The sequence below is a fragment of the Alcanivorax sp. VBW004 genome (assembly GCF_009718865.1).
Classification (GTDB): domain Bacteria; phylum Pseudomonadota; class Gammaproteobacteria; order Pseudomonadales; family Alcanivoracaceae; genus Alcanivorax.
Genome location: NZ_WNHC01000001.1, coordinates 1,363,846 through 1,421,516, shown reverse-complemented (window position 1 = coordinate 1,421,516; position 57,671 = coordinate 1,363,846). Strand labels below are relative to the sequence as shown.

Below are 57,671 nucleotides of genomic sequence, written 5' to 3'. Positions count from 1 at the left end.
ATTGCAGCTTTTGATCTTCGCGACTCGTCACTCGAAACTCGTTACTGCTTTTAGCCCTTGCTCTTACTCACCATGGCCGCAATCACCGCCTTGGCTTCGTCGCCCTGAAGCATTTCGCCGAACAACGCCAGATCTTCTTTCACTACCTGGTGCAGCGGCTTGTTGATGGACTCACGCATCAGTCGCTTGCTCGCCTGCAAGGCACGAGGCGGCTTCTTCGCCAGCGTCGCCGCCATGTTGCGTGCTGTCGCGTCCAGCTCATCCCCCTTCACCACCTTGGCGACCAGCCCGATTTCCAGCGCTTCTGCGGCCAACATGGGCTCACCGAGCAGCAGCATGCGTGCCGCGCGCTGATAGCCGATCCAGGCCGGCAGCAGCTTGGCGGAACCGGCTTCCGGTACGGCGCCCAGATCCACAAACGGCGTGATCAGCTTGGTATCCTCGGATGCGACCACCAGGTCCATGTGCAACAACATGGTGGTGCCCACGCCAACCGCGTTGCCCTGCACGGCCGCAACGACAACCTTGGGGAAATCGTGGATGGCCTGAATGAAATGGGCAGCCTCCCCCGCTTCACCGGGCTTGGCATTCAGGAAATCCACCAGGTCGTTACCGGCACTGAAGGACTTGCCCTCCCCTCTGAACAGCACCACGTGAATATCATCACTCTGCTCTGCAGTTGCCAGCAGCTTGACCAAATCCCGGTACATAGCGCTGGTCAGCGCATTCAATTTGTCCGGACGGTTCAGGGTAATTTCCATCACTGATTCGGTGTTGTTCACCAGAACCAGATCACTTTCCAGTGTCGGCATCGTCACGACAGCTCTCCCAATCGTATTTATAGTCGGGCAAGGCTAGCGGGCGCACCCCCGCCTGCCAAGGGCGAATAACGACAAAGACGCTTGACCGGCCGGTCAAAGGCGATTAAAAAAGCGAACCTTGATCGGAAACCCTACCGTGAAACTGATTACCTTCGATCCTTTCCGCACCCTCGGCCTCCCCGGTGTGCGTTATATCAAGCCCGAACACATGCACCAGCACCGCGACGAACTCACGGCGGCGGACTGGCTGCTGTTCCCCGGCTACTGGCAGATCAACAGCCTGCACTATGTGCTCAAGCGGCCCATTTTCCCCAGCCTGTGCAGCTACCACCTGGGTCACGACAAGGTAGAAATGACTCGCGCCCTGCAAACCGCCTGCCCGGACCATGTGCCTGACACCCTGATCACCGCCTCGGACAAATATGGTATCGCCCAGATTCAGGACCAATGGCGCTTTCCGTTTGTGGCCAAGTCCGTGCGCTCAAGCCAGGGCATGGGGGTTTACCTGATCGAAAACCGGCAACAGCTGCAGGACTATGCCGCACAGGAATCGGTGCTCTATGTGCAGAAACTGCTGCCCATCGTGCGCGACCTGCGCATCGTGGTGGTAGGCCACAACGTGGTAGCCAGTTACTGGCGGGAAGGCTCCGGCTTTCTTAACAACGTGAGCCAGGGCGGCCGGGTACGCACGGATCTGCCGGTTCCCGACAGCGCGGTGTCACTGGTGGAAGGGTTGGCGCGGTATCTGGATATCAATCACGCCGGGTTTGATGTGGCCATGGTGGATGGCCACCCCTACATTCTGGAATTCAACCGACTGTTCGGGAACACCGGCATTCCCGAACTGAACCGCAACGTGCAACGGGCCATGCACGACTATTTGCTGGGCGCGACCTTGCCCCCGTCATCCGACAGCAAAGTCTCCGCCTGAGTCCGTAGCAACGCCTGGTAGCGATGGGCCAGCTGCTCCACCGGCTGCAAACGCACCCGGTGATCGCCGGCACACACTACCTGCGCCTTCTCCGGTTGATAGAGCGCTTTCACATCCAGTTCGGCCAGGGTCAGCTGGGTATCCGGCACATTGAGTCGACCTGGCACCCCGGCCACACACAGGGCCCAGGCTTCGTCCTGATCCGCGTCCGCGGTGACCAGCGCCTTGAACTCCAGTGAAACCTTACCGGCCTGCTTGCGCTGTGGCGCCAGCAAACGCACCACCCGTAGGAACAGCAGCCCCGCGCACAGGGCGGAGAACGCGGCGCGCGATGCCGGGCCCTGATAGAAATACAGCCCCGCCTGCTCGCCAATCGCCGGCCCCGGGTGACCATCATAAAGGGCCGCCACCTGCTCCAGCAGCTGCTGATACTCTGCCAGCACCTCCTGCAGCGCATCATCCGTATAGCGCTGACGAATATGGTCGAAATTGACAATACTGAGACGCAACTGAGCCTGCAGCTGCGCCCCATCCGGCACGGGCAACCGGGCGATGGGAGGAAACGGTGCGTCGTTCTGTGGTGGCACCGGCGGCGCCGCAGATGCAGGTGTATCCTGCTCCACCAGAACCTGTGGCGGTTGCAGGCGCTGCTGAATCAGCGCCGCTGCCACCCGCAACAACAACAGGCACAGCACCGCCAGCACAAACCCCGCTTCAATCTGTTTACGTGGCGACAAGGCATTATCGCCCAGCAAAGTCAGGGTACCCGCCAACTCCCCATCCGGCAGTGCCGCTGGCACGGTCACACGCAAGGGCGACGTCTTCTCCCCCGCTGCCCCGATCTGCTCCCCGGCCGTATCGTCGAAGCGAATCCCCACCACCGGTTTCAGCTGCACGGTTTCCCGGCCAATCAGATTGATGCTGATGGAATCCTCGCTGGCCAAGGCTTCCGCCACACGACGAGCCGTCTGCTGCGCCAGCGCCTGTAGCTGCACTTTGCGCTCCTGTTCCAGGCCGGCGGAAAAGTGCTCAAGGAAATAGACACCGACCACCAACATGGCCAGCAGCATGAGTATCAGCTCGCGCAGCAAGCTCCGTTGCTGCCGGATCCATGGCCGCCATTGTTCCCACAGGGACATAACTTTGCTTTCCGTATTCTTGACCATTGAGACTGCGGCGCAGTATACCGTGCCCGGCCGGGCAGAACTTGACCCAATTGGCGTAGTCGCCTGTCGTTGGGGAACCTCGCCAGGCACAAGAACCTGCCTCTCAAGCCGCCATTTCTGCTACTCTTACGCCGTTTCGGGGCAAAGATGGCGCCGACAATCTAACGCTTTTTTACCTTCTGGCACTTTTTATCTTCTGCAACTGGGAGCCCACGCGTGCGCGAGATCATCCTGATCCAGGTATCTGGTAATGACCGGCCCGGCCTGACCGCCGCCTTCACGGGAATTCTTGCCCGTTATCGGCTCAATGTTCTGGATATCGGCCAGGCCGTTATTCACGACACCCTGTCACTGGGCATACTGGTAGAAACGCCGCCGGATGCGGAATCTTCGTCGGTTCTCAAGGATCTGCTGTTCGAAGCCCACAAGCTGAACATCAATGTGCGCTTCCGGCCCATCGATGAAGACCGCTACGAAGAGTGGGTGGCCGGCCAGGGCAAGGACCGCCATATCATCACCCTGCTGGCGCGCAAGATCACCGCCGAACAGTTAGCCGATGTGACCACCACCGTGGCCAACAACGGGCTCAATATCGACAGTATTGCCCGGCTGTCCGGGCGCGTGCACCTGGAAGGCGAAGCGCTCAATCAGGACAGCCGCGCCTGCATCGAGATTTCCGTGCGGGGCGAGCCGGACGATGGCGAGGCCATGCGTGCCGCCTTCCTGAGCATTGCCAACGAACGCAACCTGGACATTGCCTTCCAGCGCGACAGCGCCTACCGCCGCAACCGCCGCCTGGTAGTCTTCGATATGGATTCCACCCTGATCCGCTCTGAAGTCATCGACGAGCTGGCCACGGAAGCCGGTGTCGGCGAACAGGTGGCTGACATTACCGAGCAGGCCATGCGCGGGGAACTGGATTTCAATGAAAGCTTCCGCGCCCGTGTGGCCCTGCTGAAAGGGCTCGATGAAGGCGCACTGGAACGGGTGCGCGAGCGTATCCAGCTCACCGAAGGCGCCGAACGGCTGGTCTCCACCCTGCGTGCCCTGGGCTACCGCACCGCCATTCTTTCCGGGGGCTTCACCTGGTTCGGGCAATGGTTACAGCAACTGCTGGGCATTGATTATGTCCATGCCAACGAACTGGAAATCGAGAATGGCCAGGTCACCGGCCGGGTTGTCGGCCAGATCGTCAACGGCCAGCGCAAGGCCGACTTGCTGAAAGACATTGCGACCCAGGAAGGCATCAGCCTGGAACAGGTAATCGCCGTAGGAGACGGCGCCAACGACCTGCCCATGCTCGGCGAAGCCGGCCTTGGGATTGCCTTTCGCGCCAAACCACTGGTCAAACAGAACGCCGAACAAGCCATCTCCACTCTGGGGCTGGACGGCATTCTTTATCTCATCGGCGTGCGGGACAAGGATCAGGCGGAGCTTTTGAAGAGCAGCTGACAGCTGCACGATCAACGCGGCCATAACCTTAAAACGCAAGAGGCCGCGCCCATCCACAGGGCGCGGCCTCTTGCGTTTCAAAACACTCCGAATCTGAAACGCGACGCTGTCAACTGTCCACTATCAACTGCGAACTAACAAACTACGCTGCATCGGGAATTTCCAGCTTGTCCATCGGTGCCTGCAGGTAGTACCCCTGCAGATAATCCACGCCTCCCAGTGTCCATAGCGCCTGCATCTGTGCCGCAGATTCCACAAAGCCCACCACCGTTTTGCGGTTGCCTTCTTTCACCTGCTTGATGATCGACGTGAGGCGTTCCCGGCCTTCGGCCTTGGACAGTTCCTGGGTGAAGGAGCCTTCGAACTTCACCATGGTGGCCGGGATATGCTGGAACAACTTGAACGGATCCAGCCCACCGCCGAAACGGCTGATGGAAATGCCACAACCCAGCGCTTTTACCTTCTCGGCAAAGGCACCAGCCTGCTTCAGGTAGGTGGCGGCATCACCTTCACTGAACTGGAAGGTGACCCGTGATCCGTCCATCTTGGCAGCACGCATGGCCTTGCCCAGCCAGTCGGCCAGGGACGCATCCGCCAGGGACGCGCCGTTGAGATTCAGCACCAGGCTGACCGGCTCACTGAAAGCTGCTGCCGCACGCATGGCATTGAGGACCACCCAGCGGTCAATCTTGCCCACCAGACCCTGGTCCGCCGCCACCGACATGAATTCTTTTGCCTCCATGGCCTCCCCTTGTTTCTGGGGCAGGTTCACGAACACTTCAAAGGCATGCTCCGCTTCGTCTTCCAGGCTCATCAACGGCTGATACCGCAAGCTGAACGCACCCTGTTCCAGCGCCTGGCGAACCTGCATGGCCACCGCTTCAGACGACCCGGCGGCCACATCATCCATGGGATCATGCACTTTCACCGCATTGCCCTTGCCGGCATTTTCCCGCTGGGCCTGGTTGCAACATTTCAACGCGGTGGTGAGGGTTTCCTGGCTGCTACGGGCATCTTCGCGCACAAACGACACCCCCACACTGGCGGTGACATGCACGGTCTTGGCGGCCACTTCCGGCATCAGGGTTTCAATGCCGGCCCGCAGGGTTTCTGCCAGTTCGGCCGCCTCATCCATATCGGCTACCGGCTGCAGAACGGCAAAATCCTCGCCATCCACCCTGGCCAGATGGGCCTCTCCCACCTCGGCACGCAGCCATTCGGCCACGCTTTTCAGAATGTCATCCGCGCCATCAAGCCCCAGGCCGGACTGATGATGCTCAAAGTCATCCAGACGCAGATACAGCACGGTGGACAGGCGCCCCTCATTGGCGGCCTGGGCCACACTTTCGTCCACACGGTCCATGAACCAGCTGCGACTGAATAGCCCTGTCACCTGATCTTTCTGGCTCATCTCCTGAAGCCGCTCGGCCATTTCGCTTTCATCCACGCCGGCAGCGCGGATCACGATCTGGGTGCAGGCTTCGCCATCGTAGGTGCTGGCCGAAAAGGTGAAGGTGGCATCGAACTCGCCACCCTCGGTGTTCACGCCCTTGCATTCCAGTTCGTGGGTCTGGCTTTCATCCTGGGCACGGCTGCGCAACAACTGCTTCAGCTTGGCATGATCCGAGGCCGACACCATATCCATGATCGGCACCCCGGCCAGGTCGTCGGCGCTTTCGTAGCCGAACATTTCCACGTAGTTGTCATTGGCGTGGATGTGCATGCCATCCAGCACATAGGCAATCGCGTCACGGCTCTGGTCCATCAGCAGAGAGAGGCGCTTCTCTGCATCATGGCGGACGATTTCGGAGTGCTGCAGCTCCTTGCGCAAGCGCAGAAATTCGATGACCCGGTCCACCATCAGGGAGAGCAGGTCGCGGTCATCGTTGGGCACGACGCCCCGGGCGCCCAGCGACATGCCGGCCTTGATGGTATCGGGGGTGAAATTGTCTTCGAGAAGAATCACCGGGATCGCCTTGCCGAGGCGATTGAGGTGCGACATGACGCTTTCAAAGCTGCTGTCGCCGAATGTCGGGCGACACAACATCAGCTCCCAGGCGCCACCTTTCAATGCCCGCAACAGATCATCCTCACCCAGCGCCAGCTGCGCACGGGTCGCACGACCGGCATTGCGCAGGGCGTTCATCAGCTGCTCGGCCTCATCCTGGGAATCATGGGCGATCAGAAGACGTAAATTATCGAGGGCGTAACTCATGGGGCGAAGACTCATGCACTTTTCTTACGGCCCACCATTGTGCCTGACTACCCTGTCTTGGCAACCATCAAAGGCAACGCGGCGAAAACACCGGCCTGCAGCCAATACACGGCTGGCAGACGCCTAATGATAAGTTACGGCAAAATGGAGACACATACGTTTTGCGGCATCCTCGCCGCAACGGTACTTATTGTTATTTTAACAGGCCGTCCAGCAACAGCCTGTGAACGACAAATCGCAAATGACATTTTTCCGACGCGTCATCAACCGTTACAGGCTGGACCAGATCGAATCCAGCGCATCATCGTCCCCGTCTTCCGGGGGTTTGGTCGGTGCCGGCGTGGCCATATCCCGAAACGGATACTGGCTGAACCCGGACGCCCCCTGGGTGCGGCGCAACAATTGCACCCGGCGCGGCTCGCCAGCTTCCACCAGCTCCACCTTCACCCCTTCATTGAAGCCCACTGTGGGCAACAACAGGGTGGCCGGCTGTCCCACCGCGGCCAGCTCGGGCAACACCACGCCGCGCATGAAATCACTGTCCACCCCTTGCTTGCGCAGGGCCCGTGCAGCCACCGGGCGCCCACCCGGCGCCAGCAACTCCACACCGAAGCGGGCACCGTGGTTGGGTAATTGCGTCACCCAGCGCACCACCGCCAGGGACCACTGGCTATCGGGGTGATCACGCAGGGCCAGCAATTCCCCCGTGCGCATCAGGCTGGGCGTATTGCCCTGCCACGACAGGCAATACCCGCCCGGGCTCGCGTTGACTTTCTGGCAGTGATAGCTCACCGGCAGAGCGGCTTCCGAGCGCTGGCTGCCCGGCGCGCCCATTTCAATGGTCTCGCCGGCATAATCAGATTGATAGGCCGTCGCCCAGGGATCAGCGCTGCGCTGCTTCTGCTGGTTGCTCTTCTTGATGTTCACCAGGAACGGATTGTTCTCGTCTTCGGCCCCCAGCACAGACAGGCTGCCCCGCTCCACCATGGTTTCGAAAGCCACCTTGCCGGACAGGAAGTAATGCACCCCCACCAGGCCAAAGCACAGCTCAATCTCGCCACTTTCCGGCATCCGCTTGAATGCCCGCTCGGTCAGCGCCCCCCACACTTGCTGCAGGTGCGACAGCAAACTCTCATCCAGGCTTTTCGGCACGTGCAGGGGGCTCTCGCCGGGCGCACGCATCCAGGCAGTAATGGCCTCGACCAGACGGGAGGAATCAATATAGCGCCAGCTTTCCGATGCCTGGGACGCGTGGGTTCGGTAAATCGGAGGCCGGTCCGCCTGCAGGTCAAAGACGAACAGATCGTCGTCATCGCTGGCGGTGCTGATTTCAATCAGGGACGCCCAGCTGAACGCCGCCTTGTAGATACCGGCCAGCTCCTGCTGACGAAGCTGGTTGGGTTTCGCCGTGGCCAGTAACAGGCAGCGGGCATAGGCGGACTGGATGCTGCTTTCGCCATCGCCATCCTCAACGGCCGTACCGCTAATGCCGTGTAATTCAGCCAGAAGGAACAGCTGATGCAGCTCCAGCCATAAATGGCGGGGGCTGGGAAAATAGAGCTGATAGCAGCGCAGCAGGGTATCGCCCAATGCCGTCACCGCCCGGTGGATTGCCGTTGTCACCGCACGCCGGACAGCCTTGTCCTTAACCTTGCGGATGCCGCGCACCGCCACCAGTTTGTAGCCGTTGGCCAGATGCCCCTGCAGCGCCTGGGCAAGACTGGCCACCCGGCGCGCCTTTTCCGGCAGCACCAGAGACTGATTCAGATAGTGTTTCTGCAGGGATTCACTGACATGAAGAATAGACGGGCGCACGACTTCCAGTAACTGAAAGCGGAGTTTGGAATCAATCTGCAACCGGTTCAGTTCCTGAATGAACTGATACAACTGGCGAGCCGTTTCTCCCATATTCATGATCGGGAGTGACTCTACCCACTGTTGCAGCTTCTTCGGCTGATCAGCGCCAAGTGTCAGGTGCGGCAGATCCTGCTCGGGCAGTTTCAATCGCACCGTCTGGGCTGGTTGCTCCATGAAGATAATCCTTATCTTGGCGGCATCCAGGCTACCTAGTTATTTTGTATTAGTTCTTGTTTTTAATGCGTCCTGTGTCACACGACTTTACGATACCGCTACAATTCTGTAAACGCTGTGCCACATTCCCCAGAAAGGGCTTGCGGTCCGCGCCGCTAACCGGCTAGCACCGTTTTAGCGGGCTCTCCTGGCTCTTCCCGCGTGAGCCTTGGCACCAGAAAACCGGGCAGGCGGGCACGCAAGTCCGCGTGCAACTCCCGGGCAATCACATCGGGAACGGCAAAATGGGCAGCCCCCTGCACCGCGTCCAGCTGGTGCAGGTAATAAGGCAGCACTCCCGCGTCAAAAAGGACATCGGACAAATCCGCCAGTGTATCCACCCTGTCATTTACCCCGGCCAGCAGCACACTCTGGTTTAGCAGAGTCATACCGGCACTGCGCCAATCGCGGCAACGCGCTACCAGCGCCGGGCTGATTTCACGGGGATGGTTGGCATGCAACACCAGCACGGTTTGCCAGCGGTCACGGGTCAACAGTGCTTTCAGACCCGCATCCAGTCGCTCGGGAATCACCACCGGTGTGCGGCTGTGAATGCGCAGCCGGCGCAGGTGCGGAATCGCCGCCAGCGCATCCAGCAGCTGCTCAAGACGTCGATTGGTCAACGTTAGCGGGTCGCCGCCACTGAGAATCACCTCATGAATATCCGGGCGTGCCGCCAGCCATTCCAGCGCCTGCTCCCAGCGCTTGCCGCTCAGGTGTGTCTGATAGGGAAAATGCCGCCGGAAGCAGTAACGGCAATGCACTGCACAAGCGCCAGTGACCACCAACAACGCCCGGCCGTGGTACTTGTGCAACAAGCCCGGAACGGCCGTGTGGTCCGCTTCATCCAGCGGGTCCGCGCTGTACCCCTGATGCACCTGGCGCTCCTCCGGCGCACTGAGCACCTGCCGCAACAGCGGGTCATCCGGATTGCCCCGCTCCATCAGGTCCACGTAACGACGCGGCACCCGCAAGGGGAAATCTTCAGCCGCCGCCAGACTGGCGGGCAAGTCCTGCGGGGTCAGTTCCAGCTGCGAAAACAGCTCCGCCGGGTCGGTAATCAGGTCGGCCTGCTGGCGCTGCCAGTCCGGCAACTCCCAACCGGCCGCTTCCTGCGTTATCATGAGGGTCTGTTGATGTTTCATCTGCGCCTCTGCTGGAGTTTATTTTTTTGCCCGGCAAGGCGGAGGGAGTGCAGCATAGTCATTCTTATGTCAGCGACCGACAACACGGCTGGGCGAAAAAAAGGGCCCAGCCCTGCGGGTTGTGCCTGCAAGCCCACCACTCGTCGTTACAAGTCGTTCATTTGAAGCAACCAAACATCTCTCCTTGCGCCTAGATTGGCGGGCTTGCAGGCACAACAGAGATGCAGATGAAGCATCAATAGACCCTATCAACCTTTGTAACGGCATACATCAACCCTGTGGACGTGTTTTATGGCCAACTATTCTACCAGCGAATTCAAGTCTGGCTTGAAAGTGATGCTCGATGGCGACCCCTGCTCCATCATCGAAAACGAATTCGTGAAGCCGGGCAAGGGCCAGGCATTCAGCCGCGTAAAGCTGCGCAACCTGCGTAACGGCAAGGTCTGGGAGCGCACCTTCAAGTCCGGCGACTCCCTGGAAGGCGCCGATGTGATGGACGTTTCCATGCAGTACATCTTCAACGACGGTGAATTCTGGCACTTCATGGACCAGACCTCCTTCGAACAGAAGCAAGCCGACGAAACGGCCGTGGGCGACGCCAAACAGTGGCTCAAGGAAGAAGACATCTGTGAGGTCACGCTCTACAACGGTGAGCCGCTGTCCGTGAGCCCACCGAACTTCGTTGAGCTGGAAATCACCGAAACCGACCCGGGCCTGAAAGGCGACACCGCCGGCACCGGCGGCAAACCCGCCACCCTGAGCACCGGCGCCGTGGTGCGCGTGCCCCTGTTCGTGCAGACCGGTGAAATCGTCAAAGTGGACACCCGGACCGGCGATTACGTGGGTCGCATCAAACAGTAGCCGTGAGCAACTGGCAACCCACCGCCTCCCTCGAGGCCATCAAGGCGCGCGCTGAGCTGCTACGCACAGTGCGCGCCTTTTTTGATGACCGCAACGTGCTGGAAGTGGACACCCCGCAACTGGCCCGTTATGGCGTCAGCGACTTGCATATTCAGTGCATCCCGGTGCCCGGTTACGGCTACCTGCAAAGCTCCCCCGAATACCACATGAAACGACTGCTGGCCGCCGGTAGCGGGCCCATCTATCAGGTCTGCAAGGCATTCCGGGATGGCGAGGCCGGGGGACGGCACAACCCGGAATTCACCATGCTGGAATGGTACCGGCCCGGGTTTGCACTGGATGATCTGATCCAGGAATGTCTGGCCTTATTCGCCGCCCTCTTTCCGAGCGCTCAGTCAAAGACCTACCACTTCCGGGGTCTGTTCAGGGACGTCACGGGCCTGGACCCACTCACCGCCAGTGATTCCGACCTGATCACCCACGCCGAATCCTGTAGCGCCCCCGAAGGCCTGGACAAAACCGCTGCGGTGGACTACCTGATGGCCACCGAGGTGGAAGCCGCACTCCCCGCCGAACAACTCTCCGTGGTTACCGACTTCCCCGGCTGGGCCGCCGCCCTGGCGCAAACCCGTAAAGATGAAGACGGCACCACCGTCGCCCGCCGCTTCGAGATTTATTACCGGGGCCTGGAGCTGGCCAACGGTTATCAGGAACTCACCGACCCGAAAGAGCAGCGCCGGCGGTTCGAACAGGACAATACCCGGCGTAACGCGCATGGATTGAACCCCATGACTGCCGACCCTTTTTTACTGGACGCCATGGACGCCGGCCTGCCCGCCTGCAGCGGCGTGGCCGTGGGGATGGAGCGACTGCTTATGGCACAACAGGGCACCGGCAGGATCGACGACGTCATCGCGTTCCCCTGGTCCAGAGCCTGACCCACCAGGACGCACCGCTGCCCACAAAAAAGGCCGCACCCGATTTCCGGATGCGACCTTTTTCATCTCAGCATCAACAGCCCGCTCCCGCGAACGGTCAATTGCCCTCAAGCCACCGCCGTCTGCGCCACTGAATTGGCCCGCCCGACAGTTTCCGCAATCAGCTCGCCAATACGATCAATCACCGACGGAGGGAAATCGTGGCCCATGCCGGGAATGATCGCCAGCTTGGCACCGCGGATGGCACGGGCAGAGGCCTTGCCGCCGGCGGGGCGAATCAACGGGTCAGCACCGCCATGGATCACCGTGGTTGGGCACTGGATCTTTTTCAGGGTTTTGGTCAGCGAACCGGTGGCCATGATGGCCAGGAACTGGTTGCGGATGCCGCGCGGGTTGATGCCTCGCGCCCAAGACGCCCGATACATGGCGGCCAGCTCATCCTGGCCCTGCGGCAAGGTGCCGCCCAACTTGGCCATCATCTCCAGGCCAAACGCCACGAACTGTTCTTCGGTTTCCACTTTCACCCGCGGCGCCACCAGGGTTTTCAGCGCCGCCGGTTTCGGCGGAGGCAACAGCGGGCTGTTGTTACTGGACATGATCGAGGTAAGCGACAGCACCCGCTCCGGGTGAGTGCCTGCCATCAACTGACTGATCATCCCGCCCATGGAAGCCCCAACAAAATGCGCCCGCTCAATGTTCAGGGCATCCAGCAGGCCGACCGTATCGGCTACCATATCGTGCAGGGTATAGGGGCTTTCCACTGACAGGCCCACCATGCTGCGCAGGATCGCGGCTATCGGCCCTTGATTGATGGGTTTGCGAATCCGGGTGGATTTACCCACATCCCGGTTATCAAACCGAATGACCCGATACCCCTTGTCCGCCAATGCATCCAGCAACGTATCCGGCCAGAACACCATCTGCGCCGACAGCCCCATGACGAACACGATAGGCTCCCCGTTTTCCGGGCCACGACTCTCATAAAAAAGCTCGATTCCGTTACTGGCGACCGTGCCTGACTGCATATGCGTACCCTTTGTGCTGGCCTGTTCTTGTGGTGCAGTGCCGCGAGGAAATCACTGCCAATGGACCAACATAGAAAAGGGCGACACAAACCTCAAGCGCCAGCATGGCAATTGCGCGGCGATTGGCCTGTTCGGCCGCTCAAACGGTAATCGCACGCCACAGCATATCAAACAGCACACCGTGCTGGTCTGCCAGGCGACCCGGCCGGCCACGTAATAGATGCATCTGGGAAATACGCAGCAAGACCCCATAGAAAAAATCCAGCAGGATCGGGGTCGCCACCTGGTCATTGAGAATGCCCTGGTCCTGCCCTTCATGCAGCACACTGAGAAACAGCTCGGTGAGCCGCTGCTGGCCCGGCGTGCTGTCACTCCCCCAGCGCCCCGGGTACACCGAGTTGATCATCATCCGCCCCATTTGCGGGTTGCGATCAAAGAAATCCAGCACCACCCAGAACACCTTGCTGAGCCGGTCGCGAAAGGTATCGATGCCGGCGAGATGGTCCAGCATCCGCTCAGCCAATTGCCCCAGCCCGTGATGTAGGCAGGCACTCAACAAGGCCTCCTTGCTGCCCTGGCCGTCATCGCCGTAGTAGCGATAAATTGTTTGCAGGCTGCAACTCGCTGCCCGGGCAATCTGCTGCAAGGTGACATGGTGGAACTCCGAATTCGCAAAAACCTGCACTGCCGCCCACTCGATACGCTCGCGAACAGCCGGGTCCTGCCGGGTTGCCGGAAAAGGCCCGGCGTGGCGCTGCATTCCCATTTCGTTTGCTTCCCCCTCACCTTGTCACATTCAAAACATCTCAAAGTGTAATTGATATTACACCCGTGTCGGACAGTGTCTCCAGCGCAATTGACTCACTACTCCGACCCTTCTAGGCTCGACTCACTTTGTCACCAACCAATGTCACATTAAGTGTAAGAAAAATTACACTGTGACCGGCACCCTGCAAGGAGTCTGCAATGCCTGTTCGCAAAATGAAGCTGGCCGGCCGGGGCGGCCGCGTCGCCATCGTCGATGGCCTGCGCACCCCCTTTGCCCGCATCGCCACCCATTACCGGGATCTGAACGCCATTGATCTGGGCGCCATGGCCGTCAAGGAGCTGATGGCGCGCAACAATCTCAGCCAGCATGAAATCGAGCAGCTGGTGTTCGGGATGACGGTGATGATTCCCGAGGCCCCCTTCATTGCCCGCGAAATTGCCCTGGCGCTGGGCATGGACACGGTAGATGCCTACTCCATCACCCGCGCCTGTGCCACCAGCTTCCAGACCACCGCCAGCGTGGCCGACAACATCGTTGCCGGTTACACCGACATGGCCATTGCCGGTGGCACCGATTCCACCAGCAGCGCCCGGGTGCCGCTGTCATCGGAACTGAGCGCGGTGCTGCGCGATGTGAGCTTTGCCAAAACCCTGAAAGAGCGCATCAAACTGCTCAGCCAGCTCAAAGCCCGCGACCTGCTGCCCCAGGCGCCGTCCATCACCGAATACTCGGTGGGCGAAACCATGGGTGAGAGCACCGAGAAAATGGTGAAGAAGTGGGGCGTCAGCCGTCAGGAGCAGGATGACCTGGCCCATGCTTCCCACAGCAACGCCGCCCGCGCCTGGGCCGAAGGCCGTCTGGACCGTCAGGTAATGACCGCCCATCTCCCCAACGGCAACACCCTCAAGGACGACAACCTGGTGCGCAAACAGTCCGAGCGCGAGGGCTACAGCAAACTCAAGCCGGTGTTCGACCGTGAGACCGGTTCGGTCACCGCTGGCAACAGCAGCCCGCTCACCGACGGCGCCGGCGCCCTGTTGATGATGAGCGAGAAGAAAGCCGCCGCCCTGGGTTACACCCCGCTGGGCTATATCCGCTCCTACGCCTTCGCGGCACGCACGCCCCAGGATGACCTGCTCATGGGCCCGGTGCTGGCGGCTCCCGCCGCCATGGCCCGGGCCGGGCTGGCGCTCAGCGACCTGACCCTGGTGGACATGCACGAAGCCTTTGCCGGCCAGGTGGCCTGCAACCTGCGCGGCCTGGCCGATGACGACTATGTGCGCAGCCAGACCGGCCTCGCCGCCCTTGGCGAAGTCGACCGCAGCAAGCTCAACGTGAACGGCGGCTCCATTGCCTACGGCCACCCCTTCGGCGCCACCGGCGCCCGCGTGATTAGCCAGGCACTGCACGAGTTGCAACACCGCGGCGGCGGGCTGGCCCTGACCACCGCCTGTGCCGCCGGCGGCATCGGTGCCGCCATGGTGCTGGAAACCGAATAACCCGCGTTAATCGCGCCGGGCATCCGGCGCGACACCCAACCCACAGGAAGACGACATGTTTAACCTACTGATGAACTGGATGCGGGATAACAAGATCCTGCCACAAATTTCCGACACCGAGCGCCAGGCACTGGAAGCCGGTGACGTCTGGATCGACGGCCAATTTTTCGGCGGCAAAGTGGATTTTGAAAAAATTCTCGCCGAAAACTACGACCAGCTGCCTGAACACGAGCAGGCCTATATCGATGGCCCGGTGGAAGAGCTGCTGAAAAGGGCCGATGCCTATACACTGTCGCGCACTCGCAAGCTGCCAGATGAACTGTTCACCTTCATGGCCGAAAACGGCTTCTTCGGCATGCAGATCGCCAAGGAATACGGCGGCAACCCCATGTCCACCCAGGCAAAGTCCTGCATCATGGCCAAGGTCAGCTCCCACTCCGGCCTGCTCAGCGCCATGGTGGTGATTCCCAACTCCCTGGGCGCCGCTGAACTGCTGGGCCACTACGGCACCGATGAACAGAAGCAGTATTACCTGCCGAAACTGGCCAACGGCGAATTCATTCCCTGCTTTGGTTTGACCGAACCCACCGCCGGTTCCGACGCCGCCTCCATCAAGGCGGAAGGCGAAGTGTTCAAGGACAGCGACGGCGAGATCAAATTCAAGCTCAACTTCCGCAAGCGCTACATCACCCTGGCGCCGATCTCCAATCTGATCTCCCTGGCGGTACGTCTGCACGACCCGGAAAACCTGCTGGGTAAAGGTGAAGATGCCGGCATCACTGTGGTATTGCTGGAAAAAGGTCTCGACGGCCTGCACATCGGCGACCATCACCAGCCCATCGGCGAACATTTCCCCAACGGCCCGATCGTCGGCCGCGACGTGATCGTTCCCGCCAGCAATGTCCTGGGCGGCGAAGAGTACACCGGCATGGGTTGGAAGATGCTGATGGAAGCCCTGGCTGGCGGACGCATGGTGTCCCTCCCTGCCACCGGTATCTGCGGCATTCGCCACGGCGCCATGATCGCCGGCGCCTATTCCATGGTGCGCCAGCAGTTCGGCATCCCGGTGGGTCGCATGGAAGGGGTGGAGCACAAAATCGGCAAGGCCGCGGGCATGACCTACGCCTTTGATGCCGCCCGCGTGTTTGGCTGTTCCGCCGTGGATAAAGGCATCCAGCCGCCGGTGACCTCCGCCATCATGAAGGCCTACTCCACCGAAATGGGCCGCGATACCGGCACCGATGCCATGGACGTGACCGCCGGCTATGGCGTCATGCAGGGCCCCAACAACACCATGGGGCGCCTCTACAATTCCGCCCCGGTGAGCGTCACCGTGGAAGGCGCCAACATCATGACCCGCACCCTGATGATCTTCGGTCAGGGCGCCACCCGCTGCCACCCCTACGCCTACAACGTGGTGCAGGCAGTGGAAGACAATGATGTGAGCGCCTTCCGCAAGAACCTGACCGGCTGGATGATCCAGTTCCTGCTGGGCTTCGTGATGAGCCTGGTGCGCGGTGTTACCCGCGGTTTCTTCACCGTGAAAGTGCCCAACGTGGCGCCCAAGACCAAGAGCATTTACCGCCGCCTGGGTTGGGCCGCCACCCGCTTCGGCCTGCTTACCAACCTGGCCATGTTCTTTGTGGGCGGCAAGCTGAAAGCCCGCGGCAATCTGACCGGCCGTTATGCCGATGTCGTTGCCTGGTTGTACATCACCACCTCCGCCCTGCGTCGCTATGAAGCAGAAGGCCGCAAGGCGGAAGACCTGGCGCTGGTGCAATACGCCGGTGAATACGGCCTGACCCAGATCCAGCAGGCCTTCGAAGGCATCTACGAGAACTTTGGCGGCCCGGTGGGCGTGATTCTGAAAACCGTTGGCCGTATTGGCCTGGGTCTGAACCCGCTGGCCAAGCTGCCCAACGACCAGCTCAGCCACCAGGCCGCACTGACCCTGCAAAGCTATGGCGACCAGTACAAGCGTCTGGTCGGCGGCAACTACATGCCGGAAGAAAGCGACGAAGGGCTCGGCCGCCTGCTCAAGGCGTTCCGCCTGACCACCGAAGCCGAACCGGTACGCGCCAAGATTCGGGCCGCACAGAAAGCTCGCAAACTGGGCAAAGGCAAAGTGGAAGCCATGGCTCCCCAGGCTGCTGAACAGGGCGTGATTTCCGATGCGGAACTGGCCACCCTGAATGCTGCCACCGAGGCCTGCCTGCTGGCCATCGAAGTGGACGTGTTCACCAAGGACGAGTACTACGGCGCCGGCGGCATCCCCGCCATGAGCGCCACCGGTGATGGCGGCCTGCAGCAGCCGTCACCCGCGGAGCTGGCCAAAGCCTCCGGCGAGTAACCGCCCCGCCCCTACGGGCCAGCCCCGACTGGCCCGATCAACCCTGCCCACATGCCGCCTGACCGATTATGGTTGGGCGGCACAACAACAAAATCACGGACAGTCCTATGAGCCTCCAGGCCCGCCTTATCAAAGCCGTCACCCGGCGCACCATCAAGCGCTCCGGCCTTAACGAGCAGCAACTGGTCCGCCACCTGCGCAAGGTCTTCAACGACACCCCCGTGCTGACCCTGCTGCCTCGTGGCGTGACACTCAGCCGCGTGCAGCAGCCCGCCTTTACCGGCGACCGCATCAGCGTAAAGCAACCCTCGATGACGGTGCTGTACATTCACGGCGGCGCCTATATCGGAGGCATCACCAAGACCTACCACAACCTGGCCGGGCGACTGGCCAAAAAATTGAACGCCGAGGTATTCCTGCCGGTGTATCCGTTCGCCCCTGAACACCCTTACCCGGCCGCAGTGAACCGGGTAATGGAAGCCTACGAATATCTGTTAAGCCTGGGCAAAAAACCGCAGGACATCGTCATTGCCGGCGATTCCGCCGGGGGCGGACTGACCCTGGCCACCCTGCTGCACATCCGCGACAAGGGTCTGGAACAACCCCGTTGCGCAGTGACCTTTTCCCCCGGCAGCAACGCCTTCCCGGACGACAAGATCCTGGATGCGCTGGATCCCAGCGATGCCATGCTGTCTGCCGACATTATCCGCACCGTTATCGATATCTATATCCCCAACCCGGACGACCGCAGCCACCCTTATGCGTCCCCCTGCCTGGGCGACTACACCGGCATCTGCCCGCTACTCATTACCGCCAGCACCGATGAAGTGCTGTACGCCGATGGCAAACGGGTACGACGCGCAGCCGAACAGGCCGGCGTTAGAGTGGAATGGATTGAACGCCCCGGCGTATTCCATGTGTGGCCCATCATGGTGCCGTTCCTCCCGGAAGCGAACAAAGACCTGAAGCGGGTTGTCGCCTTTATCAAGGACGCATAGACGCGGGCTTTACGTCAGGCATTCAGTGTTGGGCATTTCGGTCATTGCCGGCCCGCACCCGACATTCTTTACTGGGGTTCACCCAAAGGAGGCGGCATGAGCGAATTACTGCCCCGTATACACCCGGACGATTACTGCAACGAAGACCTGCCCGCCCTCAGCCAGCCCTGGTGGCAGACACTGCCGTCCGACTTTCACGCCATGCCGGATCACTTCCTCGCCGACAGTGACACCAGCTGGCGCATCAGTAGTACTGCCGCCGTGGACACCCTGGCCCGCACTGGCCTGGCGTGCATGGCCGGCGCGGCGTCGTTACCCGCCACCCTGAACGCCGCCCGGCAGCGTGAAGAACGGGAACTGGCGGACTTCTACCGGCCCTTTCTGGAGGCCGGCGACCCCAATGCGTTCTTCACTCCGCCTACCGCGCAGGTGGACATCAAACGCACCCCTGTCTCCAGCTACCACTTTCAGCCCGAGGATGGCGACGCCCATACCCTGCATTTTGCGTCGCCGTTCACACCGAAAAATCCTGCCCTGAAAGATCGCTACCTGAATCACACCCGCAACGGCACCGCCTGGGCGCAACACTGGCGCCACCACGACGGCCCGCGCCCCACTCTGGTGATGATTCACGGATTCGTGGCCGACCCGTATTGGCTGAATACCCGCTGGCTGGCACTACCCTGGTTCTATAAACAGGGCTTCGATGTGTTGCTTTACACCCTGCCCTTCCACGGCCGGCGCAAGAGCCGTTTCGCGCCATTCAGCGGCGCCGAATTTTTCAGCCAGGGCATGGCCACGCTCAACGAAACCTTTGCCCACGCCATTCACGACCTGCGCCTGTTCATGCAGATGCTGCGCGAGCAGGGTTCACCGGCCATCGGCGCCACTGGCATTTCTCTGGGGGGTTACACCACCGGGCTGTTGGCCGCGCTGGAAAAGGACCTGGCCTTTGCGATTCCCAATGTGCCGCTGGTGAGCGTGATCGACCTGATGAAAAGCTGGTTCCCGATCAGCCAGCAGGTAAAGCTGCTGAACCGGGTTTACGACACCAACACCGCCGGCCTTCGCGAAATTACCGCGCTGCATTCACCGCTAACCTGGCCCTGCCAGGTGCCGCAGAGCGGGCGCATGATCATCGGTGGTGCCGGTGACCGCTTCGCCCCGCCCAAGCACAGCCACCTGCTGCGCCAACACTGGAATAACTGCGATGTGCACTGGTTCCCGGGCAACCACCTGCTGCATCTGGATCAGGGGCTGTACCTGAAAGCCATGCGGGACTTTATGAAAGGCGCGCTGGCGGAACAAAAGGTGAGATTGAGCGCGTAGGCGCCCCCCCTGTAGGCGTTCCCTTCCAGGGGACGAACCTCGCGCAGCGAGCCGACCGGAGGGAGACTTTTCTTTTGAGACCTGTCGAGCCCGGAAATGCCTTACCGCCCTTCGGTCGATTCCGTGCTACGCACGGTTCGTCCCCTGGAAGGGAACGCCTACAGCGGCTTCGTAGTGGGACTGATCAGCCTTCCTGCTTGTCGGCCCTGAACAACGCAGCCGTACCCGCCCCGCAGGAGACCACCGTTTTCATCATGCTCTCCACCCCGATTTCCGGGTGCAACTCCACCAGAGAAGCATCCAGATGGTAGATAAATCCACTGGTAGGATTGGGGCCGGTGGGCACAAAGACAGTGACATGGCCATCCGCGTGGCGGGACGTGACCAGTGCGGTCACCGACACATCCGTCTCCCGGCCATATAGCCACACTCGTGCCACTTCACCGCGGCTGAACGGGCTGTCGGCGCTACTCCCCATCAGCTGGGCAATCACTTCACGGACCGTGGTGTAACCCGGCAGGCGCGTCATGACATGCTCTTCCCACTGCTGCCAGGCCCAACTGCCCAGGCGCGTGGCCACCAGGGTGCCCACCAGAAAACACAACACCAGCACCGCCAGCACCGACAACCAGTCCGCCACGAACTTGGGCAACCCGAAGGCGTTGATAAACACCGACGTAAACGGCGCGATCAGCTCGGTGACCGTCTGATAAATCCATTTAAAGAAGAACACGATGATGGAGATGGGCAACAGAATAGTCAGCCCACCCAGCAACGACTTGCGGATAAAGAACCAGATGCGACTGGAGCCGTTCATCGATTTTCCCCTAAATAAATAAAATTACGCAACACGCTAAAAAAGCGGTATTTTATACGTGTTGCGTGGAGTATGTCGCGTGCCGCATCACTCATACCAGATGCGGTTGATAAACAGACAACGCTCTCCCGCCGGGGTTCGCACCGCCACCTCATCATCCACCTGTTTCTTGAGCAAGGCTCGTGCCAGCGGCGCATCAATACTGATATAACCGCGCCCCGCATCGGTTTCATCCGGCCCCACCAATCGATAGGTTTCGGTGCCGCCATCTTCGGCTTCCAGTTCCACCCAGGCGCCAAAGAAGATCCGGCTCTGGTCTTCCGGCACCCGATCCACCACCGTCATGTCGTCCAGACGCTTGCTGAGAAAGCGCACGCGCCGGTCGATCTCCCGCAGCTGTTTCTTGCCGTAGATGTATTCCGCGTTTTCCGAGCGGTCGCCCTGGGCTGCCGCTTCCTGCACCGCCTGGGTAACAACCGGACGCTTTTCCTTCCACAGGTACTGCAGCTCATCGTTGAGCTTATGGTAGCCCTCGACGGTGATGTACTTGGAGGCGGGAGTGCCCTTTGGTCGCCAGCGGCCCATGGGTTATACCTCGAAGATCCGGTGCAGCTCGCGCAGCCCCTTGAACTCCAGCGTGTTACCCGTGGGGTCCTGAACGAAAAAAGTGCCCTGCTCTGCCGGCTGCCCCACAAACCGTTCGCGAGGTTTAAGCAGAAACGGCCAGTCGTGCTCGTAAATCCGCTCCACCAGTTGCTCCCAGGTAGCAAAATCCAGCACCACGCCAAAATGCGGCATGGGCACCGGATGGCCATCCACCTCACTGTAGCCCTGTATCGGCGTCAGATTATCGCCCTTATGCAGGGAAAGCTGATGGCCATGCAGGTCAATATCGATCCAGTTGGCCGCATCACGGCCACGGCGACCCCCAATGACACCACAGTAAAAATCGGCTGCCTCTTCCAGGTCGCTTACCAAAAAGGCCAGATGAAAGGCCGGTTGTTTTTCCATCGTCTACCGCTCTTGCTAAACTCTCGTCATTCAGTCTGATGCAGACTTACTGCAGCACCTGCACCGGGCCCCATGTTACTAGAGGATTCCTCCCCATGTCTGTCTCCCGCGCACCCTGGCCCGCCACTCGTATGCGCCGCATGCGCCGCGATGACTTCTCCCGTCGGCTGATGCGCGAGCACACTCTCACCGTGGACGACCTGATCTACCCGGTCTTTGTGCTGGAAGGCAGCAACCAGACCGAAGCCGTACCGTCCATGCCCGGTGTGGAACGCAAGAGTATCGATTTGCTGGTGGAAGAAGCCCGCGAACTGGCCGAGCTGGGCGTCCCCGCCATGGCCCTGTTCCCGGTCACCCCGGCCGACGTGAAAACCCTGGACGGCCGCGAAGCCTGGAATCCGGATGGGTTGGCCCAGCGTGCCGTGCGCGCCATCAAGGCGGCCGTGCCGGAAATGGGTGTTATCACCGATGGCGCGCTGGACCCGTTCACCACCCATGGTCAGGACGGCATCATCGATGACAACAGCTATGTGCTCAACGATGTCACCGTGGATGCGCTGGTCAAACAGGCCCTGTCCCATGCCGATGCGGGCGCTGACATGGTTGCCCCCTCGGACATGATGGACGGTCGCATCGGCGCTATCCGGGAAGCGCTGGAAAATCACGGTCATATCCACACCCGCATCATGGCCTACTCCGCCAAGTACGCCAGCGCCTACTACGGTCCTTTCCGCGATGCGGTGGGTTCCGCAGGCAACCTGGGCAAGGCGGACAAGACCACCTACCAGATGGACCCGGCCAACTCCGACGAGGCCCTGCACGAAATAGCCCTGGACCTGGCGGAAGGTGCCGACGTGGTGATGGTAAAACCGGGCATGCCCTACCTGGATGTGGTGCGCCGGGTAAAAGACGAATTCAAGGTGCCGGTGTACGCCTACCAGGTGAGTGGCGAGTACGCCATGCACATGGCCGCCTTCCAGAACGGCTGGCTGGACCAGGACAAGGTGATGATGGAATCCCTGCTGGCCTTCAAGCGAGCCGGGGCCGATGGCATCCTTACCTATTTCGCCAAGGCCGCTGCCATCAAACTGAAAGGCTGAGCCTGCTCATAAACTGACCAACCGGGCAGGCACCCTTGGCCTGCCCGGCCAATGCCATTTTCTTCCGTGCCGCTACACTCCTCGCGCTTTTGCTGATTCTGTTCTTATATTGGGTCTCTGGCCCGAGGAGTAACTATTATGCGTACCCTGATGCTGGTACTGGGTCTTGCTGTGTCTGCCATGGCCATCGCCGATGCCCGTGCACCCACTGCGGAAGAAATGGAACAACTGGATATCGTGCAGCAATCCTGGATTTTTCAGGGCTAAAAAAAGCCGATAAGCAGACATAAAAAAACCGGCGAAAGCGCCGGTTTTTTTATGTTCACGCTCTGATCAGAAGCGGTAGCGAGCATCAGCGGTAACACTACGGGTTTCACCATAACCGCAATCAAACACGGTGGGGCCCAGCTGGCCGCGACACCAGGAAACGTATTCCTTGTCAGTCAGGTTGCGCACGTTAAGGCTGAAATCCCAATCGTTGACAGCGTAACCAAGCATCGCGTCGTAAAGAGTGACAGAGGGCACCTTCGGATTCGCACCAACACCATCCGTTGACCCCACATAGTCAAAGCCCACATTGTCACCGACATAACGCACACCGGCACCAAAGCGCAGACCATTTTCCAGTTCGTACTTGCCCCAGGCAGACGCCAGGCGGTCGGCAAGGTACGGCAGGCGCTCACCAGATTGATCATCCACCACACGCTGGTCGGTGTAACTGGCCAGCAGCTCAAGGTTCCCCAGGCGCTTCTTCACTTCCATTTCCCAACCCTCGGATTTAGCGCCGACCTGATCAACGGTGTTGGGGCTGCTTCCCTGTACCACACGGTTGGTTTCTTCAATATAGAAATAGGCTGCAGTAACAGAAAGGTCACCCGAATCGTTGAGGTATTTGAAACCGGCCTCTTGCTGCTCGCCAGTAGTGGCTTCCAACCCGGACTGCGTATTCGTATTCACACCAAGATTCGGCACAAAGGCTTCGGAATAACTCACATAGGGAGAGAGGCCGAAATCGAACTGGTACATCAAGCCAAGACGACCGGTGGTTTCACTGTCATCGCTTTCAGTATTGTTGCCATTAACCACGTAGACCTTGTTGGTAGATTCGTCGTGGCGCAAAGCACCGGATACCACCACATTACCAATCTCCATATGGTCAATCAGGTACACGCCGGTTTGACGAATGGCGTTGTCATTGCGGTCTTCGGGTGTCAGTGCACTATAGTCCACGTTGCCGTACACAGGATCATAAATGTTGATTGGCGAGCCCAGGGTAGATTCATAGTTACCTTCTTCCCAGAGCGCATCCTGGTAATCCACCCCAATCGCGAGATTGTGGTAAGTGCCGGCAAAACCGAAGTTGCCTTCCATGCGAGCATCAAAGTTGCTGATACTGGTTTCCCGGTCCGCCATATGGATGGTCCGATTCGTTGTCCCGTCGCTGGCAACCCCGGCCCCGATAGCCGCCCAATGTTCACGGGTTTCGGTCTCAGAACTGGAATGGCGGGCGGTCAGTGCCATGTTCCAATGGTCATTCAGGCGTTGATCTACAAACAGGGTCGCTTCATTCAGCCTGCGATCATAACGGTCCCAGCTTGGCTCACCCACAAAGGTGCTCACTGGAATATCCCCTTTGACGCCCGGTAATAGCGTCCCCTCTGCGGGCAGGAATTGGGCAGAGATCCCGCCGTTGTTTTCCTGGGTATTGATGAGCAAGGAGATGGTTGTGTTGTCAGTGGGCAGCCAGGTAAAGGAAGGCGCAAACAGGAAACCATTATCATCCACGTAATCAACCTGGGTGCCGCTCTCCCGTTTCAGCGCCACCATCCGGTACAGCAACTTGCCATCTTCTGACATGGGCCCGGTGACGTCTGCCGCCAATTGCTTTCGGTCATAGGAGCCCACCTGAGCCCAGATTTCGCCCTGCTGCTGGGCCTTTGGCAGCTTGGAGACCGTATTCACAATCCCCCCCAACTCCGCTTGCCCATACAAAACAGAAGACGGTCCTTTCAGGACTTCCACTTGCTCCAGCGCATAAATGTTCGGACGCACGCTGTTGTAGCTGCCGTACAGGGAGCGCAGCCCATCCTTGTAGAAGGAAGCGTCGAGACCACGCACTTTCACAAAGTCACCACGGGTATCAAACCCGAACGCGCCAGAATAAACGCCGGAAGAATAAACCAGGGCATCCTGAATGTTCTTGGCCCCGGTATCCTTGATGAATTCTTCATTCACTACGGTAATGGCATACGGGGTCTTCTCTACTGCCACATCCAGCTTTCCAGCCGTCGCCGTTTTTCCCTCGGTAATATAACCGTCGCCTTCCCGAACATCGGCATTCACCTCCACCGCAGGAATCACATTGGCTTCAGAGGTTTCTTCAGCCTGTACGGCCAGAGGGAACAGTGAAAGCAGGCACGCTCCCACCAGCGGCGCGCCCCAAATCGCGCGGTATTGGCAAACCATCGGCAAACTCCAAGTATAAAGCGAACAATAATGATTCGCATTATATGTACATATACCCGATCAGGGAAGAGCCTCCGCTCTCGCCCCCACCCTCGCCGATGAATAGCGTTCAACCCCGGTATTTGCGCCCACCCGGATCAGGCGTACTGTGAAGGTATTCGGAATTCTTCGCCCCCTGTCATCACCATGTCACATTAATGTCATGGAATAAGGGCCCATCTTCAAAGGTTCCGGTCAGGACGACACCATGAATTCTTTCTCCAGCGAACAGGGCGTCAACGAACAGGGCGCCGTCGACCTCAACAGCAGCGACTTCAACAACCCGGACTACTACCTGAACCGGGAACTCAGCCTGTTGCAGTTCAACCTGCGCGTCCTTGAGCAGGCCATGGACGAGAATCATCCCTTGATGGAGCGGCTGAATTTCCTGCTGATTTTTTCCAGCAACATGGATGAGTTCTTCGAAATTCGCGTGGCCGGCCTGAAGAACAAACTGGAAACGCATACCGGCCAGCCCGGCCCCGATGGCATGCTGCCCGACGAACTACTGAAAGCGATCAGTGCCATTACCCACGAAGCCGTGGACCGCCAGTACCGCATCCTCAACGACGTGCTGCTTCCCGCCCTGCGAGAAGAAGGGGTGGATTTTCTTCGCCGCGAAGACTGGACCGAAGCCCAGGTTGAATGGGTTAAAAAATATTTTCGCGAGCAAATTTATCCCGTGCTCACGCCCATCGCGCTGGACCCATCACACCCGTTCCCGCGCTTGGTCAACAAGAGCCTGAATTTCATTGTGCCCTTGGACGGCAAGGATGCCTTCGGGCGCTCCACCGGTCTGGCCATTGTGCCCGCTCCCCGCTCCTTGCCCCGCCTGATTCGTATTCCCGATGAAATCAGCGAGGGGGGCGACGATAACTTCGTGTTCCTGTCGTCCATGATCCATGCCCACGTATCCGACCTGTTCCCGGGCATGAAGGCCACCGGCTGCTACCAGTTCCGGGTAACCCGTAACGCCGATATGGAAGTGGACGAAGAAGTAGAAGACTTGGCCAGCGCCCTGAAAGGCCAGCTGCTATCACGTCGTTACGGGGATGAAGTGCGCCTGGAAGTGGCCGACAACTGCCCGCGCCACCTGATGCATTATCTGCTGGAACAGTTCGAACTCACCGAGGAAGACCTGTACGAAGTGAACGGCCCGGTGAATCTGGCGCGCATGTTTACCAGCGTCAATCGCCCGCGCCTGCACTACCCGCCCTTTACCCCCAAGCTGGCGCCGGCGGTGAAAAAAAATGAAACCATTTTTGATGCCATCGACCAGGGCGACATCCTGCTGCACCACCCCTACGAATCATTCCAGCCGGTAATCAACCTGCTGGCCGAAGCCGCGCGGGACCCGAAGGTGCTGGCCATCAAGCAGACCCTGTACCGCACCGGCACCAAGTCGGAAATTCTCGACCACCTGGAAACGGCCGCACGCAATGGCAAGGAAGTCACTGCCATCGTGGAGCTGCGTGCCCGCTTCGATGAAGAGTCCAATATCGAAGGTGCCCGGCGTCTGCAGGAAGCCGGCGCCATCGTGGTGTACGGCGTGGTGGGCTACAAGACCCACGCAAAAATGCTGTTGGTGGTGCGCCGTGACGGCGACGGCATCAAACGCTATGTGCATCTGGGCACCGGCAATTACCACACCAAGACCACCAAGCTGTACACCGATTACGGCCTGATGACCTGTGAAAAAAGCATGGGCCAGGACGTGCACAAGATCTTTCAGGAACTGACCGGCATGGGCAAGGCGGCACGGCTCAAGCAGCTGAAGCACTCACCGTTCACCCTGCACCCCTCCGTCATCGAGTGGATCGAATTTGAAACGGAACAGGCACTGGCCGGCAAACCGGCGCGCATTATTGCCAAGTTCAATTCACTGACCGAAGAAAACATCATGCAGGCCCTGTATCGGGCCAGTCAGGCGGGGGTAGAGATTGATCTGATCGTGCGCGGTATTTGTTGCCTGAAACCCGGCATCCCCGGATTGTCGGAAAACATCCGCGTACGCTCCATTATCGGTCGCTTTCTGGAGCACACCCGCATCTACCATTTCCACCATGGTGGCGACGACCTGGTGTACTGCTCCAGTGCTGACTGGATGGATCGCAATTTGTTCAACCGGGTGGAAACCTGTTTTCCGGTCAATGACCCGGTGCTCAAGGCACAGATTCTGGAACAGGGCCTGCATATCTATCTGCGAGACAACACCCGCGCCTGGGAACTGCAATCGGATGGCCGATACCAGCGAGCCCAACCGCAAGAGGGCGAGGCCAGTTTCATTGCCCAACAGAGCCTGCTGGATACGCTGGGGGGATAAGGGCAGCTTCTAGCTTTCAAGAGGGCGCCCCGCCCGAAGCGGGACACCCTCTTGAATAGCTGTTTTATTCTCACGCCAATACAAGCTGGTAGCCTGCCGCCTGGAAGTAGTCGTGCTCCTGCTCCAGGTCCGCCTGGGTGAGCGGGTGCTCCTCCAGCCACCCGGGCGGGAAGGTGATGGCAAGCCGTTCACCACGAGCCTGCAAGCGAATCTCCGGGACATCTTCATCGCTGCGTGCATGGTGCAAACGCACCGCCAAACGCAACACCAGACACAGCCGCAACAATCCGGTCTGCTCGTCGTCCGGCAATTCCGCCAGCGCCGCCAACGGCACCTTGCGACGATGACCACGCACCATCAGCGCCACCATCTGCTGCTCCTGACGGGAAAAACCCGGCAGGTCGGAATTGGTCACCAGATAAGCGCCATGCTTGTGGAACTGACTGTGCGACACCGCCAGTCCCACCTCGTGGAGCAGCCCTCCCCAACGCAAGGTATCGGCAGCTTCATCGCCTTCGATTTGCCAGTCACTGGCCACCTGCTGGTAAAGCGCCAGCGCCGTGGCACACACCCGCTCCGCCTGACTACTTTCCACATGATGGCGATTCATCAACGCCTGAATACTGCGATCACGCACATCCTCGTGGCCGAAACGGCCCAACAGATCGTACAGCAGCCCTTCACGCAGGGCCCCGCTGGACACCTCCATCTGATCGATACCCAGCTGCTCGAAAATGCCGTACAAAATAGCCAGGCCAGAGGCAAAAATGGGCTGCCGGTCTTCTCGCAGGCCTTTCAGGTCCAGCTTGTCCACGGCACCGGCCTTGATCACCCGCTTGCGGACCTTCTTCATGCCATCCAGCGTGATACCAAACTCAGACCAGCCATTGTCCACACACACCTGGCTGATCGCCTTGATGGTGCCGGACGCCCCCACCGCCTGCTGCCAACCAAGGCGACGGTAGTTGGCGTGAATCGACAACACTTCCTGGCGCGCTGCCGTCACCGCCCGGTCAAAGGCTTTTTCGGTAATCTCCCCGTTAGGGAAAAAGCGCTGGGCAAAGCTGACACAGCCCATATGCAGCGACTCGGTTTCCGTGGATTCAAACCGCTCACCGATGATCAGCTCCGTGGAGCCGCCACCGATATCCACCACCAGCCGCTGCCCCGCGTCATCGGCCAGGGTGTGGGCCACCCCCAGATAAATCAGGCGCGCCTCCTCCCGGCCAGCGACCACCTCAATATCGTGCCCCAGCACCGCTTCAGCACGGCGGATAAACTCCCGGGCATTGCGTGCCTGACGTAGAGTATTGGTCCCCACCACCCGCACGCTACCGCGCGGAATACCGGCTATACGCTGGGCAAACCGCCCCAGGCATTCCAGTGCTCGCTCCTGGGTATCCGCGTCCAGGCGGTTTTCTCTGTCCAGCCCCGCCCCCAGTTGCACCTTCTCAGACAGCCCGTCGAGGATCTGGATTTCCCCCTGTGCCTGGCGGGCTACCACCATATGAAAACTGTTCGACCCCAAATCAATGGCAGCCAGATGTTCGCCATGCTCCATAGTCACTCCTTCCTTTGGACCGATTCTATCCAAAAATCATGGCGTTACGATGTCATAGGCAGCAACTACAGCGATAATTAACTGCCTCGCTTGAAATTCATCACCCGCAACCTGATATTATTCCCCATCGCAGAGGCCAGTTAACAACCCTGACTGATCTCTGAAACCTTTATATCAGGAGAATTCAATGAGCGGCGAGATTATCAACGTGACCGACGCGGACTTCGAAGCCCAGGTCATCAACGCAGACGGCCCCGTGCTGGTCGACTACTGGGCCCCCTGGTGCGGCCCCTGCAAAATGGTCGCGCCGATCCTTGAGCAACTGGTTGGCGAGTACGGCGACAAGCTGACCATTGCCAAAATCAACATTGATGACAACCCGGAAACCCCCAAGAAGTACGGCGTACGTGGCATCCCCACCCTGACCGTATTCAAGAACGGTAACGTGGAAGCCACCAAAGTGGGCGCTCTGTCCAAGAGCCAGCTGACCGCATTCCTGGACAGCACCCTCTAAGAAAGCCGGCACGCCCCAACCCTCCCCCCTCAGGGGAGGGTTTTCCTGCTTGCAGCGTGTTACATGTTGCGTGTTGCATGCGGGTCCCCACAGTGATAGATTCCAGAACCAGCTTTAATAAAGCACCCCCTTTAGTTAGTCCTCGGAACCTCTGGTTACCTATTTTCCTTATGGCCCTCTTTAGGCTTGCCGGGCCAGATTCCGAATAAACCGGATTATCAAAACAACTGCAGCACCGCGGTGGTGCATCCTCTCAATTCATCCAAAGACACCAAATTAGACGCCAATGAATCTTTCTGAACTGAAGCAGAAGCCGATTGGAGAACTTCTGGACATTGCCAAGGAACTCGGCCTCGAGAACCTGGCAAGAACCCGCAAACAAGACGTTATCTTTTCCATCCTCAAGCGCGCCGCCAAGAATGGCTCCGACATTTACGGCGATGGTGTGCTGGAAATTCTGCAGGATGGTTTCGGTTTCCTTCGTTCCGCTGAAGGCTCTTACCTGGCCGGCCCGGACGACATCTACGTCTCTCCCAGCCAGATCCGTCGCTTCAATCTGCGTACCGGTGACACCATCGCCGGGAAAATCCGGCCCCCCAAGGATGGCGAGCGCTACTTCGCCATGCTCAAGGTCAACGAGATCAACTTTGACCGCCCGGAAAACGCCAAGAACAAGATCCTGTTCGAGAACCTGACCCCACTCTTCCCGACCCAGCGCCTGGTCATGGAGATCGGCAACGGTTCAACCGAGGACATCACCACCCGGGTGATCGACCTGGTAGCACCGATCGGTAAAGGGCAGCGCGGCCTCATCGTCGCCCCGCCGAAAGCCGGTAAGACCATGCTGCTGCAAAGCGTCGCCCAGTCCATCGCCCGCAACAATCCCGAAACCCACATGATCGTGCTGCTCATCGACGAGCGCCCGGAAGAAGTGACCGAAATGTCACGGACGGTGCGCGGTGAAGTGGTAGCGTCCACCTTTGACGAGCCGCCGGCCCGTCACGTTCAGGTGGCCGAGATGGTAATCGAGAAAGCCAAGCGACTGGTCGAGCACAAACAGGACGTGGTGATTCTGCTCGATTCCATCACCCGTCTCGCCCGTGCTTACAACACCGTGCAGCCCAGCTCCGGCAAGGTGCTCACCGGTGGTGTTGACGCCCACGCCCTGGAAAAACCCAAGCGCTTCTTCGGCGCCGCGCGGAACATCGAGGAAGGCGGCAGCCTGACCATCCTCGCCACCGCGCTGGTCGACACCGGCTCCAAGATGGACGAAGTGATCTACGAAGAGTTCAAGGGCACCGGCAACATGGAACTGCATCTGGACCGCAAGGTAGCAGAGAAGCGCGTGTTCCCGGCCATGAATATCCGCAAGTCCGGCACCCGCCGCGAAGAGCGTCTGGTCAGTGAAGATGAGCTGCAGAAGATGTGGATCCTGCGCAAGGTGCTGCATCCCATGGACGAAATCGGCGCCATGGAATTCCTCATCGATCGCATGAAACAGACCAAGACCAACCTGGAATTCTTCGATTCCATGAAGCGCAAGTAAGTAAGAGACGCTTCAGGCTGCATGCCTCAGGCAACACGCAAAACCCCGCTTCGGCGGGGTTTTGTTGTTTGGGAGGGGGAGAACCTTGGTGAGGAGTCGCTTCGCAGCAAGCGCTGCCGCTATTTTCGCTCGTAGACCACGAAGGAATAATCGTAAGGGTTCGGCCCTTCAGCGGCGAAATCTTCGCGACCAATTTCTTTCCACTCGGAGGTCGCGTATTCGGGGAAAAATGTATCCCCGTCGACCTCGGCATGGACTTCGGTGAGATAGAGTCGCTGGGTTTGCGGTAACGCCAGCGCATAGATTTCCGCACCGCCCATGATCACTGCTTCTTCCTGGCCTTCAATAAACGCCACGTTTTCCGCCATGGTGATGGCGTCCTCCACGGTGGCCACCACCTTGGCACCTTCGGCCCGATAATCCGGCTGGCGGGTAATCACGATGTTGGTGCGCCCGGGCAACGGCCCTTTCAGTGACTCCCAGGTCTTGCGGCCCATGATCACCGGCTTGCCGAACGTCACCTGCTTGAAGTACTTGAGGTCATTGGGCAGATACCAGGGCAGCTTGTTATTCCGGCCGATGACATTGTTGCTGGCCTTGGCGACCATCATGGAAAGACGAATGGGCATTTAAACCTCGCAGCAGGCAACACGCTTCATGCATCACGCGTGCTGGCGTGTTGCGTGAAGCGTGAGGCGTCTTTTAAATCGCCACCGGCGCCTTGATGTGCGCGGCGGGTTCGTAATTGCTGACGGTGAAATCGTCAAAAGTGAAAGCGAACAGATCCTTCACCGCCGGATTCAGCGTCATCGTCGGCAGCGGACCAGGCGTGCGGGCCAGTTGGGTGTCAGCCTGCTCCAGATGGTTGGAGTACAGGTGCGCATCACCCAGGGTATGCACGAAATCGCCCGGCTGCAGGTCACACACCTGGGCCATCATCAACGTCAACAGCGCATAGGAAGCAATATTGAACGGCACGCCGAGGAAGATATCACCGCTGCGCTGATACAGCTGACAGCTCAGTTTTCCGTCGGCTACATAGAACTGAAACAGGCAGTGGCACGGCGGCAGCGCTTGCTTGCCCGCCGCCGCATTGGCATCCGGCGAGATAGACGGATCCGGCAATACCGCCGGGTTCCAGGCGCTGACCACCAGGCGTCGAGAGTCCGGGTTGCGCTTGATTTCTTCCAGCACCTCGCTGATCTGGTCAATCACCCCGCCGTCCGGGGTTTTCCAGCTGCGCCACTGCTCACCATAAACCGGGCCCAGCTCGCCCTCAGGGGTCGCCCAGCCATCCCAGATGGATACCCCGTTTTCTTTCAAGTAACGGATATTGGTGTCACCGGACAGGAACCACAGCAGCTCGTGAATAATCGAGCGCAGGTGCAGTTTCTTGGTGGTGAGCATGGGAAAACCCTGGCTCAGGTCGTAACGCATCTGATAGCCAAACACCGCATAGGTGCCGGTACCGGTACGGTCTTCCTTGTAGGTGCCGTTCTCGCGGACGTGACGAAGCAGATCAAGATATTGCTTCATGACTTCACTCCTCGCTCATCGTTTCGATACGCCCAAACCAGCATGGCAATACCGAGAATAATCATCGGAATGCTCAGCAACATGCCCATGGTTAACCAGCCGCCAGCCAGATAACCGATGTGGGCGTCCGGCTCCCGGAAGAATTCCACAAAGGTGCGCGCGCAGCCATAACCGATACCGAACAGGGCCGTCACCGCCCCCGCCGGGCGAGGTTTGGCCGAATAGACCCACAACACCAGAAACAACAGCACGCCCTCCAGCAGCATCTCGTACAACTGGGAAGGATGTCGCGCGATCTGCAGCGGGTCGGTGGGGAACACCGTGGCCCAGGGGGCATCACTGGCGCGACCCCACAGCTCGGCATTCATGAAATTACCGAAGCGGCCTGTGGCCAACCCGATGGGTACCATGGGCACCATGAAATCCGCCACCTGAAAATACCGTTTGCCGGTTTTCCGGGCGAACAGCCAGAAGGCCACCAGCACCCCGATGGCGCCACCGTGGAAACTCATGCCCCCGGTCCACACCGCAAACAGCCACAGCGGGTCGGCCAGGAACTTGTCGATATTATAGAAGAACACGTAGCCCAGTCGGCCACCGACGATCACGCCCATGGCGCCGTAAAATACCAGATCGCCCACCTGATCCTTGGTCCAGCCGGAATGTGGCTGTTTGGCCCGGTACATGCCCAGCAACCAGGCGGCGGCAAAGCCGAACATGTACATCAGGCCGTACCAGTGCACTTTCAGGGGGCCGATGGCGAACGCCACCGGGTCGATCTGCGGGAATTCCATAGGTTGTTATCCAAAAGCCAGTTTGAGGCCAAGCACAAAAAGCACCAGAGCGAAGACCTTTTTCAAGGTGGCGGACGGCAGCCGGTGGCTGAGCCGCGCGCTCAGGCGCGCAAACGGGAAACTGGTGAGCACTATACCGGCTGTGGCGGGCAAAAACACATAGCCCAGGGCGCCATCCGGCAAGTGCTGCTCATTCCAACCGGCCACCGCAAACCCCAGCGTGCCGGCAATGGCAATGGGTAGCCCACAGGCGGAGGAAATGGCCACGGCTTCCTGCATTTTCAACCGGCACCAGCTCAGAAACGGCACCGTCAACGAGCCACCGCCGATACCGAAAATCGCAGAGCCAGTACCAATCAGCAACCCGGCCAGGCCCAGTCCCGGCGCACCGGGCACCCGTTGCGGCAGGCTTTCATCCAGCGCCTTGCGACCGGCCAGCAACATCTGCAGGGCAATCAGCATGGCAAACAGACCGAACAGACGGGCCAACAGTTCCCCATCCATGGCATCGGCGATAAACGCACCGGCAAAGGCACCGAGTACAATTCCCACGCCCAAACGTAATGCCACCGGCCAGCGCACGAAGCCGGCCTTGTGATGAGTGCGCACGGCGCTGATAGAGGTAATGATGATGGTACTCAAGGACGTGGCCACCGCCATTTTGGCGACCAGTTCGTCAGGAAAGCCCAGCCCGTGAAACAGGAAAATCAGGGCCGGCACGATGACCACACCACCGCCCAACCCCAGCGCCCCCGCCAGCAGCCCGGCGCCCACACCCACGCCCAGACAGATCAGAAACAGTTCCAGCACAACCTCTCCAACACAACTCGTGGCAAGGCAGGTATGCTAGCACGGAGTAACGCGACACGCTGGACGCAACACGTCCCACGCTAACCGCAATGAACAGCCTGGAAAAAATGAATGTGTATTGTTCTGCTCGACTGGCAGCCTGAATCAAACACCCCATTAAAAGTCGCCGCCAACCGGGATGAATTTCATGCGCGGCCGGCGGAAGCGGCGCGCTGGCGCGGGGATATCTTCTGCGGGCTGGACCTGACGGCCGGCGGCACCTGGCTGGGCATCCACCGTAATGGCCGCTTCGCCGTGGTCACCAATTACCGCGAGCCGATCACCGGCCGCCAGCGCGGCGAACGCTCCCGGGGCCTGCTGCCCTTCGCTTTTCTGGAAGGGCAACAAAGCCCGGAACAGTTCAGCCACACCCTCGCAGAAGAGCAGCATCACTACGGCGCCTTCAACCTGCTGGTGGGCACGGTAAGCACAGACACCACCCGCGACAGCCTGTGGTATCTGGGCAACCGTGGCGCGGCGCCGCAAGCGGTCCAGCCCGGCATTCACGGCCTCAGCAATGGCCTGCTGGACGATCCCTGGCCCAAGGTGGAGCGGGCCAAACAGAACCTGGCCGACGCCATCGCCGCAGGCGGAAACCTGCAGCAGCTACTGCAGGTGGTTAACGACCATTATCAACCCCGCGACAGCGAACTGCCTGACACCGGTGTGGGGGTGGAACTTGAACGGCTGGTGGCCCCGGTCTTTATCCAGTCGGAAACCTACGGTACCCGCGCCAGCAGCGCGGTGATTCTGGACCGTGAACAGGGCCCGCAAATGCTGGAGCAAGTGTGGCAGCCGGACGGTCACCCCGCCGGCCACCCGAATCGCAGTTTCAGCAACGCTTAGCCGCTGTCAGAGAAAACCTTGTTGTCGGCCGGCCGAAAGCCGGCCAGCCCTTACTCCTCGCCCAACATCACCCCGGCATAAAAGCGCACCATCCGCGGATACTGCTTTCTGGACAAGCGTTCGTTGTGGCCATGGAAGCGTGGCAAGTCGTCCTGACTCAGGGCAACAGGCATAAAGCGGAAAATCTGATCGGACACGGGCTGATAATGGCGCGCATCCGTACCGGCGATCAGCAGGAAAGGCGCCACCACCGGCTGCTCCGGCAAAGACCGGGCAAGGCCCGCCAGACGCTCAAAGGCAGGGGAAGGAATCTCGCTGGTCGGTGACGGGTCAGACAGAAAGGTGTCCAGGGGCGTCACGGTGATCGAATCCGGCAACTGCTCTTCCAGATAGGCCAGCAAGGATTCACGGCTTTCCCCCGGCGCCAGGCGGAAGTTGATGGTCGCTTCGGCAGTGGCGGGAAGCACATTATCCTTGACCCCGGCACGCAACAGCGTCGGCGACATGGTGGTGCGAACCAGGGCATTGGTTTCCGGTTTTCCGGCTAACTGTTTAACGATTAATGGCTCAAACAACCACAAATTGGCAAACACCATTCGCTTGGCAAACGGCTGATACGGCGCTACCTGCTGCAGCATTTTGCGGGTAGGTTCGCTCAACCCGGCGGGGCGAGGATTTTCCTGCAAGGCCGCAATAGCGTTGGCCAGATCCCCCACCGCCGTTTTCGCAGGCGGGCGGGAGGAATGCCCCGGTTCCGCGCGGGCTTCCAGGGTCACCGTCATGTAGCCTTTCTCGGCAATGCCGATCAGCGCCACCGGCTGCTCAATGCCCAGGGTGCTGCCGGGCAGCATCATGCCGCCTTCGTCCAGCACCATGCCAAATCGCAGGCCCTGCTCTGCCATCCAGTCCGCCATGCGGCTGGCGCCTTCACTGCCACCGGTTTCTTCATCGTGACCGAACGCCAGCCACACATCACAGGCCGGTGCACGCCCATCCGCCAACAAGGCTTCGGTGGCTTCCAGGATCGCCATCAGGCTGCCCTTGTCATCCATGGCGCCACGGCCCCAGACAAACTGTGAATCCACCACGCCGGCGAAAGGCGGGTGTTCCCAGGCATCCGGGGACGACACCGGCACCACATCCTGATGGGCCAACAGCAAGACAGGCGCACAGTCTGTCCCGGAATCCCAGTGATAAAGCAGGCTGTGGCCGAAGGTTTTCAGTGAGAGAGCGTCATGGCTCAACGGGAAAGACTGGCGCAGGAAATCATGGAAGCCATCAAAGGCTTGCGGCTGATCCGGCAAGGTAGCAAATCGCAGGGCACGGGAGAGACGTGCGGTCATCTCGGATTCGTTCAATGCAGATTCAAAAACCGGCAGAGGGATAACCGTTTCGTTGGGCGCTTTTACCTTCAAGGTGTTGAACAACAGCACCGCCAGCAACACAAGCAACGACACCACGATCAACAAGAACGCGCGCTTCATGACTCTCTCCCGATAAGTTTTTTATTTGCTTCATCACGTATTAGAGTGAATAACACGCTTCATGCCGTCTTATGCTTTTATCGCGAATACCCAGCACTTTGCAGAGAACATGGCGGCCAAGGTTTTCAGATTTTGAAGTCACCGTCCGGCGTCGGGCATCCGGCGTCCAGCCGTTGCCAGGGAGGGATAATGAGACAAGTCCTGAAGCCGACGTATCACTCAAGTCCACGATGAACCTTTTATTTTTAACACCGACACGCTCGGTGTGTGTCAGGACAATACCTTACGATTTCGCAACAGGTCACCCAGCCCGGCCTTGGTGAGCTGCAAGTCCACGTAAGAGGCGATCACTTCACCGTTATCCATGGCCAGCACTTCATTGAGAAGACGGCGAACAAAGCTGATATTCACCTGACGAATAGCGGCTTTTACCTTTAACAGGTTAGACGCATTCATGGAGAGCACATCCACGCCCATGGCCATCAATAGCAGGGCCGCACTGGGCTCCCCTGCCATCTCGCCACAGACCGACACCGGCGTGTCTTCCTCGCGAGCCTGCTCCACCACGTGCAGCAGCGCATGCAGCACCGCCGGGTGATAGGAGTTATAAAGCGCCGCCACCTGGCGATTGTTACGGTCCACCGCGAGCAGATACTGGGTGAGATCATTGGTGCCGACGGAAAGAAAATCCACCCGCTGAGCCAGTGCCCGGGCCTGATATACCGACGCCGGCACTTCGATCATCACGCCCACCGGCGGCATGGACACATCCAGCCCTTCATCACGCACTTCCAGCCAGGCACGGTGAATCAGGTGCTGCGCTTCTTCCGCCTCGATCACGCTGGTGATCATGGGCAACATTATGCGCAGATTATTCAGCCCCTCGCTGGCCTTGATCATGGCGCGCACCTGCACCATGAAAATTTCCGGGTGGTCCAGGGTGACACGAATACCGCGCCAGCCCAGGAAGGGGTTTTCATCTTCAATAGGGAAATAGCTCAGGGATTTATCGCCGCCGATATCCAGGGTGCGCATGGTCACCGAATGCGGAGCAAATGCCGCCAGCTGCTCGCGGTAAATCACCCGCTGCTCTTCTTCCGACGGGAAACGGTCGCGGACCATAAACGGAATTTCCGTCCGGTACAGGCCCACCCCTTCGGCACCCCGCTCCAGTGACCGGTTGATATCGGTCATCAGCCCGGTGTTCACCTGTAATTTGATCCGCGAGCCATCGAGTGTTTCCGCAGGCTCATCGCGCAGCTTTTCCAGGCCGGCCTGAAGACTCTCTTCCTCGGCAATAATTTCCTGGAACTGCAGTTTCAGTTCCGGCGAGGCATTGGCCACCACCCGGCCCCGGAAACCATCGACAATGATTTCCTTGTCGTCCATTTGCTTGAGGGGCAAATTCTGTGCGCCCACGACGGTGGGAATACCCATGGCACGGGCCACAATGGCCATGTGCGAATTCCGTGAGCCACGGGTAGTAACAATGCCGCGGACCCGCTCACGGGGCACTTCCATCAGCATGGGCGCGGAAATATCTTCGCCGAGTAAAATACATTCGTCGGGAAAGATGACATGACGCCGGGTCTGGCTCTGCAGCTGGGCCAGCACCCGGCGCCCCAGATCACGCACATCCGCCGCCCGCTCACGCAGGTAGGGGTCATCCATCATTTCGAAATTACGCACATGGGCGTCGACCACCGTGCGCAAGGCGCCCTGGGCCCACTGCCCTTCGCGGATCTGGGCGATCACTTCCGCCGGCAGGGCGTGGCGATCCAGCATGCGCAGATAGACATCAAACAACGCTTGCTCTTCAGCCCCCAGCGAGCGAGAGGCCCGCTCGGCCAAATCACGGATTTCCTGACGCACGCGCACCAGCGCATCGTCCAGCCGGGAAATTTCGTCACTCACATCAGCAACGGCCCGATCCGGCACGGAGGCCAGGTCCGCTTCCGGAAACAGCAACACGCCATGGCCAATGGCCGCCCCGGGGCAACCGGGCAGGCCGTCATAGAAACTGGGCAGATCGCCGCTGCCACCCAACTGGTCGAACAACACACCCGAGGCATGGGCATGGGCAATGACCGCCGACAGCTGGGCGGAGATCGTCACCAGAAAGGCTTCTTCGCTCTGATCGAAACGGCGTACATCGCGCTGCTGGACCACCATGACGCCCAGCACCTTGCCGTGGTGCATCACCGGCACACCCAGGAAAGCATGGAAGGCATCTTCCCCGGTTTCTGCCAGATAATGGAATTTGGGGTGGGTAAAGGCGTCTTCCAGATTGATGGGTTCTTCGCGCAGGCCCACCTGCCCCACCAACCCCTCCGACAGGCCCAGACTCACCTTACCCACGGCTTCCTGCTTCAACCCTTCCGAGGCCATCAGCATATAGCGCTGCTCTTCCTCGTCGCGCAGATAGATGGAGCACACTTCCGTGCCCATGGCATCGCGTACCCGCTTGGCCATCAAATCCAGCGCGCTGGGGATGTCCGCCGCGTTGTTCACTTCCTGAACAATACGCCGCAGGGTCTCAAGCATCGGACGAGTCTCCAGATGTAGACGGGGTTGGGGAACGCGCGCCTGGCGCCCCTTTCTTCAGGGCCGGGGCCAATTCACGCAAGGCGCGGGCGTATACCCCGCGCTTGAAATGCACCACCTTGCGAATCGGATACCAGTAATTGACCCAGCGCCAGTCCTTGAACTCCGGACTATCGCTGGCGAACAGGTCAATAGCCTGCTCCTCCGCCGTCAGCTGCAACAAAAACCATTTCTGCCGCTGGCCAATGCAATGCGGGCGATTACGGGGGCGGCGCAAAAACCGGCGGGGCAGGCGATAGGTCAGCCAGCCTTCGGTGCTGGCAATAATGTCCACATGCTCCGGCAGCAGGCCCACCTCTTCTTCCAGCTCGCGAAACAGCGTTTCTTCCGGAGTCTCCCCCGGCATCATGCCGCCCTGCGGAAATTGCCAGGCATCACGGTTGCCCACCCGGCGACCCCAAAATACCCGGCCATCCTGGCCGGCAATAATGATCCCGACATTCAGCCGGAACCCTTTGTCATCAATAATGCCTGTCATGTTGTCTCTTCGAATCCACGCGCAATCGTGAACTCTGGCTCCTTGTCAGCCCATTAAACCTTGCCGGGCAACCTGCGATCAATGCACAACCGTGCAACAAACGCACCAAAACAAACCTGGAGCGCGATGAATCCACCGGTATGACTTGTCATCCGCTTCGCATAAAATGGCCCCTTCACGTAAGGAGAGGCCATGACGCTCGCGATTTTCGACCTGGACAACACCCTTATCGGCTGCGATTCCGACCACCTGTGGGGAGACTGGCTGGTAGAGAAAGGCATTGTTGACCAGCAGCTCTACAAGGAAACCAACGACCAGTTTTACGTGGATTACCAGAATGGCCGCCTCGACATCATGGCCTACCTGCGCTTTTCCCTGAAGGTACTGGCTGATAACGACATGGCCCAGCTGCATTTCTGGCGCGAACAGTTCCTGGCAGAAAAGCTCGACAGCATGTGGCTGCCCAAGGCCGAAGCCCTGCTGCAAAAGCACCGTGACCAGGGCCACACCCTGATGATCATTACCGCCACCAATGACTTTGTGACCGCCCCCCTGGCGGATCGCCTTGGCGTGGATCACCTGATTGCCACCGTCGCAGAATGTCGCCGCGAGCGCTATACCGGCGACGTGGCCGGCACGCCCAGCTACCGCGAGGGTAAAGTGGAGCGGCTGGCCGAATGGCTGAACGCCAACGATGAAACCCTGGAGAACAGCTGGTTCTACAGCGACTCCCACAACGATCTGCCATTGCTGCGTAAAGTAGACAACCCGGTCGCCGTGGACCCGGACAGCGCCCTTGAGCGCGAAGCCCGGGAACAGGGCTGGCCCGTGATCAGCCTGCGCTAACCGGAATTGTTTATGCGTTTTTTCCTTATGGCATTACTGGCAGGCCTGTTACTGGCCTGCGACAGCGGCAGTAAAGACGACACCCAGGCCGCTCCCGGGCCTGCCAGTGCCCACACCCTGACAGACATTCCCGCCGCAGAGTGGCAGCAGCAGGCCGACGAGCGTTTCACGGCCGCCGCAACGGCATGGCAACAGGCGCTGACCCGGTTCGAGCAAAGCCCCAATGCCGACAACCTGGCCGCACTACGCGATGCCCTGGCGCAGTGGTACCAGCGTTTTGCCAACCAGTACCTGCTGCTGGCCAGCCGTGCCTGCCAGCAGGACGGCAGCGCCAACCGGCAGGCGATTCTGTCACGGCTGGACAGCTGGCCGCTGTACCCCGGCTATCTGGATGCCCTGCCCGAGTGGCCGGAATCCGGGCTGATCAGTGATCCGTACCTGGAGCTGACCCGCCAGAACCTGCGCCGCCAACACGGCGCCACCGACCCGGCGGAAGCCAGTCTCGGTTTTGCCGCCCTGGCCGTGGCACTCAACGGCACCACCGACACCCCCAAAGCACTGGCAGCGTTCACGGGAGAGGAGGACACCCCCGCCCGCCGTCGCCAATACCTGAAACTGGCGGGCGAACAACTGCTGGCGGACCATCAACAGCTGTCACTGAGCCGTCCCCTGAACGAGCTGGCACTGCAATGCGGCCTGATGGAGACCCTGGCGCACTGGCAGCAACTGACCGACCCGGCCAGTGAGCAGGAAGACGGGCTGCTGATCCCCGCACTGAGCACCACCGTTAATAAAACCGAGCTGCTCAACGCCGTACAGACCATGGACCCTGCGGTCCTCGCCCGCTGGGACCAGATCAACCCCGGCATTGCCGGCTCAATCAAGCAAAGCGAAGAGAAAGGCTGGGCCCCGATTAAAGCCTGGCTCACCACAGTGAGCATCACCCGCCGGTAAGCTGGCGCCGGCAAGGGCAGCTCGAATTTACCCAAGGGCACAGAGAGCCTGAAAGGCGTAATCCGACATTATTCGGCTTAAGGTCTTGCGCCCCTGGCTAACGTCGACCCAAGAAGGCGGACAAGCAGGGCCATACGCCAAACACAAAAAAGCCCCGCCGGGCTCTCACCCGGCGGGGCTTTTTACTTCCAGACAAACGCCTTAGAAGTTGTAGCGACCGAAGACGCCGTAGGTATCACGATCACCACCAACGATGACGCGCGCACCCAGATCCACCGCCTGGCTCACCTTGAACAGACCCTGGCCATAAACACCCAGATCATCATCGTAGAGGTCCTGGTAGGCCAGACCACCGGACAGTTCCAGTTTTTCGGTAGTGGCATGACGCACACCACCACGCACCTCGAAACCGATCTCATCGTCGTTGTTGCCCGGATCATAATCACGATCATCGTAAATAATGTCGGCGCTGGTGACGAAATCCAGACCGCGCTGCAGCGGGGTGTGGAAACCGATACCACCAGAAATTTGGCTACCGTCGAGATCGCCATTGCGGCCATAGTCCCCATCAAAGAAACCCAGGCTGCCGCGCAGGAACAGGTGCTCGTCCAAAGCAAATGACCCTTCCGCACTCAGCGAATCGACATCCACATCATTATCCAGGTCCCAGCGATCGTAGGCCAGCTGACCGTAGCTGTAAGAAAAACCGTTATCACGCACGGCAGTGGTTTGTTGTGCTGCCAAGGCCGGGGCGGAAACCGCCAGAGCAATACCTGACACAAGCAATGTTTTCTTAAACATAAATCGTCCTCACTGATATCGAAAAATTCGGCATCCAAGATGGCCACACTATGTGGTCTTATTGAGCGCTCTGCATTGTGATGGTTCCGTTTTTATGACGTTTTTATAAAAATTTTCAATGTAGCCAGCAATTTATAGCATGGGTGTTGACCTTGGGGTTACCCGCAGGTTTAACAATGTATGCTGAAATATCCCTTTGGCATCAGATTGCTTCACAGGAGCCACCATGCCGACGCAAACGCGCACCCAGACCCTGCCCATCAGCGGCGCCACCTGCCAGGGATGCAGCCGCACCATCACCACCGCGCTGGAATCGATTAGCGGCGTGGAAAGTGTGGTCGTGGACCTTTCATCCCAGCAGGTGTCCGTGACCGGCAACGCTTCCAGAAGCACGCTTCAGGACGCACTGGTGCAGGCGGGTTACGACGCCGACGACGATTCGCACGCCCCACCCGCACACGGCCACGACAAAGCGAATGAACCAAACACCACAGCCGCGCAATCCGTGCAACTGAGCATCAGCGGGGCGACCTGCGCCTCCTGTGTGCGCACCATCGAAAGCGCTCTGCGCAACACCCCCGGCGTGGACAACGCGGACATGAATTTTGCCGACCGCACCGCCCAAGTTACCGGTACCGCCAGCACCCGCGCGCTGATTAACGCCGTGAGCGATGCCGGTTATGGAGCCGAGCTTCTCGATAACAGCGCAGACCAACAGGAACAGCAGGAGGCCCGCGAACAGGCCCACTACCACACCCTTCTTCGCCACATGGGGCTGGGGCTTGGCCTGGGTGTCCCGTTGATGGCCTGGGGCCTGCTGGGTGGCGACATGATGGTCCGCGCCGGGCAAACCAGTCAGTGGATCTGGCTGGGTATCGGCCTGCTTACCCTGGCGGTGCTGGCCACCGCCGGGCGCCACTTTTTTGTCGGCGCCTGGAAGGCGTTCCGTAACCACAACGCCAACATGGACACCCTCATTGCACTGGGCACCGGCGCCGCCTGGCTCTATTCCATGGTGGTCGTCCTGCTGCCCGGCGCACTGCCGGAAGCGGCCCGGCATGTGTATTTCGAAGCCAGCGCCATGATCATCGGCCTGATCAATCTTGGCCAGGCCCTGGAAGTGCGCGCCCGCGGCAAAACCAGTGCGGCGGTGAAACGGCTGCTGGATCTGGGCGCCAAAACCGCACGGGTTGTCCGTGAAGGCCCGAATCAGGAAAAAACGGAACAGGATATCCCGGTAGAACAGGTCCAAACCGGCGACATTCTGCGCGTTCGGCCCGGCGAAAAGATCGCCGTGGACGGCACCGTGAAAGAAGGCGAGAGCCGCATTGATGAATCCATGCTCACCGGCGAGCCCATGCCAGTGAACAAGAGCACAGGCGATACCGTCAGTGCCGGCACACTTAACGAAGGCGGCACGCTACTCTACGCGGCCACCGCCGTGGGCAAGGACACCGCCCTTTCACAAATTGTCGCACTGGTGAAAAAAGCCCAGGGCAGCAAGCCACCGATTGGCCGCCTTGCCGATCAGGTGTCAGCGATTTTTGTTCCCACCATCATGTTGATCGCCATTGCCGCTGCGCTGGTGTGGTTCAACGTGGGCCCGGAGCCACGCCTGACGCATATGCTGATCAGTGCCACCACCGTGCTGATCATCGCCTGCCCCTGTGCCCTCGGCCTGGCCACGCCCATGTCCGTGATGGTGGGTGTCGGCAAGGCCGCCGAGAACGGCATTCTGATTCGTCAGGGCGAAGCCCTGCAGACCAGCAGCCAGCTGGACACCATCGTCCTCGACAAGACCGGCACCATCACCGAAGGTAAGCCTGCCGTCACCGATATCATCTGCGCAGAGGGGCAACAGGAAGACACCGTGCTCAAACTTGCGGCCAGCCTGGAAAGCGGCTCTGAGCACCCCCTGGCCACGGCGATTCTCAACGAGAGCAAACAGCGAGAAGTATCGCTGGACGACGTCACTCAATTCCAGGCCCTGAACGGCAAGGGAGTCACTGCCACCCTCAATGGCAAGACGTATCGACTGGGCAATCGCCGCTGGCTGGAGAATGAAGGGGTGAACATCAACCTCGACAGCACATCCCTCACCGACAAAGGCGCCACGCCACTGTTCTTGTCGGAGCAGCAAACCCTGCTCGGCATCATCGGTGTCGCGGATCGCATTAAAGACGACTCCAAAGCCGCTATCACCCGGCTTAAGGAACAGGGACTCAAGGTCATCATGATTACCGGCGACATTACCGCCAGTGCCAACGCCATTGCCGAACAGGCTGGCGTGGATGAAGTGATGGCGGAAGTGCTGCCGGAAGACAAGGCAAAAAAAGTGGCCGCCCTGCAGAAAGAAGGCCGCACCGTGGCCATGGTCGGCGATGGCATTAACGATGCCCCTGCTCTGGCCCAGGCCGATGTGGGCTTTGCCATTGGCACCGGCACCGACGTGGCCATCGAATCCGCTGCCATCACCTTGATGGGGGGCTCATTGCACGGCGTGGCCGATGCTATGGCCATTTCCTCGGCCACGGTGCGTAACATCAAACAGAACCTGTTTGGCGCCTTTGTTTATAACAGCCTGGGCGTGCCGGTGGCCGCCGGCATCCTCTATCCGCTCACCGGCAACTTGCTCAGCCCGGTGATCGCCGGCGCCGCCATGTCGCTTAGCTCGGTTACCGTAGTTACCAACGCCAACCGGTTGCGGTTTTTCAAACCCGGACATCGCAACGCAAAACCAGACAAAGAGAGCAACGCATGACCCCAGAACAACTGGCCGCACAACTGCGCCACCCCCAGGGCGAGGATGGCAACAAGGTGGCAGGCAACATGGATGACCGTAACAGCCCGGTGATTTTTGCCGCCTATGACGCGCTAGCCCCCGGGGACGGAGATCGCATTCTGGAAATCGGCCCCGGCGCCGCCGGCCACCTGCCCAACCTGTTGGGCCGGGCAGACAACCTGCACTACACCGGACTGGATGCGTCCCGCGACATGGTGCTGCTCGCCCGGGAACGCTACCTGGGCGAAACCCGCGCCGCCTTTATCCACGGCGAGCTGACGCAAGCACCGCTCGCCCCCACCAGCATGGACCGCATTGTCGCCGTAAACGTGGTTTACTTCTGGCAACCGCTGGCGCCGGCCCTGCAGGCCCTGTTTCTATTGCTGCGCCCCGGCGGCACCCTGGTGCTGGGTTTGCGTGATCATAACAGCATGGCCAGCCTGCCAGTGTTTCAGCACGGTTTTTCCACCTATCACGGGCCCGAGTTACAACAGGCCCTGGAACAGGCCGGCTTTACCGACGCCTCGCTGAGCACCTTCGCCGAAGACAGCGTCGATGTGCTCGGCGATACCATGCACAAACAATCGCTGATACTTACCGTTCGCAAACCCCGGGAGGCGACACCATGAGCCTTTTCGTCAATCTTGTCGGTCTTGTTTTGATGGCACTGGTGGTCTGGTGGTTCTGGCTATCGCACCGCAAAAGCACCGCACAGGCCGCCACACAGGAAGCCACCATCATTGTCGAAGACGGGGTCTACTCTCCGGCCTCCATTCGCGCCAACACCGGACAGTCCCTGACACTGCATTTCGATCGTCGCGATCCATCCCCCTGCGCCGAACAGGTAATCTTTCAGGGACTGGATACCAGTGCATTTCTGGAAACCGGAAAAACCACCACCCTGACACTGGATAACCTGCCCGCCGGGAAGCACCGCTTCACCTGCCAAATGCAGATGTATCAGGGCACACTGGTTGTAGACTGACCGCAACACGCAACACGCAACACGCAACACGCAAACAATGATGAGGACTTGCTGTGAAAAAAATACTGATTGTTTTAACTACCCTATTGATGACTGCCTGTGGCGAAGAAGTAACGACGCCGGCAGAAACCCCCTCTGCCAACCAACCGCCCGCCAAGGTGGCAGCCACCACCGACAAAGTACTGGAAGTGTATAAATCCCCCACCTGTGGCTGCTGCGGCGCCTGGGTTGAGCACATGGAAGCTAACGGTTACACCGCTAATGTCCACGAGCAGCAGAACCTGCAATCCATCAAGGAAAAAGCCGGCATCCTGCCCGGCACCGGGTCCTGCCATACGGCCTTTATCGACGGCTACGCCATTGAAGGCCATGTCCCCGCCAGCGACGTGGACCGCCTGCTGGAAGAACGCCCCGAAGGCAAAGGCCTCACCGTTCCCGGCATGCCCGCAGGCTCCCCCGGCATGGAAATGGGCGACCGCAAAGACGCCTACGACGTGCTGCTGTTCGATGAAAATGGCACCGAGGTCTTCAGCCATCATCCGGGGAATTAAACAGCTGCGAGCGGCTAGCTACGAGTCGCGAGCAAGGACTGCGCTCAGTATGTGCCCACGCCTCCTGATCCCGGTCTATGCTTTTCTTTTTGTTTCTTCTGGCAGCTCGCAGCTAGTCGCTCGTGGCTATCTATCTTCAACCTGTCATGGCAACCCGCTAAAGTGTCTGCTTTGCGCGTAACGAGACCCTGAATGCTTCCCTTCCACGACTGGCTTTTGCTGGCCAGCATCTGTGCCCTGGGGGCCATGGCCCCCGGCATCAGCCTGGCGGTGGTGACCCGCCACACCCTACACGGAGGCCACCGGGCCGGCGCGATCGCAGGCGTGACCCACGCCCTTGGCATCGGCATCTGGGCTGCGGCCACCGTCACCGGCATGGCCATCCTGTTCCACCGCTACCCGGTACTGGAGCAGCTTTTTTCCATGGCCGGGGCCCTGTTCCTGTTGTGGATGGCCTGGAAAAGCTGGCAGGCGGGCCGGGCGCCGCTGCCCCCCGCCGATTCAGGCGAGCGCAGCAGCGTGCTTCACGGCGCCGCCTGGGACGGATTCATGGTGGCTTTCCTCAACCCCAAGGTGGCCCTGTTTTTCCTCGCCGTGTTCAGCCAGTTTCTTGAAGCGGACATGACCCACCTCGCCCGGGCCCAGATCGTACTCACCGCCATGTTTATCGATGGCGGCTGGTATGTGCTGGTGGCCATCCTGCTGGGACGCAGCCGCTTTCTGCCCTGGTTACGCGACCACCACCACTGGGTGGAGCGAGCCACCGCCGTGCTACTGGTGATCATCGCCGCCAGTGTGGTCATCAATTCACTGATCCGAACCGCTTGACCTTGGGGTTACCCCAAGGTCAATAATGCAAGTATGTCACGTGTATCGAGAAGACAATGCCGGGCGATGATCGCCACCTTGCTCGCCACCACCCTGATGGTGGTGAGCAGCTTGCTGTCTGCCAATACACTCACCATGGCCATGTCCACGGCTACCGACAGCCCCATGACTCCCTCCTCCATGACACACTGTCACCACTCTGCCGACACGCCCGACGGTGACATGACCGCCGGCCACGACATGGCGCAGATGCAGGCCTGCGAAGGCAGCGACAGCTGCCAATGCATCACCCTGTGCCAGATCACCGCTGCCAGTGACACTGCCTTCGTGGCAAATGCCTTTATCCCCTCGCCCCCCGGCACAAACTCCCTCATTACAACGATTCACGCCGGCATCCACCGCCTGCCGTTACGCCCACCGTCCCTGTCTGTTTGAGCTGATTTTTTTCTCAAACAAACAGGAGTATTCCAATGAAAACGCAATCGCAGATTTCCCTGCCACGACGTCGTTTCGTGCAGGGCCTGGCACTGGGTGCCGCCGGGCTGGGGCTTGGCCTCAACGCCCGTCAACTACTGGCCAGCCAGGGCCATACCGGCGCCCCGACCCTCACCGGTGATACTTTTCACCTGACGCTGGGCGGAACCGACGTCAATATCACCGGTAAGACCCGCCCGGCCACCACCATTAATGGCGGCATTCCCGGCCCGACCCTGCGCTGGAAAGAAGGTGACACCATCACCCTCAAGGTGACCAACCTGTTGCCTGAAACCAGCTCCATACACTGGCACGGCATTCTGCTGCCCTTCCAGATGGACGGCGTGCCGGGATTGTCCTTCGATGGCATCGCCCCCGGCGAAACCTTTACCTATCGCTTTACCGTGAAACAAAGTGGCACCTACTGGTATCACAGCCATTCCGGCTTTCAGGAACAAACCGGAATCTATGGCGCCATCGTGATTGACCCTCGCGAGGCGGCCACACACACCGAAGCGCGTTATCACGCGGACCGTGACGAAGTGATTCTGCTCTCTGACTGGAGCGATGAAGATCCTCAGCATATTTACGCCACACTGAAAAAACTCAGCCATTACTACAATTTCAATGAGCGCACCGTATTCGACACGCTGAGTGATTTCCGCAACAAAGGGGTGATCGAAACGCTCAAGGACCGGCAAATGTGGAACAGCATGCGCATGAGCCAGAGCGACCTGGCGGACGTGACCGGCTACACCTATACCTACCTGATGAACGGGCAAAGCCCCGCCAACAACTGGACCTGCCGATTCAAACCCGGCGAACGAATCCGCCTGCGCTTCATCAACGCCAGTGCCATGACCTTCTTCGACATTCGCATTCCCGGCCTCGACATGACCGTGGTCGCCATGGACGGCCAACCGGTAAACCCGGTGAATTTCCATGAATGCCGGCTGGGCGTGGCAGAAACCCTGGATGTGATCGTGGCCCCGAAAGCCGATCAGGCCTACACCCTGTTCGCCCAGAGCATCGACCGCAGTGGCTTCGTACGCGGTACGCTAACACCGGATGCCGCCCTCTCCGCTGCGGTGCCGGACATGGACGTGCCCCCGCCACTGGGTCACACCGAAATGGGCATGGGCGCCATAAACCATCAAGCGTCGGGTCATCACTCCATGGGGCATCAATCCATGAGTCATGGCGCCATGGACCATGACGGCATGAAAATGGGGGATATGAAACACCACGGCACATCCCCTGCCCGCCCGGTTCCCTTTGCCGTGGACAGCAACAACCCGGACCTGCCGCCACGCGACAGCGCCATCGAACATCCTGCCAGTGAATTTGGCCCCGGCGTCGACATGCGCGCCATGGCGCCCGGCGACATGCTGGCCGACCCCGGCATTGGCCTGCGTGACCGGCCCTGGAAAGTGCTCACCTATGCCGACATGGAAACCCTCGGCAGCACCCCCGATAACCCCATCGACAGCCTTCAAGCGGACCGGGAAATCGTGCTGCATCTGACCGGCAACATGGACCGGTACATGTGGAGTTTTAACGGCATCAAGTTTGCCGATTCCGTACCGCTGGAACTGTTCCACCACGAGCGGGTGCGCATCACCCTGGTGAACGACACCATGATGACCCATCCCATTCATTTGCACGGCCTATGGAGTGATCTGGAACTGGGTAACGGGAAACTGCTGCGCAAGCACACCGTCACCGTCAAACCCGGCGAAAAACTCAGCTACCTGGTGCGCGCCGATGCCCTCGGTCGCTGGGCCTATCACTGCCACCTGCTCTATCACATGGAGGCAGGCATGTTCCGGGAAGTGCGCGTCGTTGATGGCAGCAACACCCCTTCCATTCCAGATACACAGACACAGGGCATGCACGACACACATGGCAAAGATCATGGAGGGCACCGCTCATGAAAACATTGATGACGCTCCTGGCAGGCAGCATCACACTAGCGGCCACCTCGCCAGCCCTGGCCATGAATAAAAACGAACCGCGTTTTACCCGTGTCATCGTCGATCAGCTGGAAGTCCGTGACAGCGCTGAAGGCACCGTCATGGCCTGGGAAGCCAGCGGCTGGCATGGCGGCGACCTGAACAAGCTGTACTTCAGCACCGAAGGCGAACGGTTAATGGATCCGGAGCACGACGGTGAGGACGCCAGTACCGAGGGAGCAGAAACCCGCCTTGCCTGGAACCGGGCCTTTGCTCCCTTCTGGGACTGGCAGCTGGGCGTGCGACGAGACTGGCAACCGGACGATCCCAACCGGGACTGGGCCAGCATCGGTGTTCAGGGCGTCGCGCCCTACCTCTTCGAAGTGGACGCCAACCTGTTTATCGGCGAAGAGGGCCTGACCAACCTGCGCCTGGAAGCCGAGTACGAGTTGCTACTGACGCAAAAGTGGATACTGGTTCCGGAGATCGAAGCCAACCTCTATGGCAAGGACGACCCGGAACTGGGCATCGGCGACGGGCTTGCCAGCCTGGAAGCCGGCCTGCGCCTGCGCTATGAAATTCGCCGGGAAATTGCGCCCTATATCGGGGTCAACTGGGAAAAACAGTACGGCGACACGGCGGACATGACACGGGCAGCCGGCGGGAAAACGGAAGAAGGCACCGTTGTTGCCGGCATCCGTTTCTGGTTCTGATCTTGCCACGGATGTGCCCGGCCGCCATGGCCGGCGCATCCACCAATTCTTTCATTGTCAGGGAGAACACGATGAAAACCGTTAGCTCGCGCTGCTTGCCACCGCCATCATCGGCATCGCCATTGCCACAGGCAGCTACAATTTTGCGGCCGACGAACCGCACTGGAGCGTGACCGAGAAAATCATCGGTACCGCTCGCCACCGCTCCATTGACCTGCGTGCAAAACATATTCCGGTGCCCAACGACCTGCATGATCCGCAACGAATTGGTCGGGGCGCAGAGCACTACCAGGCCATGTGCGTGGGCTGCCACCTGGCGCCGGGAATCGAGGAGAGCGAACTGCGTGAGGGCATGTATCCGCAACCGCCAGCATTGGCGGAACACGGGATTCATGATCCGAAAGGCGCCTATTGGGTCATCAAGCACGGCATCAAAATGAGCGGCATGCCCGCTTGGGGAAAAAGCCACGACGAGCAAAGCCTGTGGGACATGGTGGCGTTACTCAGCGCCCTGCCCTCACTGAGCGAAAACGATTGGCAGGCACTACTGGACGACTCAGGCACAGCACCCGCCGGCCAGGGGCACGGCGGTGCAGGCCATCATCACTGAAAACCATCGTCAACGGTAACCGTGCCCTTGATCATTTCATTACAGCGACCAAGGGCACTCACCTAACCGGAGCAGTTGTCGTATTCGTCTGTTTCCAGGCTGCGCAGCTCGCCATTATTCTGAATCTGGATATCCAGGTCCCGCAGGTGTCCATCACCGATACCGTAAATCCAGCCGTGAATGGTCAACGGCTGATCGCGACGCCAGGCTTCCTGAACCACGGTGGTGTTGGACACATTGATGACCTGGCGAGCCACATTCAGCTCACACATTTTGTCCACCCGCGCCTGGTCATCCGGCAGCTCGGCCAGGTTCTTGCGATTACGCAGGTACAATTCGCGCACCTGCCGCAGCCAGTTGTCGATCAGGCCATGGGGCACATCTTCCATGGCCGCCTTGATACCACCACAACCGTAATGACCCACCACCATGATGTGCTTCACCTTCAAGACATCCACGGCGAATTGCAGCACTGACAGCAGATTCAGGTCAGTGTGGTTGACCAGGTTCGCCACATTGCGATGAACAAACAGCTCACCGGGCATCATGCCTACCACTTCGTTGGCTGGCACCCGGGAATCGGCACAACCGATCCACAGATATTCCGGGTTCTGCTGTTCACCCAGCGCCTTGAAGAAGCCGGGGTGGCGCTCTTCGATTTCGTGGCGCCATTTTTCATTGTTGGAAAACAGTTCAGGTAGGGATTTCATGGTCTCTCGCTTTTTTACGCAATCATGCTACACGCGGCACGCTAACACGCCGCCTTAACCACCAGTCATATTCATAAATCGTACCAATTGCTCACCCGGGGCCAGATTAAAGTCGTGCCGCTCGGGCTTGATGGCCATGGCATCAATGATCGCCTGGCGCAGGGGGGCGTCATCCGTGGGGTGCGCCCGCAGTACCGCACGCAGGTCCACACTGTGTTCGTGGCCCAAGCACAGAAGCATACGGCCTTCGGCGGTAATTCTCACCCGGTTACACAAATGGCAAAAGTTTTGTGAGTGAGGAGAAATAAACCCGATGCGGCTATCACTGCCCGGCACCTGCCAGTAACGGGATGGCCCGCCGGTTTTTTCTGCCATGGGCACCAGCGTCAGTCGCCGGGAGAGCTGGTCGCGCAGCGCCTCGGAGGAGACGAACTCCAACGCCCGGTCATGTTCGCTGATGGCCCCCAACGGCATTTCCTCGATAAAGGAGATATCCAGCCCCTTCTCAATAGCAAAATCCACCAGCGCCGGCACCTCATCCTGATTGCGCCCCCGCAGGATCACGCTGTTCAGCTTGATGCGGCGGAAGCCGGCATGGCGGGCCGCCTCGATCCCCGCCAGTACCTTGTGCAAATCGCCGGTGCGCGTGAGGGCGCGGAAGCGCTGCGGGTCCAGTGAATCCAGGCTGATATTGAGCCGATCCACCCCCGCCGCCTTCAGAGCCTGCGCGTGGCGGGGCAAGCCAGCGCCATTGGTGGTCATATTCAGTTCACGCAGGCCGTCAATGGCACCAATATCGTGCACTAACCGCGCCACATCCCGGCGCACCAGAGGCTCCCCACCGGTCAGGCGAATGCGCTTTACCCCCAGCTGCACCAGCACCCGTGCCAGCCGCCCCATCTCTTCCAGGGTCAGCACCTGGGCGCGGGGAACAAAGGTCATATCCTCCGCCATGCAGTACACACAGCGGAAATCACAGCGGTCCGTCACCGACAAGCGCACGTAATCAATGGTGCGCCCGAAGCGGTCCTGCAGTACCGGATTGTCAGTGGAAGCATCAGCATTCATGCCGGTACTGTAGCAAATGCGGGGCCAACCCGGACAATCAGCCCCCCTTACGCCTGTCGGGCCATCCCGGCTCCGGTTGGTCAGGCCCTTGCCGGTCTTGTTAGAATGTTCGCCGACCTGAATACAGGGCGCGATCAGGCCATGAAAAACGTCATGACCGCCACGCCTCTTATTCCGAATTCATCTACCCCTAAAGGGTTTCCATGCAAATTTCTGAAAATGCCGTAGTGTCCATCCACTACACCCTGACCAACAACGCCGGTGAAACCATCGATTCTTCCGTCGAGCGTGGCGAGCCCCTGGCGTACCTGCACGGCGCCGGCAACATCATTCCGGGCCTGGAAAACGCCCTGGTCGGCAAGGCCGCCGGCGACAAGCTGGACGTCACCGTGACTCCGGAAGAAGGCTACGGCGAGCGTCACGAGCAGCTGATTCAGCAAGTGCCGAAAACCGCCTTTGAAGGCAACGAAGACAACCTGCAGCCTGGCATGCAGTTCCAGGCGCAGACCGAAGCCGGTCAGCGCGTCTTCACCATCACCGCCGTTGAAGGCGATGAAGTGACCGTCGATGGCAACCACCCGCTGGCAGGTGAAACCCTGAACTTCGCCGTGGAAGTGACCGACGTGCGTGAAGCATCCGCCGAAGAAAAAGAGCACGGCCATGTACATGGTCCGGAAGGTCACGATCACTGATCGCTGACGGCTCGCAAGAAAAAGGCTCCTTCGGGAGCCTTTTTTTATGCCGTTTTGCGGCTGGCAACCTTCATTGACCACGCCTGGCGCTGGCGCACGCTCCTATACCTGTCCGTCTTGGTATATCCTTGGGCCTTCGTTTCCATCCGAATTGTCGTATGACCCACCCCGGCCCCATTGGCATTTTTGACTCCGGCATCGGCGGCCTGTCTATCGCCCGCCGTATTCGCGAGCTGCTGCCCAACGAAAACCTGCTCTACGTGGCGGACTCCATCCACGCGCCCTACGGGGAAAAATCCGAGCACTATATTCAGCAGCGCTCCGATGCCATTACCCGGTTTCTCATGGAAAACCAGGCAAAAGCCATTGTGGTCGCCTGTAATACCGCCACGGTCTCTGCCATCCGGCAACTGCGCGCCGATTACACCTTGCCCATCATCGGCGTCGAGCCAGGCATCAAACCGGCGGCCCTGCAAAGCAAGAGTGGCGTTATCGGGGTACTGGCCACCAGCCAGACGTTGAAGAGTGAGTCGTTCAACAACCTGAGCCGGCTGTTTTCGGAAAACGTGCGCGTGGAAATCCAGCCCTGTCCCGGGCTGGTTGAACAGATCGAAGCGCTGGAGCTGGACAGCGAAGCGACCCAAACCCTGGTCGCCCGCTATGTGCAGCCACTGATCCAGAAAGGGGCGGACCATATCGTCCTGGGCTGCACCCACTATGCGTTTCTGGCGCCGCTGATTCGCCGGGCAGCGGGTGCCCATGTGGAAGTGATAAATACCGATATGGCGGTAGCCCGCGAAACCGTGCGGCGACTGCAGATGCACAATTTGCTATCCGATAGCCCACAAGCAGGCAGTGCCACGTTCTGGAGCAGCGCCGAACCGTCCCTGGCTCACCGGCAGCTCTCAGAACTCTGGGGCGAACGCGTCACCGTCCACCCCATGCGCTAGGGCGCCTCAAACAACATCAGGAATCGACGGCAAGCACCTTGTTCTGGGTGGTGAAGTGCTTCCGGTATTCCACCATTTCCTCCACGGACACAGGCAGGTAGCAACGGAACAGGGCATTCCAGTTTTCCTTCACCTGGATGTTGTTCTTTACACCCTCTGCGCCGTTGAAATTGAGGGTAATAGAACCGTCGGCATTTTTCTCCGCCTTGTTACTGTTGGTATTGAAAGGCTCCGTCACCACCCAGCCTTTTTCATCGTAGATGGTGATCGACCAGTAACCCGAGTCCTCGTAACGCAAATTGGGCGGCATAAAGGTGACGCTGCTGGGCTCACCCTTTTTTGCGCCCTCATCACCGGGCAGCACCACAAAATAATAGGCGTGCTTGGCCGGCAGCCCCGCCCAGCCAGCCAGGTTGATCATCTGGTACTGCGGTGTCTTGATATCCTCGATGTCATCAATAAAGCCTTCTTCGATCACCCCTTCCGTTACCGCCCGGGTGATCAGTTCCCCCCGCAGTTTGTTGAAGGAATCCACATCATATTTCACTTCCGAGACATAGGGTTTTGCTGAACCGGCCTTGACCGTTACGGCATCCTGACGCTGGCGCATTTCCTCCATGCCTTTTTCATCATAACTGCGCGGCTGGGTGCGCATGAACAGGTAGACATGATCACCGTAGGACACATCACTCTTGTCCAGGGTCAACGTATCACCGGGATAAGCCACGCCGATGGTCACCGAGTTTTCATCCAGCACCTGAACCAGTTGCAGCAGGTCATACTCCGGAATCGTAATGGTCAGCCCATCAGAGATATCGAACACGCCGTAGGAATAGATGGCATCGAAGTTGGAGCGAATCACCGTCTGGTTTTCCAGATCAATGCCCTGGCGTTCATGGCGGAAAGTATTGGGGCCACTTTGCAGGGTTTCCGCCGCCAGGTATTTTGCAGTTTCTGCACGCACCACGTTTTCCATGGTAGCCATTTCACCGCCGCTGGCCTCAAAAGCCGGGCTGCTGGCCAGAGCCATGCCATTTTCACCCACGCCGGTATCCAGTGATGCCGCGTCAGCTCCCGACTGAGTCTTTGCGGCGTTTTCCGTTTTTTCTGTGGACTCTGCATCCCGGTCATTACAACCCACCAACCCCACAATCAGAAAAGCGATGGACAAACCGAAAACCGTTTTCATATTCATGTTCTGCTCCTTTTGCACAAAACCCTGATACTGGGCATCAGAACTGTTCGTAAGTGCGCCTGCTAAACCGCCTGCCTGTCAGGCCCCAGAAAACCCTCAGTCCAGAAATTGCATGTTGAAGCCGAGGAATATCTGCCACTCGGGCTGGCCCGGGCCTTCATCCGCCACGGAAAACTGGGGCTCGACGAAGACGTTATAGACCGTCTTGTCCTTCTTGATCACCTGGCCGATACCAAGCCCCAAGGGCATGCTGTAGTCGCCATCTTCAAGATCGAATACCCAGATCGGCGCCGAACGCAGGTACTTGCCACCGCCCAGCTGATACATGGCAAACGGCTGGAAGGCCGCCATGTTCACATCATCACGCGCATCATCACCGGCGAAGCTTTCTTGCCAGGTCAGCAGATAGCCGTACTGCAACTTGGGGGAATTCGCGTTGAACAGCACATTGGCAAAACCGGCAGACCATTTCTCGCTGCCGAGCTCGTCTTTCCCTGCCGTCGGTGCCGTTATCTGGGGGCCGATACCGAAACTCACTGCCGGGTTACCGGTATCAATCAGGTAAGCGGCAAACATATTCAGATCGCCGACACCGGTCTCCTTCTCCCCCCGTGGCGGCGTCGGGAAGGTATTGATCGGCAGAGACGCTCGCATGAGCCACTTGGAATCCCCCACCGAGAAAGGCTTGGCAAAACGCAGCCAGGCCTGATTGGCAGAGTCATCGGATTCCGTGAGCTCACCGATGTAGTAATCCTGAATATTGAAAGCCGTCATATTGGCCAGTGGATTATTGGCCTGGGCCGCGGCACTGGATCCCTCCTGTGCCGTGGCGGGAGCCGTCAGCGCAAGCAAGAGGCCACCCCCAATCACATTGATTTTCTTCAGCATATTCTTCTCCTTGAAACAAAATGACCAAGCCCTTTGTTCTGTGCACCCACCACCCTGTTATGGCAGCGTTTTTCTTACTCGACCGTGGAAAAGCCCCGCACAACCTTGCACCTCCACATGAACATCATCCAGGCGTGACGCCAGCGTTTCACGCAGGGCTACCACACTGTCATCCCGGTTGGAAAAAATACCCTTGGCGTTATACAGCGACATCAGCCCTTTGGCCGGCAAAGAACGGGATACATCCCCTTGCAACAGAGTGGCACCAAACACCCGTGCTCCAGGATTCAATAGCGGCAAAAGATGATCCAGTGCCACGACTTTTTCAGGCAAGCTGCCAGGCAGGCAATGGAACAACAGGTTCATGGCCAGGGAATCAAACCGCGGGCCGTCAAAATCAATGGGCGTCAGCACATTGCGTTGCAGCACATCAGGCTGATACCGGGCAACCCGGCGCGCGCAAAAGGCCAGGCTATCGGTGTTGAGATCCATCAACGCCAGACGCGGGGATGAAGAAGGGAAACGCACCTTGTCGAGGAAGTAACCGCTTCCCACTCCCACATCAAGATGGTTATCCGTGATATTGGCCTGATAATGGCCCAGAAGGCGAGACGCAGGGCAACGCCACAACCAGCGGCAGGAAACCCCCAGCACCGCCTTGTCATAAAGCGAAAGGGTAAAGGGGGTATACGCAGCCTGCCCGGCATGCACGGCGTCCTTGTGCATCAAATGCTCCTTGTTATGTTAAGTCGCCATAACGCGTCATCACATTGAAAGAACTACCATTCCCCCAATATGAGACCGCCGCCGTCATCTCAATCCCCGACGACGGCCCGGTTCCCAGTCTTGCCAAGCCATTTTACAAAGTAAAGAGCCTCACTCATAAAAAGAAACGGCGTTCACACCTGAAAAGACCCCGCCTTGTTTAACGACGCACATTGCCGCATGACGACTGCGCTATTCCGCCCATATTTCAATCTACATCCACAACTTCAAAATCCGGCAACTGGAAGGTCTTGTCAAAGAACGGTTGCAACGGCGCATAGAGGCGGAAGTAGACGAACCAGCCATCATCTCCGACAGTCTTGAGATAGTTGCTTTCCTTGCCTGCCGGGGCCTTGGCACCGACGTAGAT

At 59.4% G+C, this 57,671-nt stretch carries 53 protein-coding genes; 27 read left to right on the top strand and 26 right to left on the bottom strand.

Going from position 1 to position 57,671, the window contains the following annotated elements:
- Positions 1-50: 50 nt before the first annotated feature.
- Positions 51-812, bottom strand: coding sequence for an enoyl-CoA hydratase (locus tag F1529_RS06470; RefSeq protein WP_007150979.1), 762 nt, complete (start codon positions 810-812; stop codon positions 51-53).
- A gap of 145 nt (positions 813-957) precedes the next feature.
- Here F1529_RS06470 and F1529_RS06465 point away from each other — a divergent pair, with 145 nt between their 5' ends.
- Positions 958-1,752, top strand: a complete 795-nt coding sequence (locus F1529_RS06465; protein WP_370456967.1) for a RimK family alpha-L-glutamate ligase — start codon at positions 958-960, stop codon at positions 1,750-1,752.
- On the opposite strand, the gene F1529_RS06460 is transcribed toward F1529_RS06465, so the two are convergent.
- Positions 1,698-2,891 (bottom strand): hypothetical protein, encoded by a 1,194-nt coding sequence (locus F1529_RS06460; protein ID WP_230457731.1) that lies wholly within the window; start codon positions 2,889-2,891, stop codon positions 1,698-1,700. The two genes, F1529_RS06465 and F1529_RS06460, sit on opposite strands and share 55 nt — an antisense overlap.
- Positions 2,892-3,134: 243 nt before the next feature.
- Between F1529_RS06460 and serB the strand changes: the two genes are divergently transcribed.
- Positions 3,135-4,370, top strand: a complete 1,236-nt coding sequence (gene serB, locus F1529_RS06455) for a phosphoserine phosphatase SerB (protein ID WP_007149710.1) — start codon at positions 3,135-3,137, stop codon at positions 4,368-4,370.
- 142 nt (positions 4,371-4,512) lie between these two features.
- Here serB and F1529_RS06450 read toward each other — a convergent pair whose 3' ends face one another.
- The 3 genes from F1529_RS06450 to epmB all read right to left on the bottom strand — a co-directional run bounded on the left by F1529_RS06450 (position 4,513) and on the right by epmB (position 9,800).
- Positions 4,513-6,600 carry an EAL domain-containing protein gene (locus F1529_RS06450; RefSeq protein WP_230457730.1) on the bottom strand — a complete coding sequence of 696 codons (2,088 nt, stop codon included), beginning with the start codon at positions 6,598-6,600 and terminating at the stop codon, positions 4,513-4,515.
- A 255-nt stretch (positions 6,601-6,855) separates the two neighbouring features.
- The gene (locus tag F1529_RS06445; protein ID WP_155133065.1) at positions 6,856-8,616 is read right to left on the bottom strand and encodes a hypothetical protein; all 1,761 of its coding nucleotides are present in this window, start codon (positions 8,614-8,616) and stop codon (positions 6,856-6,858) included.
- Positions 8,617-8,771: 155 nt separating this feature from the next.
- A complete protein-coding gene (gene epmB / locus F1529_RS06440) occupies positions 8,772-9,800 on the bottom strand; it encodes an EF-P beta-lysylation protein EpmB (RefSeq protein ID WP_230457729.1) in 1,029 nt (342 codons plus the stop codon).
- Positions 9,801-10,091: 291 nt separating this feature from the next.
- On the opposite strand from epmB, the gene efp reads away from it, so the two are divergent.
- Entirely contained in the window at positions 10,092-10,661 is a 570-nt protein-coding gene (gene efp / locus F1529_RS06435; protein ID WP_007150421.1) for an elongation factor P, read from the top strand.
- A gap of 2 nt (positions 10,662-10,663) precedes the next feature.
- Positions 10,664-11,599, top strand: coding sequence for an EF-P lysine aminoacylase EpmA (gene epmA / locus F1529_RS06430; RefSeq protein ID WP_370456966.1), 936 nt, complete (start codon positions 10,664-10,666; stop codon positions 11,597-11,599).
- 107 nt (positions 11,600-11,706) lie between these two features.
- Here epmA and F1529_RS06425 read toward each other — a convergent pair whose 3' ends face one another.
- Positions 11,707-12,624: an alpha/beta fold hydrolase gene (locus tag F1529_RS06425; RefSeq protein WP_007148804.1), complete on the bottom strand. Its 918-nt coding sequence runs from the start codon at positions 12,622-12,624 to the stop codon at positions 11,707-11,709.
- Between the two features lie 139 nt (positions 12,625-12,763).
- The gene (locus tag F1529_RS06420) at positions 12,764-13,384 is read right to left on the bottom strand and encodes a TetR/AcrR family transcriptional regulator (RefSeq protein WP_155133062.1); all 621 of its coding nucleotides are present in this window, start codon (positions 13,382-13,384) and stop codon (positions 12,764-12,766) included.
- Between the two features lie 206 nt (positions 13,385-13,590).
- Here F1529_RS06420 and fadI point away from each other — a divergent pair, with 206 nt between their 5' ends.
- The 4 genes from fadI to F1529_RS06400 all read left to right on the top strand — a co-directional run bounded on the left by fadI (position 13,591) and on the right by F1529_RS06400 (position 19,569).
- On the top strand, positions 13,591-14,892 hold the full coding sequence (gene fadI, locus F1529_RS06415) for an acetyl-CoA C-acyltransferase FadI (protein ID WP_039926772.1): 1,302 nt from the start codon (positions 13,591-13,593) through the stop codon (positions 14,890-14,892).
- A gap of 55 nt (positions 14,893-14,947) precedes the next feature.
- Positions 14,948-17,242 carry an acyl-CoA dehydrogenase gene (locus F1529_RS06410; RefSeq protein WP_155133059.1) on the top strand — a complete coding sequence of 765 codons (2,295 nt, stop codon included), beginning with the start codon at positions 14,948-14,950 and terminating at the stop codon, positions 17,240-17,242.
- Between the two features lie 107 nt (positions 17,243-17,349).
- On the top strand, positions 17,350-18,240 hold the full coding sequence (locus tag F1529_RS06405) for an alpha/beta hydrolase (protein WP_007150531.1): 891 nt from the start codon (positions 17,350-17,352) through the stop codon (positions 18,238-18,240).
- Between the two features lie 96 nt (positions 18,241-18,336).
- Entirely contained in the window at positions 18,337-19,569 is a 1,233-nt protein-coding gene (locus tag F1529_RS06400; protein ID WP_155133056.1) for an alpha/beta hydrolase, read from the top strand.
- Positions 19,570-19,753: 184 nt separating this feature from the next.
- Here the strand turns inward: F1529_RS06400 and F1529_RS06395 are convergent, their stop codons facing one another.
- From F1529_RS06395 to F1529_RS06385, 3 genes are all read right to left on the bottom strand, one after another.
- Positions 19,754-20,386 (bottom strand): DUF502 domain-containing protein, encoded by a 633-nt coding sequence (locus F1529_RS06395; protein ID WP_155133053.1) that lies wholly within the window; start codon positions 20,384-20,386, stop codon positions 19,754-19,756.
- A gap of 87 nt (positions 20,387-20,473) precedes the next feature.
- A complete protein-coding gene (greB, locus tag F1529_RS06390) occupies positions 20,474-20,971 on the bottom strand; it encodes a transcription elongation factor GreB (protein WP_155133050.1) in 498 nt (165 codons plus the stop codon).
- Between the two features lie 3 nt (positions 20,972-20,974).
- Positions 20,975-21,397, bottom strand: a complete 423-nt coding sequence (locus tag F1529_RS06385) for a VOC family protein (protein ID WP_007150820.1) — start codon at positions 21,395-21,397, stop codon at positions 20,975-20,977.
- A gap of 95 nt (positions 21,398-21,492) precedes the next feature.
- Here F1529_RS06385 and hemB point away from each other — a divergent pair, with 95 nt between their 5' ends.
- Together hemB and F1529_RS17690 are read left to right on the top strand one after the other, a co-directional pair.
- Entirely contained in the window at positions 21,493-22,497 is a 1,005-nt protein-coding gene (gene hemB / locus F1529_RS06380; protein ID WP_155133047.1) for a porphobilinogen synthase, read from the top strand.
- A gap of 138 nt (positions 22,498-22,635) precedes the next feature.
- Entirely contained in the window at positions 22,636-22,764 is a 129-nt protein-coding gene (locus tag F1529_RS17690) for a hypothetical protein (RefSeq protein ID WP_255446610.1), read from the top strand.
- Positions 22,765-22,830: 66 nt separating this feature from the next.
- Here the strand turns inward: F1529_RS17690 and F1529_RS06375 are convergent, their stop codons facing one another.
- A complete protein-coding gene (locus tag F1529_RS06375; protein WP_155133045.1) occupies positions 22,831-24,963 on the bottom strand; it encodes a TonB-dependent siderophore receptor in 2,133 nt (710 codons plus the stop codon).
- Positions 24,964-25,210: 247 nt separating this feature from the next.
- Here F1529_RS06375 and ppk1 point away from each other — a divergent pair, with 247 nt between their 5' ends.
- The gene (ppk1, locus tag F1529_RS06370; RefSeq protein ID WP_155133042.1) at positions 25,211-27,325 is read left to right on the top strand and encodes a polyphosphate kinase 1; all 2,115 of its coding nucleotides are present in this window, start codon (positions 25,211-25,213) and stop codon (positions 27,323-27,325) included.
- A gap of 70 nt (positions 27,326-27,395) precedes the next feature.
- Here ppk1 and ppx read toward each other — a convergent pair whose 3' ends face one another.
- Entirely contained in the window at positions 27,396-28,886 is a 1,491-nt protein-coding gene (ppx, locus tag F1529_RS06365; protein WP_155133039.1) for an exopolyphosphatase, read from the bottom strand.
- A 187-nt stretch (positions 28,887-29,073) separates the two neighbouring features.
- Between ppx and trxA the strand changes: the two genes are divergently transcribed.
- Entirely contained in the window at positions 29,074-29,400 is a 327-nt protein-coding gene (trxA, locus tag F1529_RS06360) for a thioredoxin TrxA (protein WP_007150985.1), read from the top strand.
- Between the two features lie 286 nt (positions 29,401-29,686).
- Entirely contained in the window at positions 29,687-30,946 is a 1,260-nt protein-coding gene (rho, locus tag F1529_RS06355; protein WP_007151393.1) for a transcription termination factor Rho, read from the top strand.
- A 119-nt stretch (positions 30,947-31,065) separates the two neighbouring features.
- Here the strand turns inward: rho and F1529_RS06350 are convergent, their stop codons facing one another.
- From F1529_RS06350 to F1529_RS06335, 4 genes are all read right to left on the bottom strand, one after another.
- Positions 31,066-31,575 carry a dihydrofolate reductase gene (locus F1529_RS06350; RefSeq protein ID WP_155133036.1) on the bottom strand — a complete coding sequence of 170 codons (510 nt, stop codon included), beginning with the start codon at positions 31,573-31,575 and terminating at the stop codon, positions 31,066-31,068.
- Positions 31,576-31,648: 73 nt separating this feature from the next.
- Entirely contained in the window at positions 31,649-32,482 is an 834-nt protein-coding gene (locus F1529_RS06345; RefSeq protein ID WP_007151515.1) for a thymidylate synthase, read from the bottom strand.
- Positions 32,479-33,276, bottom strand: coding sequence for a prolipoprotein diacylglyceryl transferase (lgt, locus tag F1529_RS06340; RefSeq protein WP_007151107.1), 798 nt, complete (start codon positions 33,274-33,276; stop codon positions 32,479-32,481). The genes F1529_RS06345 and lgt overlap by 4 nt, the downstream gene beginning before the upstream one ends.
- A 6-nt stretch (positions 33,277-33,282) precedes the next feature.
- The gene (locus tag F1529_RS06335; protein WP_007149576.1) at positions 33,283-34,086 is read right to left on the bottom strand and encodes a sulfite exporter TauE/SafE family protein; all 804 of its coding nucleotides are present in this window, start codon (positions 34,084-34,086) and stop codon (positions 33,283-33,285) included.
- A gap of 111 nt (positions 34,087-34,197) precedes the next feature.
- On the opposite strand from F1529_RS06335, the gene F1529_RS06330 reads away from it, so the two are divergent.
- On the top strand, positions 34,198-34,971 hold the full coding sequence (locus F1529_RS06330; RefSeq protein WP_007150270.1) for an NRDE family protein: 774 nt from the start codon (positions 34,198-34,200) through the stop codon (positions 34,969-34,971).
- Positions 34,972-35,021: 50 nt separating this feature from the next.
- Here the strand turns inward: F1529_RS06330 and F1529_RS06325 are convergent, their stop codons facing one another.
- The 3 genes from F1529_RS06325 to F1529_RS06315 all read right to left on the bottom strand — a co-directional run bounded on the left by F1529_RS06325 (position 35,022) and on the right by F1529_RS06315 (position 39,537).
- Positions 35,022-36,455: a M20/M25/M40 family metallo-hydrolase gene (locus F1529_RS06325; protein ID WP_155133034.1), complete on the bottom strand. Its 1,434-nt coding sequence runs from the start codon at positions 36,453-36,455 to the stop codon at positions 35,022-35,024.
- A gap of 270 nt (positions 36,456-36,725) precedes the next feature.
- Positions 36,726-38,999, bottom strand: a complete 2,274-nt coding sequence (ptsP, locus tag F1529_RS06320; RefSeq protein ID WP_007149409.1) for a phosphoenolpyruvate--protein phosphotransferase — start codon at positions 38,997-38,999, stop codon at positions 36,726-36,728.
- On the bottom strand, positions 38,992-39,537 hold the full coding sequence (locus tag F1529_RS06315) for an RNA pyrophosphohydrolase (protein ID WP_007151415.1): 546 nt from the start codon (positions 39,535-39,537) through the stop codon (positions 38,992-38,994). Before F1529_RS06315 ends, ptsP begins: the two co-directional genes overlap by 8 nt.
- A 192-nt stretch (positions 39,538-39,729) precedes the next feature.
- Here F1529_RS06315 and F1529_RS06310 point away from each other — a divergent pair, with 192 nt between their 5' ends.
- Both F1529_RS06310 and F1529_RS06305 read left to right on the top strand, forming a co-directional pair.
- The gene (locus F1529_RS06310; RefSeq protein WP_007149961.1) at positions 39,730-40,383 is read left to right on the top strand and encodes an HAD family phosphatase; all 654 of its coding nucleotides are present in this window, start codon (positions 39,730-39,732) and stop codon (positions 40,381-40,383) included.
- A gap of 12 nt (positions 40,384-40,395) precedes the next feature.
- Positions 40,396-41,337: an imelysin family protein gene (locus F1529_RS06305; RefSeq protein WP_155133031.1), complete on the top strand. Its 942-nt coding sequence runs from the start codon at positions 40,396-40,398 to the stop codon at positions 41,335-41,337.
- Positions 41,338-41,538: 201 nt separating this feature from the next.
- Here F1529_RS06305 and F1529_RS06300 read toward each other — a convergent pair whose 3' ends face one another.
- Positions 41,539-42,138, bottom strand: coding sequence for a hypothetical protein (locus tag F1529_RS06300; RefSeq protein ID WP_007150345.1), 600 nt, complete (start codon positions 42,136-42,138; stop codon positions 41,539-41,541).
- A gap of 226 nt (positions 42,139-42,364) precedes the next feature.
- Between F1529_RS06300 and F1529_RS06295 the strand changes: the two genes are divergently transcribed.
- The 9 genes from F1529_RS06295 (at position 42,365) to F1529_RS06255 (ending at position 51,033) form a co-directional block, all read left to right on the top strand.
- Entirely contained in the window at positions 42,365-44,899 is a 2,535-nt protein-coding gene (locus F1529_RS06295; protein ID WP_155133028.1) for a heavy metal translocating P-type ATPase, read from the top strand.
- The gene (locus F1529_RS06290; RefSeq protein WP_155133025.1) at positions 44,896-45,549 is read left to right on the top strand and encodes a class I SAM-dependent methyltransferase; all 654 of its coding nucleotides are present in this window, start codon (positions 44,896-44,898) and stop codon (positions 45,547-45,549) included. Before F1529_RS06295 ends, F1529_RS06290 begins: the two co-directional genes overlap by 4 nt.
- Positions 45,546-45,905, top strand: coding sequence for a cupredoxin domain-containing protein (locus tag F1529_RS06285; protein ID WP_155133022.1), 360 nt, complete (start codon positions 45,546-45,548; stop codon positions 45,903-45,905). The genes F1529_RS06290 and F1529_RS06285 overlap by 4 nt, the downstream gene beginning before the upstream one ends.
- 53 nt (positions 45,906-45,958) lie before the next feature.
- On the top strand, positions 45,959-46,456 hold the full coding sequence (locus F1529_RS06280) for a DUF411 domain-containing protein (RefSeq protein WP_290516635.1): 498 nt from the start codon (positions 45,959-45,961) through the stop codon (positions 46,454-46,456).
- A gap of 192 nt (positions 46,457-46,648) precedes the next feature.
- Positions 46,649-47,284: a LysE family translocator gene (locus tag F1529_RS06275; protein ID WP_155133019.1), complete on the top strand. Its 636-nt coding sequence runs from the start codon at positions 46,649-46,651 to the stop codon at positions 47,282-47,284.
- Between the two features lie 33 nt (positions 47,285-47,317).
- Complete coding sequence (locus tag F1529_RS06270; protein ID WP_230457728.1) at positions 47,318-47,719, top strand: hypothetical protein; 402 nt, start codon at positions 47,318-47,320, stop codon at positions 47,717-47,719.
- A gap of 35 nt (positions 47,720-47,754) precedes the next feature.
- Positions 47,755-49,692 (top strand): copper resistance system multicopper oxidase, encoded by a 1,938-nt coding sequence (locus F1529_RS06265; protein WP_155133016.1) that lies wholly within the window; start codon positions 47,755-47,757, stop codon positions 49,690-49,692.
- The gene (locus F1529_RS06260; protein ID WP_155133013.1) at positions 49,689-50,423 is read left to right on the top strand and encodes a copper resistance protein B; all 735 of its coding nucleotides are present in this window, start codon (positions 49,689-49,691) and stop codon (positions 50,421-50,423) included. Before F1529_RS06265 ends, F1529_RS06260 begins: the two co-directional genes overlap by 4 nt.
- Before the next feature lie 169 nt (positions 50,424-50,592).
- Positions 50,593-51,033 carry a cytochrome c gene (locus F1529_RS06255; RefSeq protein ID WP_370456965.1) on the top strand — a complete coding sequence of 147 codons (441 nt, stop codon included), beginning with the start codon at positions 50,593-50,595 and terminating at the stop codon, positions 51,031-51,033.
- A 62-nt stretch (positions 51,034-51,095) separates the two neighbouring features.
- On the opposite strand, the gene can is transcribed toward F1529_RS06255, so the two are convergent.
- Both can and moaA read right to left on the bottom strand, forming a co-directional pair.
- Positions 51,096-51,743 (bottom strand): carbonate dehydratase, encoded by a 648-nt coding sequence (can, locus tag F1529_RS06250; protein WP_007149238.1) that lies wholly within the window; start codon positions 51,741-51,743, stop codon positions 51,096-51,098.
- A gap of 54 nt (positions 51,744-51,797) precedes the next feature.
- Entirely contained in the window at positions 51,798-52,811 is a 1,014-nt protein-coding gene (gene moaA, locus F1529_RS06245; protein ID WP_007148787.1) for a GTP 3',8-cyclase MoaA, read from the bottom strand.
- 203 nt (positions 52,812-53,014) lie between these two features.
- On the opposite strand from moaA, the gene F1529_RS06240 reads away from it, so the two are divergent.
- Together F1529_RS06240 and murI are read left to right on the top strand one after the other, a co-directional pair.
- On the top strand, positions 53,015-53,503 hold the full coding sequence (locus tag F1529_RS06240; protein ID WP_007150330.1) for a peptidylprolyl isomerase: 489 nt from the start codon (positions 53,015-53,017) through the stop codon (positions 53,501-53,503).
- 158 nt (positions 53,504-53,661) lie between these two features.
- The gene (gene murI / locus F1529_RS06235) at positions 53,662-54,453 is read left to right on the top strand and encodes a glutamate racemase (RefSeq protein ID WP_155133010.1); all 792 of its coding nucleotides are present in this window, start codon (positions 53,662-53,664) and stop codon (positions 54,451-54,453) included.
- A gap of 16 nt (positions 54,454-54,469) precedes the next feature.
- On the opposite strand, the gene F1529_RS06230 is transcribed toward murI, so the two are convergent.
- The 4 genes from F1529_RS06230 to F1529_RS17780 form a co-directional block, all read right to left on the bottom strand.
- A complete protein-coding gene (locus tag F1529_RS06230) occupies positions 54,470-55,648 on the bottom strand; it encodes a DUF1254 domain-containing protein (RefSeq protein ID WP_155133007.1) in 1,179 nt (392 codons plus the stop codon).
- A gap of 96 nt (positions 55,649-55,744) precedes the next feature.
- On the bottom strand, positions 55,745-56,536 hold the full coding sequence (locus F1529_RS06225) for a hypothetical protein (RefSeq protein ID WP_155133004.1): 792 nt from the start codon (positions 56,534-56,536) through the stop codon (positions 55,745-55,747).
- Between the two features lie 57 nt (positions 56,537-56,593).
- A complete protein-coding gene (locus F1529_RS06220; protein WP_155133001.1) occupies positions 56,594-57,262 on the bottom strand; it encodes a class I SAM-dependent methyltransferase in 669 nt (222 codons plus the stop codon).
- A gap of 247 nt (positions 57,263-57,509) precedes the next feature.
- Positions 57,510-57,671 (bottom strand): DUF1214 domain-containing protein, encoded by a 162-nt coding sequence (locus F1529_RS17780; protein ID WP_370457069.1) that lies wholly within the window; start codon positions 57,669-57,671, stop codon positions 57,510-57,512.

Coding starts and splice junctions, on each gene's coding strand:
- F1529_RS06470 (WP_007150979.1), bottom strand. CDS start 812: ATGCCGACACTGGAAAGTGATCTGGTTCTGGTGAACAACACCGAATCA.
- F1529_RS06460 (WP_230457731.1), bottom strand. CDS start 2,891: ATGTCCCTGTGGGAACAATGGCGGCCATGGATCCGGCAGCAACGGAGC.
- F1529_RS06450 (WP_230457730.1), bottom strand. CDS start 6,600: ATGAGTCTTCGCCCCATGAGTTACGCCCTCGATAATTTACGTCTTCTG.
- F1529_RS06445 (WP_155133065.1), bottom strand. CDS start 8,616: ATGGAGCAACCAGCCCAGACGGTGCGATTGAAACTGCCCGAGCAGGAT.
- epmB (WP_230457729.1), bottom strand. CDS start 9,800: ATGAAACATCAACAGACCCTCATGATAACGCAGGAAGCGGCCGGTTGG.
- efp (WP_007150421.1), top strand. CDS start 10,092: ATGGCCAACTATTCTACCAGCGAATTCAAGTCTGGCTTGAAAGTGATG.
- F1529_RS06425 (WP_007148804.1), bottom strand. CDS start 12,624: ATGCAGTCAGGCACGGTCGCCAGTAACGGAATCGAGCTTTTTTATGAG.
- F1529_RS06420 (WP_155133062.1), bottom strand. CDS start 13,384: ATGCAGCGCCACGCCGGGCCTTTTCCGGCAACCCGGCAGGACCCGGCT.
- fadI (WP_039926772.1), top strand. CDS start 13,591: ATGCCTGTTCGCAAAATGAAGCTGGCCGGCCGGGGCGGCCGCGTCGCC.
- F1529_RS06410 (WP_155133059.1), top strand. CDS start 14,948: ATGTTTAACCTACTGATGAACTGGATGCGGGATAACAAGATCCTGCCA.
- F1529_RS06405 (WP_007150531.1), top strand. CDS start 17,350: ATGAGCCTCCAGGCCCGCCTTATCAAAGCCGTCACCCGGCGCACCATC.
- F1529_RS06400 (WP_155133056.1), top strand. CDS start 18,337: ATGAGCGAATTACTGCCCCGTATACACCCGGACGATTACTGCAACGAA.
- F1529_RS06395 (WP_155133053.1), bottom strand. CDS start 20,386: ATGAACGGCTCCAGTCGCATCTGGTTCTTTATCCGCAAGTCGTTGCTG.
- greB (WP_155133050.1), bottom strand. CDS start 20,971: ATGGGCCGCTGGCGACCAAAGGGCACTCCCGCCTCCAAGTACATCACC.
- F1529_RS06385 (WP_007150820.1), bottom strand. CDS start 21,397: ATGGAAAAACAACCGGCCTTTCATCTGGCCTTTTTGGTAAGCGACCTG.
- hemB (WP_155133047.1), top strand. CDS start 21,493: ATGTCTGTCTCCCGCGCACCCTGGCCCGCCACTCGTATGCGCCGCATG.
- F1529_RS17690 (WP_255446610.1), top strand. CDS start 22,636: ATGCGTACCCTGATGCTGGTACTGGGTCTTGCTGTGTCTGCCATGGCC.
- F1529_RS06375 (WP_155133045.1), bottom strand. CDS start 24,963: ATGGTTTGCCAATACCGCGCGATTTGGGGCGCGCCGCTGGTGGGAGCG.
- ppk1 (WP_155133042.1), top strand. CDS start 25,211: ATGAATTCTTTCTCCAGCGAACAGGGCGTCAACGAACAGGGCGCCGTC.
- ppx (WP_155133039.1), bottom strand. CDS start 28,886: ATGGAGCATGGCGAACATCTGGCTGCCATTGATTTGGGGTCGAACAGT.
- trxA (WP_007150985.1), top strand. CDS start 29,074: ATGAGCGGCGAGATTATCAACGTGACCGACGCGGACTTCGAAGCCCAG.
- rho (WP_007151393.1), top strand. CDS start 29,687: ATGAATCTTTCTGAACTGAAGCAGAAGCCGATTGGAGAACTTCTGGAC.
- F1529_RS06350 (WP_155133036.1), bottom strand. CDS start 31,575: ATGCCCATTCGTCTTTCCATGATGGTCGCCAAGGCCAGCAACAATGTC.
- F1529_RS06345 (WP_007151515.1), bottom strand. CDS start 32,482: ATGAAGCAATATCTTGATCTGCTTCGTCACGTCCGCGAGAACGGCACC.
- lgt (WP_007151107.1), bottom strand. CDS start 33,276: ATGGAATTCCCGCAGATCGACCCGGTGGCGTTCGCCATCGGCCCCCTG.
- F1529_RS06330 (WP_007150270.1), top strand. CDS start 34,198: ATGTGTATTGTTCTGCTCGACTGGCAGCCTGAATCAAACACCCCATTA.
- F1529_RS06325 (WP_155133034.1), bottom strand. CDS start 36,455: ATGAAGCGCGCGTTCTTGTTGATCGTGGTGTCGTTGCTTGTGTTGCTG.
- ptsP (WP_007149409.1), bottom strand. CDS start 38,999: ATGCTTGAGACCCTGCGGCGTATTGTTCAGGAAGTGAACAACGCGGCG.
- F1529_RS06315 (WP_007151415.1), bottom strand. CDS start 39,537: ATGACAGGCATTATTGATGACAAAGGGTTCCGGCTGAATGTCGGGATC.
- F1529_RS06310 (WP_007149961.1), top strand. CDS start 39,730: ATGACGCTCGCGATTTTCGACCTGGACAACACCCTTATCGGCTGCGAT.
- F1529_RS06305 (WP_155133031.1), top strand. CDS start 40,396: ATGCGTTTTTTCCTTATGGCATTACTGGCAGGCCTGTTACTGGCCTGC.
- F1529_RS06300 (WP_007150345.1), bottom strand. CDS start 42,138: ATGTTTAAGAAAACATTGCTTGTGTCAGGTATTGCTCTGGCGGTTTCC.
- F1529_RS06295 (WP_155133028.1), top strand. CDS start 42,365: ATGCCGACGCAAACGCGCACCCAGACCCTGCCCATCAGCGGCGCCACC.
- F1529_RS06290 (WP_155133025.1), top strand. CDS start 44,896: ATGACCCCAGAACAACTGGCCGCACAACTGCGCCACCCCCAGGGCGAG.
- F1529_RS06285 (WP_155133022.1), top strand. CDS start 45,546: ATGAGCCTTTTCGTCAATCTTGTCGGTCTTGTTTTGATGGCACTGGTG.
- F1529_RS06275 (WP_155133019.1), top strand. CDS start 46,649: ATGCTTCCCTTCCACGACTGGCTTTTGCTGGCCAGCATCTGTGCCCTG.
- F1529_RS06270 (WP_230457728.1), top strand. CDS start 47,318: ATGTCACGTGTATCGAGAAGACAATGCCGGGCGATGATCGCCACCTTG.
- F1529_RS06265 (WP_155133016.1), top strand. CDS start 47,755: ATGAAAACGCAATCGCAGATTTCCCTGCCACGACGTCGTTTCGTGCAG.
- F1529_RS06260 (WP_155133013.1), top strand. CDS start 49,689: ATGAAAACATTGATGACGCTCCTGGCAGGCAGCATCACACTAGCGGCC.
- can (WP_007149238.1), bottom strand. CDS start 51,743: ATGAAATCCCTACCTGAACTGTTTTCCAACAATGAAAAATGGCGCCAC.
- moaA (WP_007148787.1), bottom strand. CDS start 52,811: ATGAATGCTGATGCTTCCACTGACAATCCGGTACTGCAGGACCGCTTC.
- F1529_RS06240 (WP_007150330.1), top strand. CDS start 53,015: ATGCAAATTTCTGAAAATGCCGTAGTGTCCATCCACTACACCCTGACC.
- murI (WP_155133010.1), top strand. CDS start 53,662: ATGACCCACCCCGGCCCCATTGGCATTTTTGACTCCGGCATCGGCGGC.
- F1529_RS06230 (WP_155133007.1), bottom strand. CDS start 55,648: ATGAATATGAAAACGGTTTTCGGTTTGTCCATCGCTTTTCTGATTGTG.
- F1529_RS06225 (WP_155133004.1), bottom strand. CDS start 56,536: ATGCTGAAGAAAATCAATGTGATTGGGGGTGGCCTCTTGCTTGCGCTG.
- F1529_RS06220 (WP_155133001.1), bottom strand. CDS start 57,262: ATGCACAAGGACGCCGTGCATGCCGGGCAGGCTGCGTATACCCCCTTT.